Origin of the sequence: Enterobacter cloacae complex sp. P13B, assembly GCF_014895915.1 — a bacterium.
In the GTDB taxonomy this organism is placed as follows: Bacteria; Pseudomonadota; Gammaproteobacteria; order Enterobacterales; family Enterobacteriaceae; genus Enterobacter; species Enterobacter bugandensis.
Genome location: NZ_JADBQN010000049.1, coordinates 1 through 57,240, shown reverse-complemented (window position 1 = coordinate 57,240; position 57,240 = coordinate 1). Strand labels below are relative to the sequence as shown.

The following is a 57,240-nucleotide window of genomic DNA, read 5'->3' as shown; positions in this document are numbered from 1 at the left end:
GCGTCCTGATTTACGCTTCCCACAGCAGGCCGGTGAGCAGGCGGATATCAACATCGCCTACTGCCCGGAGCGCGTGCTGCCGGGGCAGGTAATGGTCGAACTGATTAAAAACGACCGGGTGATAGGCGGCATGACGCCGGTCTGTTCTGAACGTGCCAGCGCGCTGTACAAGATTTTCCTGGAAGGCGAATGCGTGGTAACCAACTCCCGCACCGCCGAGATGTGCAAGCTGACGGAAAACAGCTTCCGTGACGTTAACATCGCCTTCGCAAACGAACTGTCGCTGATCTGTGCCGATCAGGGGATTAACGTCTGGGAGTTAATCCGCCTGGCGAATCGCCATCCGCGCGTCAACATTCTCCAGCCTGGCCCAGGGGTAGGCGGTCACTGTATCGCCGTCGATCCGTGGTTTATTGTGGCGCAGAACCCGGCGCAGGCGCGTCTGATTCGCACCGCGCGTGAAGTGAACGATAGCAAACCTCACTGGGTGCTCAACCAGGTTAAAGCGACGGTAGCGGATTGTCTGGCAGAGAGCGGCAAGCGCGCCAGCGAGCTGAAAATTGCCTGCTTTGGTCTGGCATTTAAACCCAATATTGACGATCTGCGCGAAAGCCCGGCGATGGAAATTGCTGAGATGATTGCCGAATGGCATAAGGGCGAAACGCTGGTGGTCGAGCCAAATATTCATGAACTGCCGGCAAAACTGGCGGGGCACTGCACGCTGACGGCGCTGGATGACGCGCTGGCGACAGCGGATGTGCTGGTGCTGCTGGTGGACCATAAAGAGTTTAAAGCGACGTCCGGTGACGCGGTGCGTCAGCAGTATGTGGTTGATACCAAAGGCGTCTGGCGTTGAGTGCACTCCACGGCGTGCTGGAATCCCTTGAGTGGGAAAGCGCATTTTTTGCCCGTCCCTCGGCGATAGTCCGCTGGCGCGAGAATGCGCCCGCCCTGCAGGAAGTGGACTTCAGCGCCTGGCAGCGCGTGCAGGCTAAGATCCCGGCGGACCGTGCCGACCTGCTTGACGCGCTCCAGCAACACGGTTTTCAGCTGGTTGAAGGCGAGGTAGACCTTTCCATCACCCTCACCCGGCACGATGCGTCCGGCGCGGAAATTGCAACGGAACAGGACATTCCTGTGCTGCGCCAGATGGCGGCCCGGGCGTTTGCGCAAAGCCGCTTTCGCACGCCCTGGTATGCGCCTGACGATAGCGGACGTTTCTATGCCCAGTGGGTAGAGAATGCGGTCAAAGGTACCTTTGACCACGTCTGCCTGATTTTCCGTGCAGCGAACGGTCAGATTCAGGGATTTGTCTCGCTGCGCAAGCTTAACAAGCGCGAGGCGCGTATTGGCTTATTAGCCGGGCGCGGCATGGGGGAGAAACTCATGCAGGCGGCGCTGCACTGGGCGCAGCTGCAACAGGTTGAGACGCTGCGGGTGGCGACCCAGGTGGGCAACACCGCCGCGCTTAAACGTTATATTGCGAGTGGTGCCAACATCGACGCCACCGCCTACTGGTTATACAGGTGACAAGATGATTCCATTTAACGCACCACCCGTCGTGGGAACCGAGCTCGACTATATGCAGTCTGCCATGGGCAGCGGCAAACTCTGCGGTGACGGCGGTTTTACCCGTCGCTGTCAGCAGTGGATGGAACAGCGTTTTCGCAGTGCTAAAGTGCTGCTGACCCCGTCCTGCACGGCATCGCTGGAAATGGCGGCCCTGCTGCTGGATATCCAGCCCGGCGATGAAGTGATCATGCCGAGCTATACCTTCGTTTCCACGGCGAACGCGTTTGTCCTGCGCGGAGCGAAAATCGTCTTTGTGGATATCCGCCCGGACACCATGAACATTGATGAGACGCTGATTGAAGCGGCGATCACCGACAAAACACGTGCGATTGTGCCGGTTCACTACGCGGGCGTGGCCTGTGAAATGGACACCATCATGGCAATCGCCAAAAAGCACAACCTGTTTGTGGTAGAAGATGCCGCGCAGGGCGTGATGTCCACCTACAAGGGGCGCGCGCTGGGCACTATCGGCCACATCGGCTGCTTTAGCTTCCACGAAACGAAAAACTACACGGCGGGTGGCGAAGGCGGTGCGACGTTGATTAACGATCGTGCCTTGGTTGAGCGTGCGGAAGTGATCCGTGAAAAAGGCACCAACCGCAGCCAGTTCTTCCGCGGCCAGGTCGACAAATACACCTGGCGCGATATTGGCTCCAGCTATCTGATGGCGGATCTGCAGGCGGCTTACCTGTGGGCGCAGCTGGAAGCAGCAGAGCGAATTAATCTCCAGCGCCTGTCCCTGTGGCAAACCTATTACGATGCGCTTGAGCCGCTTGCAAAAGCCGGACGCATTGAGCTGCCAACGATTCCGGCCGATTGCGTCCACAACGCCCACATGTTTTACATCAAGCTGCGCGATAACGACGATCGCAGCCAGCTCATCGCCTGGCTGAAAGAGGCCGAAATTATGGCGGTCTTCCACTATATTCCGCTGCACTCCAGCCCGGCGGGCGAAGCGTTTGGGATGTTCGCAGGGGAAGACCGTTACACCACGAAAGAAAGTGAGCGCTTGCTTCGCCTGCCACTGTTCTTCAACCTCGCGCCAGTTAACCAGCGTACGGTGATCAATACCCTTCTGAGCTATTTCGGCTGATATGTCTCTGGCAAAAGCATCGGTGTGGACCGCCGCGTCCACGCTTGTAAAAATTGGTGCCGGACTGCTGGTCGTCAAGCTGCTGGCCGTCTCATTCGGCCCCTCAGGCGTCGGGCTGGCGGGCAACTTCCGCCAGCTTGTTACCGTCCTTGGGGTGCTGGCCGGTGCCGGGATCTTCAACGGCGTGACCAAATACGTTGCTCAGTATCATGATGATGCGGCCCAGCTTCGCAGGGTAGTGGGCACCGCGTCGGCAATGGTCACGGGCTTTTCGACCCTGCTGGCGATTGTGTTTCTGCTAGCCGCAGCGCCCATTAGCCAGGGATTGTTCGGGCACACCCATTATCAGGGACTGGTGCGTCTGGTCGCGCTGGTCCAGATGGGCATTGCCTGGGCTAACCTGCTGCTGGCGCTGATGAAAGGTTTTCGCGATGCAGCCGGGAACGCGCTTGCGCTCATCCTGGGTAGCGTCATCGGCGTGATTGCCTATTATTTCTGCTACCGCCTGGGGGGCTATGAAGGCGCACTGCTTGGGCTGGCGCTGGTTCCGGCACTGGTTGTTGTGCCTGCGGCGTTCATGCTGATGCGCCAGGGCGTTATCCCTCTGAGCTACCTGAAACCGCAATGGGACAAGGTGCTTGCCAGCCAGCTGGGTAAGTTTACCCTGATGGCGCTCATTACTTCCGTCACGCTGCCGGTGGCTTACGTGATGATGCGAAACCTGCTGGCGGCGCATTACAGCTGGGATGAGGTAGGGATCTGGCAGGGCGTAAGCAGTATTTCCGATGCTTACCTCCAGTTTATAACGGCTTCCTTTAGCGTTTATTTGCTGCCAACCTTATCGCGTCTGACGTCCAGGCAGGATATTACCCGCGAAATTTTCCGCTCCCTGCGTTTTGTATTACCCGCAGTGGCGGCGGCCAGTTTGACCGTCTGGTTATTGCGTGATGTCGCCATCTGGCTGCTGTTCTCGGCGAAGTTTACCGCCATGCGCGATCTTTTTGCCTGGCAACTGGTGGGTGATGTGCTGAAAGTGGGGGCTTACGTTTTCGGCTATCTGGTGATTGCGAAAGCCTCGCTGCGGCTGTATATCCTCGCGGAGGTTAGCCAGTTTGCATTGCTGACAGCATTTTCGCACTGGCTGATACCCGCGCACGGTGCGCTGGGGGCGGCTCAGGCCTACATGGCAACCTATATCGTTTATTTCGCTGCCTGCTGCGGCGTATTTTTATTGTGGCGTAAACGCGCATGACTGCACTGATTCACATCCTGGGATCGGATATCCCACACCATAACCAGACCGTTTTGCGGTTCTTCAACGACGAGCTGGCATCGGGCAATCCTGATGCGCGCGAGTTTATGGTTGCAGGTCAGGATAATGGCCTGAGCGCGGCGTTTCCGGCGCTGACAATCACCTTCTGGCCGGATAAAGCTAGCCTGGCGAAGGCGGTTATTGCCAAAGCCAAAGCGGATCGTGAGCAACGTTTCTTTTTCCACGGGCAGTTCAATACCGGCCTGTGGCTGGCTCTGCTCAGCGGGGGAATTAAACCCTCCCAGTGCAGCTGGCATATCTGGGGAGCCGATCTCTACGAAGTCTCGCGCGGCTGGAAATTCCGTCTTTTCTATCCGCTGCGTCGCATGGCGCAGGGAAGGGTGGGCCGCGTTTTTGCCACCCGTGGCGATCTGAATTATTTTGCGAAGCAGCACCCTAACGTGCGCGGTGAGCTACTCTATTTCCCAACCCGTATGGATCCGGCGCTGAACACCATGGCGAATGACGCGGTTCGCGAAGGCAAGCTGACGGTGCTGGTGGGGAATTCCGGCGACCGCAGTAACGAACATGTCGCCGCGCTCCGGGCGGTACACCAGCAGTTTGGCGACACGGTGAACGTGGTGGTGCCGATGGGTTATCCGGCCAACAACGACGCCTACATTGATGAGGTTCGCCAGCAGGGGCTTGCGTTATTCAGCGAAGAAAATCTGCACATTCTCAGCGAAAAGCTGGAGTTTGATGACTATCTTGCGCTACTGCGAAAATGCGATCTGGGCTATTTCATCTTTGCTCGCCAGCAGGGGATTGGTACGCTGTGCCTGCTGATTCAGGCGGGTGTACCGTGCGTGCTTAATCGTGAAAACCCGTTCTGGCAGGACATGGCCGTGCAGCATATTCCGGTGTTGTTCACCTCAGACGCGCTGAATGTCGAAGTGGTACGTGAAGCACAACGCCAGCTCACGCTGGTGGATAAAAATAGCATCGACTTTTTCAGCCCGAATTACCTCACGCCGTGGCACCGCGCGCTGCGTATCGCTTCAGGAGACAACGCATGAGTCAGTTGCAGTTTAGCGGCTTACTGGTTGTCTGGCTTCTGAGCACGCTATTTATCGCCACGCTCACCTGGTTTGAGTTCCGCCGGGTGCGCTTCAACTTTAACGTGTTCTTCTCGTTGCTGTTTCTGCTGACCTTCTTTTTCGGCTTCCCGCTGACCAGCATTCTGGTCTTCCGTTTTGACGTGAGCGTCGCGCCGCCGGAAATTCTTCTCCAGGCCCTGCTGGCGGCGACCTGCTTCTATGGTGTTTACTACGTCACCTATAAAACGCGTCTGCGACCAGCGCAGGCCGCTGCCCCGCGTCGGGCGCTCTTTACCATGAACCGGGTGGAGACCCATCTGACGTGGGTGATGCTCATGACGATCGCCCTGGTCAGTGTCGGCATCTTCTTCATGCATAACGGCTTCCTGCTGTTTAAGCTCCACTCCTACAGCCAGATTTTTTCGGCTGAAGTCTCAGGCGTGGCGCTTAAGCGATTCTTCTATTTCTTCATCCCGGCGATGCTGGTGATCTTCTTCCTTCGCCAGGACAGCAAGGCATGGCTGTTCTTCCTGGTCAGTACGGTTGCGTTCGGTATCCTGACCTACATGATCGTGGGCGGTACGCGTGCCAACATTATCATCGCTTTCGCTATCTTCCTGTTCATCGGCATCATCCGCGGCTGGATCTCGCTGTGGATGCTGGTTGCGGCAGGGGTATTTGGCATTGTGGGGATGTTCTGGCTGGCGCTGAAGCGCTACGGGATGAACGTGGCGGGCGACGAGGCGTTTTACACGTTCCTCTACCTGACGCGCGACACCTTCTCGCCGTGGGAAAACCTGGCATTGTTGCTGCAAAACTACGACAAGATTGATTTCCAGGGGCTGGCGCCGATTGTGCGCGATTTCTACGTCTTTATCCCGAGCTGGCTCTGGCCGGACCGCCCTGGCGTAGTACTCAATACCGCGAACTATTTTACCTGGGAAGTGCTGAACAACCATTCGGGCCTGGCGATCTCGCCAACCTTGATTGGTTCCCTGGTGGTTATGGGGGGAGGCTGGTTTATCCTGCCGGGCGCGTTTGTCGTAGGGTTGATTATTAAGTGGTTTGACTGGCTTTACGTGCGCGGTAACGAAGAGACCAACCGCTATAAAGCGGCCATTTTGCACAGTTTCTGCTTTGGTGCCATTTTCAATATGATCGTTCTGGCGCGCGAGGGGCTGGACTCGTTCGTTTCGCGCGTGGTGTTCTTCATGGTCGTTTTTGGCATCTGCCTGTTACTGGCCAAACTGTTGTACTGGCTGTTCGACAGCGCAGGGCTTGTGCACAAGCGCGAGCCACAGGGCAGCACAACGCTGTCGCAAGTCTGAGTAGGGAAAGTAATGACTGATAAAACTTCTGCACCGCGCTATGCGCTTCGTGGTTTGCAGCTGATTGGCTGGCGCGACATGCAGCACGCGCTGGATTTTCTGTTCGCCGATGGTCAGATGAAATCCGGTACGCTGGTCGCTATCAATGCGGAAAAGATGCTGGCGGTGGAAGATAACGCCGAAGTCAAAAGCCTGATAGAAGCAGCTGAATTTAAATACGCGGACGGTATCAGCGTGGTCCGCTCTATCCGTAAAAAATATCCTGACGCTAATGTATCTCGCGTGGCGGGTGCCGATCTCTGGGAACAGCTTATGGCCCGCGCTGGTGCGGAGGGTACGCCGGTGTTCCTGATTGGCGGTAAGCCTGAGGTGCTGGCCGAGACCGAAGAGAAACTGCGTCGTCAATGGAATGTTAATATTGTTGGTAGCCAGAATGGTTACTTCAAGCCTGAAGACCAGCAGGCTTTGTTTGCCCGCGTGCGCGACAGCGGGGCAAAAATCGTCACCGTGGCGATGGGGTCCCCGCGCCAGGAGATCCTGATGCGCGACTGCCGTCTGGTCTGCCCGGATGCGCTTTATATGGGCGTCGGCGGCACCTACGATGTCTTTACCGGCCACGTGAAGCGCGCGCCGAAGATTTGGCAAAATATGGGGCTGGAGTGGCTCTACCGCCTGCTCTCCCAACCCACCCGCATTAAACGACAGATTCGACTGCTTCGCTACCTCACCTGGCACTATACCGGTAAAATGTAATCAAAATGTAGCGCGATATGCTGTTCGCGCTGCAACTCACCTGCAAAACTGCCGATAATTTGTGCAATGCATTCATTTTTTTAATGCATCGTTTGCCATTTGGCCGATTTTAAGAAACCATTCGCACCGTATTTTAGTACCCCTAAAAAACAATAACCGGTATTAAGCCGGGAAACAGCAAACACAATCGAGGATCTATGGCAGAGAAAAAACCGGAGCTACAGCGTGGGCTGGAAGCTCGTCATATTGAACTGATAGCGCTGGGCGGCACTATCGGCGTGGGCCTGTTTATGGGCTCCGCAAGTACGCTCAAATGGGCAGGCCCTTCCGTATTACTGGCGTATATTATCGCCGGGCTGTTTGTTTTCTTCATCATGCGCTCAATGGGCGAAATGCTCTTCCTGGAGCCGGTAACCGGTTCCTTCGCCGTTTACGCGCATCGTTATATGAGCCCGTTCTTTGGCTACCTGACGGCCTGGTCATACTGGTTTATGTGGATGGCGGTGGGCATCTCTGAAATCACCGCGATAGGGGTCTACGTCCAGTTCTGGTTCCCGGACATGGTCCAGTGGATACCGGCACTCATTGCCGTGGGGCTGGTGGCGCTGGCAAACCTGGCCGCCGTGCGCCTTTACGGTGAAATTGAGTTCTGGTTCGCAATGATCAAAGTCACCACGATTATCGTGATGATTGTCGTCGGCCTGGGCGTGATTTTCTTCGGCTTTGGCAACGGTGGACACGCTATCGGCTTTGGCAACCTGACCGAGAACGGCGGCTTTTTCGCTGGCGGCTGGAAGGGCTTCCTGACGGCGCTATGTATCGTTGTGGCCTCGTATCAGGGCGTGGAGCTGATCGGTATTACTGCCGGTGAAGCGAAAAACCCGCAGGTCACGCTGCGTAGCGCGGTAGGCAAAGTGCTGTGGCGTATCCTGATTTTCTATGTGGGTGCAATCTTCGTTATCGTAACCATCTTCCCGTGGAACGAAATTGGCACGACCGGCAGCCCGTTTGTTTTAACCTTCGCCAAAATTGGTATCACGGCGGCGGCAGGTATCATCAACTTTGTGGTCCTGACGGCAGCGCTTTCAGGCTGTAACAGCGGGATGTACAGCTGTGGCCGTATGCTCTACGCGCTCTCGAAAAATAACCAGCTGCCTGCGGCAATGAGTAAAGTCTCACGTGCTGGCGTGCCGGTAGCGGGCGTGGCGGTCTCGATCGTCATCCTGCTGATTGGCTCCTGCCTGAATTACATCATCCCTAATCCGCAGCGCGTGTTTGTTTATGTCTACAGCGCCAGCGTGCTGCCGGGCATGGTGCCGTGGTTTGTTATTCTCATCAGCCAGCTGCGTTTTCGCCATGCGCATAAAAAAGCGATCGCCAGCCATCCGTTCCGCTCGATCCTTTTCCCGTATGCGAACTATTTGACGATGGCGTTCCTGATTTGCGTATTAATTGGAATGTACTTTAATGAAGATACCCGCATGTCGCTGTTTGTCGGGCTGATCTTCCTGGCGGCAGTGACGGCCGCGTATAAGCTTTTTGGCCTGGGTCGCCGTGCCACCACGCAGAAAGTGGAGGAATAAGCGGCAAAATGTGCAAACCATAACCAAACGCGCATTTTTTTCAAAAAAGCACTAGACAGCGGGGACGGAGGTACGTAATATCCAGCCCCGCAACGGCGCTAAGCGCCCGTAGCTCAGCTGGATAGAGCGCTGCCCTCCGGAGGCAGAGGTCTCAGGTTCGAATCCTGTCGGGCGCGCCATTTTAGTTCCCGGCGCTAGAGCTGCGGTGGTCTGAGAAGTAGTCAGTACCGCGTGAAAGAATACAGTGGTGGCTATAGCTCAGTTGGTAGAGCCCTGGATTGTGATTCCAGTTGTCGTGGGTTCGAATCCCATTAGCCACCCCATTATTGAAAGAGTTGTGAATTGCGAAGGTGGCGGAATTGGTAGACGCGCTAGCTTCAGGTGTTAGTGTCCTTACGGATGTGGGGGTTCGAGTCCCCCCCCTCGCACCACGACTTTTTAAATGAATTGAACTAAAAATTCAAAAAAGCAGTACATCGGCGAGTAGCGCAGCTTGGTAGCGCAACTGGTTTGGGACCAGTGGGTCGGAGGTTCGAATCCTCTCTCGCCGACCAATTTTGAACCCCGCTTCGGCGGGGTTTTTTGTTTTCTGTAAGTTTTCTCCCCTGTCGTGATCTCCAGAGAATACCCTTTATCATTGTCGCGATTCAGTGACATGCAAGCCATTGAAAATAAAATAAATAATTATTTATGGGATTTACTGTCTCTTCCTGGCGACATATTTCTGCTTTTGCCGATACGCTATGAAGCTTCAGAGGCTACTTAACAGCATAATTTCCTTTTATCTTAAAATGTTGCGCCATGTAAAAGTTCTGCGTGTAAATCTGGCACGTAACGTGCAATAATATACGCGTAGATGCTCATTCCATCTCTTATGTTCGCCTTAGTGCCTCATAAACTCAGGAATGACGCAGAGCCATTTACGGTGCTTATCGTCCACTGACAGATGTCGCTTCGGCCTCATCAGACACCATGGACATAACGTTGAGTGAAGCACCAAATATGTTGTCTTACAGACCTGTTTTAACGCCTGCTTTTATAGCAGGCGTTTTTTTATGTCTTATTCCCGATACCCACGCATGATCAGGGCGACCAACAGCAGGGCGGCTGACGAGACCGTATAGAGCGCCAGCACTGAGCCAAGCCCAACAGCCACTATCGCTGTAATGCCGGTGAAAAGCGAGGCGCTGAGCGTTTGCCAGCGCCAGGCTTTACCGCTGGCTGACGCGGTTTGCGTGATATGAAAACTGCTGAGTACGCCAAACGTGCCGGCTGCGAAGAGAACGTTTGAGGCCAGATGCGCGATAAAGATTATCCCCAGCGCACATGCCATCCACCCGGATAACAACGGCAGCATTCCATAAGCGGCAAGAAAAATACCGAGACAAACGATGATTCGCGGCGTGTGGACGGCAAAGCGCGTCAGGCTCTCTTTTTTTAGCAGCATGGGGCCGCAAAGTTGTCCCATGCTCCTTGCGAAAAGCAGAGGCAGAGCAAGGCCCGCCGCATCCTGAGGATGGAGCTGCTGCGCCAGGGCCGGAAGTAGCGCCATAGCCGGTGAGCCGACGGCCGCCAGCGCCGGCAAAATGAGCAGGCTGCGCTTTTGCCGAACGGTCAACGTCCGCCAGCGCAGTGGCGCGGGGGCTGCCTCTTCACCGGGGAGAGGTAGCAATGGCGCAGAAAACCGGCGCCCAGCCAGCCACAGCAGCAGCGACCCGAGAAAACTGGCGGCATCAATAGCCAGCAAGGTAAACACGGAGGTCTGCTTGAATAGCACCACGCCGAGTCCAGTACCTAATAACACCTGAGAAGCAAAAATCACATTTTCCAGACAGGTCGCAGCAGGCAGCTCTGTTTCGCTAAGTCCGCGTTTAAAGAGCAATGTCAGCGCGGGCCAGCTCATCCCGCTGAGCAGCGCTTCGGTGGATTGCACGGCGAGTAGCGAGGCAATGCTGTGATAACCCGCACCGAGCAGGGGGAAGAGTAGGGCGAACAATCCCAGCCCCTCGGTCAGTATCAGCAGGAATACTGGAGAATAGCGCGAGCACAGCTTTTCGCCGATCGCGCTGCCGATGAATCCCGGAACCGTTGCGAAAAGAAAAGCGAGGGTGAGCAGGGCGGGCGGAGCCGACCACGCTAACAGTAAACCAAAGACCACGACCTGGGTTAAACCATTTCCCAGCGAAGAAAAGATAAAAGCACAGGCAAGCAGGCGCAGCCAGCGGTGGCAGCGCAGCGCTTTAATAAGCGCATACAAAAGCGAGTTCATGAAGATTTCCTTTCAAAAACGATTTAATCCACGCTGCAGAAAGTGCGCGTGTGTGAAAAAAGGTTAATGAAAAGACATCGTTACATTGGCGGGTTCGTTTGCAGATGTGGGTGTAAAGAATGTAGCAGGAGAAAGGCGATAAAAAAAGGAGGCCGTCTGGCCTCCTTTTTTATTTATTGCGGGTTACCGTTATTTTGCAGCGTCAGCAATAGCCCATCGCGCCGCATGGCGGCCGCCTCTTCTGGCTTATGCTGTTTGTCCAGCGTATCGGCAAGCCACGCGTAGTCAAACGCGTCCGGACGCTGTTTCAGTGCCGCACGGAAGGCCAGGCTCGCCTCTTGCCATTCGCCGTGCTTCATCAGCGACTGGCCCAGGGTACTCCACAGCAGCGGACGGTCACCGACGGTTTTGATCTGCTGGCGCAGCACTTTTTCGACCTGCTCAGGGTTATTGGTTTTCAGGCGCGGGATCACCATGACCAGGCGATCGTCGTACTGGCGCTTCAGGCCGTCGAGAAGGATCTCCTGGGCAGTGTCATGATCGTCACATTCAATAAGATGTTCCGCCATGGCCACCTGCAGGGGGACCTGCTGGCGCGTTTTCCGGCTCTGATTCTTCCACCAGGTTTTCAGGCCTTCGCTGCCCAGGTCGGCGCGCGCCTGATCCATCAGGCCAATCCATGCCAGACGCTGAAGTTCATCACGATGTTCATCATCACCCACCTCGGCCTTCGCCATCGACGGGATGATGTCCAGCAACGAGCCCCACGCTCCGGTACGAATATAGGCCTGCTCCGCAAGGCGCAGGACTTCCGGATGACGCGGTGCGATTTCCAGCAGACGGTCAATGCCGTGGCGCGCCGCGTGGTTCTCATTGCGCGCGAGCTGCAGGCGGACGCGGGTAATTTCCACTGGGATCGGGTCGCCAGACGCCAGTTCTGACGCGCGTTCCAGATGCTGGTTAGCGCGGGCTTCATCACCGCGCTGTTGCGCCGCTTCGGCGGCCAGAAGATAGTTCACCACCGGCTGTTCCGCGTGATCGGCGTTTTTCGACATCAGCTTTTCAACCTGCTGGTAATCGCCTTCGGCCAGCTTTAGCAGTGCCTGTTCCGTTTGCTTACGGGCGCGGCGGCGCTTACGGCCGACGAACCAGCCGCGGGTATGGGCACCGGTGCGGAAAATACGGCGCAGGATCCATTCAACGGCTAGCAGGACCACGACGCCGAGGATCAGAACGATCGCCAGACCCGTTACGCTGGTTTCAATGTTGTAGTTATCGGTCTGGATCAGGACGTATCCCTGATGACCCGCAAGCATCGGGCCCAGGACGATCCCGGCGATCAGCAGAATGAAGAGTAAAAGGACTTTTAGCATCATTACTCTCCCTGTGGCGCGCTTTCTGGCGCTGGTGCCGCCGCTGTGCCGGTCTGCCCGGCCGGAACGCCCGGCTGCGCCAGCAGGTTACGCACGCGCGTCTGCATCAGCTTCTCCAGAATCGGCTGGCTGGCCAGTTTATCCGGCACGTTCATGGTGATGTTCTGCTGGCTCAGCTTGTCGATATCTTCGAGGAAGGCGGTGGTCGTTGCATCATCGGTGTTGTAGTAGGCGCGTACCCACGTCGAGACGTTATCCAGCGCCTGTTTGTACGTTTCTTCCTGATGGCGCGGCACGGCCTGCGCCGCGACCAGCAGGCGGGAACGGATGTTTTCGCGCAGATAGATATCCTGATTCGGCGCTAACAGCGGTACGGCGGTTTCATCGCGACGGCGGATGGTGATGAAGCTGTCCATAAAGTTCTGCCAGCTTTTCTGCAGGTTTATGCGCCATTCGCTCAGGGAGCTGGACAGCTCGGTACCGTCAGAGTCCATCGGGGAGTCGTCGTCATTGTTATCCGCCAGCTGCAGGTTATCTATTTGATTCGAAAGCTGGTTCACCTTGAGGATAATGCCGTCGTAATCCACCTGTGAAACGGCGGAGAGGCTGGCGATATCTTCGGTAATCGCACGGCGCGCGGTAATGAGGCTCGGATCGTTCATGTCGGCCAGGCTCGCATCGGCGCTTTTCAGCAGCGCGGCGGCGGTGGTCACGTCCTGATCGCTCCACAGCTTACGCCCGGCGAGTTTGACGAGGAAATCGGCCTGCGAGAGCAGCCAGGTTTTGGCATCGGTGCCGGAGATCGTGGCGACTTTCTGCTGTACTTCGCCCAGCTGTTTGGTCAGCTCTTCCTGTTTGCTGTTCGCCTCGGCAAGCGCGGCGGCCTGCTGCTTAATCACCGCTTCCAGCTCGGTTTTCTGCGTTTCCTGCGCTTTTTGCAGGGAGGTAAGCTGATTGACCAGCGTATCGCTGGTGGCAGTCTGGTTAGCACTCTGTTGCTTTACCAGACCATACAGGCCGACGCCTGCTGCCAGCGCAATGGCGATGGCAATCGCGCTCAGCGCGAGGCTGGTTTTATTGCTGCCGTTTTTCTTCTCAGCGGTTTTCTCAGTCGTCTCTGGCTGTGGCGTTGTCTCCACAGTCTCCCTGGTCTCTTCAACCACGGCGGAGGATTTTTCGTGTTCCGTCATTATGGCTTCCCATTTGAGAGTTATTGTAATGCGCGCAGCAGCGCATCGTTGTCGGCGTTATCAGCGATCCGAATATCCTGCCAGCCCAGTTCCCGGGCGAGGTTCGCCAGACGCTCACTGACGACCAGAAGCCGACAGCGGAGTAACCAGTTTTCGCGATACCAACGCGGTATCAGCGACCAAAGCTGTTGTAACATTTCACCGCTGGTGACCACCAGCGTATTAATACCGCGCGCGTGCCAGCGCATCGCCTCTTCAGCACCGTCGTAGTGTTTCGCACAGCGCTGGTAGCACTCAACAAACGTCACGTCAGCCCCGCGTTCCCGCAGCGTTTCACCCAGCAGTTCGCGGCCACCGTTGCCGCGCAAAATGAGCGCGCGCTTTGCGGCAATAGTTTGTAATTCAGGTAATTGTAGCAAGACTTCGCTGATTTCCCGATCCAACGGGTAGCGAACGTCTGTTCCACTCACGGTATGTAAGGCCAGCGCGGTGGTTCTGCCGATAGCGAAATAGCGCGGAGCGGTCGGCCAGCGTGTCCCCGCCTGTTGCAGCTGCGCATGGGCAAATTCCACGGCATGCTGCGATAGCGCAAACAGCAGGTCGCCTTCCTGCAGGGTATTCATCTGGTCGGCGAGCGCAGAGAGCTCCCGACCGGGGGAGAATTCAATTAGCGGAAAACTCCAGGCCACCTGCCCCAGTGCGCGCAGACGGCTCACTAACTGCTCTCCTGCGGGAGAAGGGCGGGTGACAAGAATACTCATGCAGGGGGTTCTCCGTTATAGACCTCGGCCAGAATTTCACGCGCGCCGTTATTCAGCAGCTCTTCCGCCAGCGACACGCCAAGCGCTTCGGCATCCTGCGGCTTGCCGCGACGTTCGCCGCGCACCATCTGTGAACCGTCCGGCGCGCCCACTAGCGCGCGCAGCCACAGTTCACCGTCTGTTAATTCAGCATAGCTGCCAATCGGCACCTGACACCCGCCTTCGAGGCGAGTATTCATCGCCCGCTCGGCTTTTACGCGGGTTGCGGTCTCGTCATGGTTCAGCGGAGCGAGCAGCTCGCGGGTGCGCGCATCGTCCAGACGGCACTCAATGCCGACGGCGCCCTGTCCGACGGCCGGCAGCGACAGCTCTGGCGGCAACGCCACGCGAATGCGTTCCTCCAGCCCCAGGCGCTTCAGGCCTGCAACCGCAAGAATAATGGCATCGTAATCGCCGTTATCCAGCTTGCCCAGACGCGTGCCAACGTTACCGCGCAGCGAGCGGATGATAAGGTCAGGACGACGCTCCGCCAGCTGACACTGACGGCGTAAACTGGACGTGCCAACCACGCTACCCGCCGGCAGCGCGTCGAGCGAGTCATAGTGGTTCGAGACAAACGCGTCACGCGGATCTTCGCGCTCGCAGATGGTCACCAGCCCCAGCCCTTCCGGGAACTCGACGGGCACGTCTTTCATCGAATGTACGGCGATATCGGCGCGGTTCTCAAGCAATGCCAGTTCCAGCTCTTTGACAAACAGGCCCTTGCCGCCCACTTTCGCCAGCGGCGTATCCAGAATCACGTCACCGCGCGTGACCATCGGCACCAGCTCGACGCGCAATCCACTGTTGCAGGCTTCAAGGCGCTGCTTAACATAATGTGCCTGCCAGAGCGCGAGAGGGCTTTGGCGTGTGGCAATTCTCAAAACATTGTCTAACATGCTTGTTACCGTCATTATCAATCGCTAACCATCCTAACATTGTTGACTCTGGGATGGCAGTTTTACGGTTGATGAAGCGTGAGAGGGACAAGGCGGCGTATTCGTCAGCCATAGCCGTATTCAGGAATTTACACGTACAGAACGGTGCTACACTTGTATGTAGCGCATCTTTCTTTACGGTCAACCGGCAAGGTGTTAAATTGATCACGTTTTAGACCATTTTTTCGTCGGTACCACCATAATGACAAGGGCGAAAAAAGGGTAACGGTTATCTTTTTGAAATACTGCGGGCTCGCTGTTATTCGTGTTTTGAATAGCTTACGACACCCGGAAACATCAGGCGATACGTCTTGTACCTCTATATTGAGACTCTGAAACAGAGACTGGATGCCATAAATCAACTGCGTGTGGATCGCGCGCTTGCTGCCATGGGCCCTGCTTTCCAGCAGGTATACAGTCTGCTGCCGACATTATTGCACTATCACCACCCGCTGATGCCTGGCTACCTTGATGGTAACGTTCCCCAGGGCATTTGCCTCTTCACGCCTGATGAAACCCAACAGCATTATTTGAACGAGCTGGAACTCTACCGCGGCATGCCGCCTCAGGTTTCTCCGAAAGGTGAACTGCCGATTACCGGCGTTTACTCGATGGGGAGCACCTCATCGGTAGGGCAGAGCTGTTCTTCGGATCTGGATATCTGGGTCTGCCATCAATCCTGGCTCGATAACGAAGAGCGCCAGCTGCTGCAGCGTAAATGCAGCCTGCTGGAAAGCTGGGCGGCATCGCTCGGCGTGGAAGTGAGCTTCTTCCTGATTGATGAAAACCGTTTCCGCCATAATGAAAGCGGCAGTCTGGGTGGTGAGGACTGCGGCTCGACTCAGCATATCCTGTTGCTGGATGAATTTTACCGTACTGCCGTTCGTCTGGCCGGGAAGCGTATTCTGTGGAATATGGTCCCGTGCGAAGAAGAAGAGCATTACGACGACTACGTCATGTCGCTTTACGCGCAGGGCGTACTGACGCCAAACGAATGGCTGGATCTGGGCGGCCTCAGCTCCCTGTCCGCCGAAGAGTACTTTGGCGCAAGCCTCTGGCAGCTCTACAAGAGCATTGATTCACCGTACAAAGCGGTGCTGAAAACCCTGCTGTTGGAAGCCTACTCGTGGGAATACCCTACGCCGCGCCTGCTGGCGAAAGATATCAAGCAGCGCCTGCACGATGGCGAGATTGTCTCCTACGGGCTCGACGCCTACTGCATGATGCTGGAGCGCGTTACCGAATACCTGAAAGCCATTGATGACGCCACGCGTCTTGACCTGGTGCGTCGATGTTTCTATCTCAAGGTCTGTGAAAAGCTGAGCCGCGAGCGCGCCTGCGTGGGCTGGCGTCGTGAAGTGGTCAGTCAGCTAGTGAAAGAGTGGGGATGGGACGAAGCGCGTCTGTCCATGCTTGATAACCGCGCCAACTGGAAGATCGATCAGGTGCGTGAAGCGCACAACGAACTGCTCGACGCGATGATGCAAAGCTACCGTAACCTGATCCGCTTTGCGCGCCGCAATAATCTTAGCGTTTCCGCCAGCCCGCAGGATATCGGGGTGTTAACCCGTAAGCTGTACGCCGCGTTTGAAGCGCTGCCGGGCAAAGTGACCCTGGTTAACCCGCAGATTTCGCCTGACCTGTCTGAACCAAACCTGACCTTTATCTATGTACCGCCGGGCCGCGCAAACCGCACCGGGTGGTATCTGTACAACCGTGCGCCAAGCATGGATTCGATTATCAGCCATCAGCCGCTGGAATATAACCGCTATCTGAACAAGCTGGTGGCGTGGGCCTGGTTTAACGGCCTGCTGACCTCGCGCACGCGCCTGTTTATCAAGGGCAATGAGGTCGTCGATTTAGCCAAGCTGCAGGAGATGGTGGCGGATGTCTCGCACCACTTCCCGCTGCGTCTGCCTGCGCCGACGCCAAAAGCGCTCTACAGCCCGTGTGAGATTCGCCATCTGGCGATCATCGTCAACCTGGAATACGACCCGACGGCGGCCTTCCGCAATCAGGTGGTCCATTTTGACTTCCGCAAGCTGGACGTCTTCAGCTTTGGCGAGCAGCAAAACTGCCTGGTGGGCAGCGTAGACCTACTGTACCGCAACTCGTGGAACGAAGTGCGTACCCTGCACTTCAACGGCGAGCAGGCGATGATTGAAGCGCTGAAAACCATTCTCGGCAAGATGCACCAGGACGCCGCGCCGCCGGACAGCGTCGAAGTGTTCTGCTACAGCCAGCACCTGCGCGGCCTGATTCGTACCCGCGTGCAGCAGCTGGTGTCTGAGTGCATCGAACTGCGTCTCTCCAGCACCCGCCAGGAGACCGGACGCTTCAAAGCGCTGCGCGTCTCCGGGCAGACGTGGGGCCTGTTCTTCGAGCGTCTGAACGTGTCGGTGCAGAAGCTGGAAAACGCTATCGAGTTCTACGGCGCGATTTCACACAACAAGCTGCACGGCCTGTCGGTTCAGGTGGAAACCAACCACGTCAAGCTGCCGCAGGTGGTGGATGGCTTTGCCAGTGAAGGGATTATTCAGTTCTTCTTTGAAGAGTCGGGCGACGATGCCGGGTTCAACATCTACATTCTGGATGAGACCAACCGCGCCGAGGTGTATCACCACTGTGAAGGCAGCAAAGAGGAGCTGGTGCGCGACGTCAGCCGCTTCTACTCTTCCTCGCATGACCGTTTCACCTACGGTTCCAGCTTTATCAACTTCAACCTGCCGCAGTTCTACCAGATTGTGAACGTGGATGGGCGAGCGCAGGTGATCCCGTTCCGTACGCAGGCGATTACCCCTGCGGCGCCTGCGAATCAGGATACCGCACCGCTGTTGCAGCAGTATTTCTCCTGAGGCTTTTCGCCCGGTAAGGCGCAGCCGCCACCGGGCAACAAAACTACCTGAAACTCACGTCCTCGCCCGCCTGCGCGGTCGCCGCCTGTTCCAGCAGATCCCAGAACGTTTCGCCGCTGCGATCGCAAACCCACTCGTCACCCTTCAAATCAAAGTGATAGCCGCCCTGTTTGGCCGCCAGCCACACCTGGTGAAGCGGCTCCTGACGGTTAATAATAATTTTGCTGCCGTTTTCGAAGCTCAGGGTCAGAATGCCGCCGTTGATTTCACAATCGATATCGCTGTCGCCGTCCCAGTCGTCGATACGTTCTTCGATGGTCATCCACAGGGTGTCGGCAAGGCGATGGAATTCACTGTCGTTCATGGTTTTGTTCCTGTTTTTCGTGATGGCGGCAGTATAACGCTAAATAATTCCCGTTGCAGGAAAGCGGCAAACTCTTGCTTTTGTGTCTTCTCCTGCGATGATAGAAACAGATTTGAACTTACGGGCAACTTTATAATGAAAAACGCTTTCCGAACGCTTGCCGTTCTCATCACGCTGTTTAGCCTGACCGGCTGCGGACTGAAGGGACCACTCTACTTCCCGCCTGCGGATAAAACCGCGCCGCCGCCGACAAAACCGGTTAACAGCGGCATCGAGTCTTCCACGCCAAAGACTAACGATCGTGGCGATAACGGCGGTCCGACTCAGGTTAACCTCTGACGACAACGTTCTGTACCCGCGCAATGGAGCAAATGATGCAGTTCTCTAAAATGCATGGCCTTGGCAACGATTTTATGGTCGTCGACGCGGTAACGCAGAATGTGTTTTTCTCCCCGGAACTGATCCGCCGCCTGGCGGATCGGCACGTGGGCGTGGGGTTCGATCAGCTGCTGGTGGTTGAGCCGCCCTACGATCCTGACCTCGATTTCCACTACCGTATTTTCAACGCTGACGGCAGTGAGGTTAACCAGTGCGGCAATGGCGCGCGCTGTTTCGCCCGCTTTGTCCGCCTGAAAGGGCTCACCAATAAGCGCGATATCCGCGTCAGTACCGCCAACGGTCGTATGGTGCTCAGCGTTACCGACGATGAACTGGTGCGCGTCAATATGGGCGAGCCTAACTTCGAGCCTTCCGCCGTGCCGTTTCGCGCAAACAAAGCGGAAAAGACCTATATTATGCGGGCGGCCGAGCAGACAGTATTGTGCGGCGTTGTCTCGATGGGTAACCCGCACTGCGTGATTCAGGTGGATGACGTGGAAACCGCGGCGGTCGAAACGCTCGGTCCGGTTCTGGAGAGCCACGAGCGGTTCCCGGAGCGGGCGAACATCGGCTTTATGCAGGTGGTGAAGCGTGAACACATCCGTCTGCGGGTTTACGAGCGCGGCGCGGGCGAAACCCAGGCCTGCGGAAGCGGCGCCTGTGCGGCGGTGGCCGTCGGTATCTCCCAGGGGTTACTGGCAGAAGAGGTTCGCGTGGAATTACCGGGCGGTCGTCTTGATATCGCCTGGAAAGGAGCGGGTCATCCACTGTACATGACTGGCCCGGCGACACATGTTTATGACGGGTTTATCCATCTATGAAACAACCAGGGGAAGAACTGCAGGAAACAGTGACGGAACTGGACGACAGCGCTGTTGTTGATTATCTGCTGAACAATCCTGAGTTTTTTATTCGCAATGCACGCGTCGTCGAACGAATGCGCGTGCCGCATCCGGTTCGCGGGACCGTGTCGCTGGTCGAATGGCACATGGCGCGCGCGCGTAACCACATCAACCAGCTTGAAGAGAACATGACGCTGCTGATGGAGCAGGCCAGCACCAACGAAAGCCTGTTCTATCGCCTTCTGCACCTGCAGGCGCGTCTGGCCTCGGCGCACAGCCTTGAAGAGTTTCTCAGCCGCTTCCACCGCTGGGCGCGCGAGCTGGGGCTGGCGGGCGCAACGATTCGTCTGTTCCCTGACCGCTGGCGCATTGGCGCACCGTCGGGGTTCACCCATCTGGCGCTCAGCCGTCAGGCGTTTGAGCCGCTGCGCATTCAGCGCCTGGGCCATGAGCATCACTATCTGGGGCCGCTGAACGGACCCGAACTGCTGGTGGTGCTGCCGGAAGCCAAAGCGATTGGCTCGGTGGCGATGTCGCTGATGGGGCGCGATGGCGACCTGGGGGTAATATTATTTACCAGCCGCGACGCGCACCACTATGAGCAGGGGCAAGCCACGCACCTGCTGCAGGAGATCGCCCTGATGCTGCCCGAGCTGCTGGAGCGCTGGATTGAACGCGTATGACGGACGGACTGCTCGCCACTGACGTCTCGCGGTTTCTGCGCTATCTGGGCGTTGAGCGTCAGCTCAGCCCCATCACGCTGCTTAACTATCAGCGTCAGCTTGATGCCATCATGCAGATTGCCGAAGAAATCGGCCTGAAAAGCTGGCAACAATGTGACGCCGCCACGGTACGCGGGTTCGTCGTGCGTAGCCGTAAAAAAAATCTTAGCCCGGCGAGCCTTGCGCTCCGGCTCTCTGCCCTGCGCAGCTTCTTCGACTGGCTGGTCAGCCAGGGCAAGCTGAAAGCTAACCCGGCAAAAGGGATCGCCACGCCAAAAGCCCCGCGCCATCTGCCGAAAAATATTGACGTCGACGACGTAAACCGCCTGCTGGATATCGATCTGAACGATCCGCTGGCCGTGCGCGACCGCGCGATGCTGGAGGTGATGTACGGCGCGGGCCTGCGTCTCTCCGAACTGGTGAACCTCGACTTAAAGCATCTCGATCTGGAATCCGGCGAAGTGTGGGTGATGGGCAAGGGCAGCAAAGAGCGCCGCCTGCCGATTGGCCGCAACGCCGTCTCCTGGATTGAGCATTGGCTGGATCTGCGCGGCCTGTTTGGCGCGGAAGAGGATGCGCTGTTTTTATCAAAGCTCGGCAAGCGGATCTCCGCGCGTAACGTGCAGAAGCGCTTTGCGGAGTGGGGCATCAAGCAGGGGCTGAACAGCCACGTGCATCCCCACAAGCTGCGCCACTCCTTTGCGACACACATGCTGGAATCGAGCGGCGATCTGCGCGGCGTACAGGAACTGCTTGGTCACGCGAATCTGTCGACCACTCAAATCTATACCCACTTAGACTTCCAACACCTTGCCTCGGTGTATGACGCGGCGCATCCACGCGCCAAACGGGGGAAATAATGCGTTTTTACCGCCCACTCGGTCAGATCTCAGCCCTGACGTTTGACCTTGATGACACCCTTTATGACAACCGCGAGGTGATCCTGCGTACCGAGCAGGAGTCGCTGGCGTTTGTGCAGAACTACCATCCGGCGCTGAAAGCGATGCAAAACAAGGACTTCCAGAAGCTGCGCCAGTCCCTGCGGGAGACCGAGCCGGATATTTACCACGACGTGACCGAATGGCGTCGCCGTGCGGTTGAGCAGGCGATGCTTAACGCGGGTCTGAGCGCACAGGATGCCGCCGTCGGTGCCGAAGCGGCAATGGAAAACTTCGCCAAATGGCGCAGCCGCATCGACGTGCCACAGGAAACCCACGACACGCTGGCGAAGCTTGCCGAAAAGTGGCCGCTGGTGGCCATCACCAACGGCAATGCCCAGCCGGAGCTGTTTGGCCTCAGCGATTATTTTGAATTCGTGCTGCGCGCGGGTCCGCACGGGCGTGCGAAGCCGTTCAGCGACATGTATCACCTGGCAGCGGAAAAACTGAATTTGCCGCTCGGTAACATTCTTCACGTGGGCGACGATCTGACCACAGACGTGGCCGGTGCCATCCGCTGCGGCATGCAGGCCTGCTGGATCAAGCCAGAAAATGCGGAGCTGATGACCGCAACTGACAGCCGTCTTCTGCCGCACGTGGAAATTTCGCGGTTGGCATCCCTCACGACGCTGATATAATCATCAATTGTTCTGTATAAATTAACAGGGTTTTGGCGAGTGGGAACATTTGCCTGCCCGACATGACGTGACGGTGCCAATGGACGTTTCTTACCTGCTCGACAGCCTTAATGACAAACAGCGTGACGCGGTTGCCGCCTCGCGCACCAACCTGCTGGTTCTGGCTGGGGCGGGGAGTGGTAAGACACGCGTGCTGGTTCACCGTATCGCCTGGCTGCAGAGCGTGGAAAACTGCTCACCGTACTCGATTATGGCTGTGACGTTTACCAACAAGGCGGCGGCGGAGATGCGTCACCGTATCGCCCAGCTGATGGGCACCAGCCAGGGCGGCATGTGGGTTGGCACCTTCCACGGCCTGGCGCACCGTCTGCTGCGCGCGCACCATATGGACGCTAACCTGCCGCAGGATTTCCAGATCCTCGACAGCGAAGATCAGCTCCGTCTGCTGAAGCGCCTGATCAAGGCGATGAACCTCGACGAGAAGCAGTGGCCGCCGCGTCAGGCGATGTGGTACATCAACGGACAGAAAGACGAAGGTTTGCGTCCGCACCACATTCAGAGCTTCGGTAATCCGGTCGAGCAGACCTGGCAGAACGTCTATAAGGCCTATCAGGAAGCGTGCGACCGCGCCGGCCTGGTGGATTTCGCCGAGCTGCTGCTGCGCGCCCACGAGTTGTGGCTGAACAAACCGCATATCCTGCAACACTACCGCGAACGCTTCACCAACATCCTGGTGGACGAATTCCAGGATACCAACAACATCCAGTACGCGTGGATCCGCCTGCTGGCCGGAGATACCGGCAAGGTGATGATCGTGGGCGATGACGACCAGTCGATCTACGGCTGGCGCGGCGCGCAGGTGGAGAACATCCAGCGCTTCCTCAACGATTTTCCCGGCGCGCAAACCATCCGTCTGGAGCAGAACTATCGCTCAACCAGCAACATCCTGAGCGCGGCCAACGCCCTGATTGAGAACAACAACGGGCGTCTGGGCAAAAAGCTGTGGACCGACGGCGTCGACGGCGAACCGATCTCGATTTACTGCGCCTTCAACGAGCTCGACGAAGCGCGCTTCGTGGTGAACCGCATCAAAACCTGGCAGGACAACGGCGGCGCGCTGGAGCAGTGCGCCATTCTCTACCGCAGCAACGCCCAGTCGCGCGTGCTGGAAGAGGCGCTGCTGCAGGTGAGCATGCCGTACCGCATTTACGGCGGCATGCGATTCTTCGAACGTCAGGAGATCAAAGATGCGCTTTCGTATCTGCGCCTGATCGCCAACCGCAACGACGACGCGGCGTTTGAGCGCGTGGTGAACACGCCGACCCGCGGGATTGGCGACCGTACGCTGGACGTGGTGCGTCAGGCCTCGCGCGATCGCCAGTTGACGCTGTGGCAGGCGTGCCGCGAGCTGCTGCAGGAAAAAGCCCTCGCCGGACGTGCGGCCAGCGCGCTCCAGCGCTTCCTGGAATTAATTGATGCCCTGGCGCAGGAAACCGCCGACATGCCGCTGCACGTGCAGACTGACCGGGTGATTAAAGACTCCGGGCTGCGTACCATGTACGAGCAGGAAAAAGGCGAAAAGGGGCAGACCCGTATAGAGAACTTAGAGGAACTGGTCACGGCAACGCGCCAGTTCAGCTACAACGAAGAAGACGAAGACCTGATGCCGCTGCAGGCGTTCCTCTCTCACGCCGCGCTGGAAGCGGGTGAAGGGCAGGCGGACACCTGGCAGGACGCGGTTCAGCTGATGACCCTGCACTCCGCCAAAGGTCTGGAGTTCCCGCAGGTGTTTATCGTCGGCATGGAAGAGGGCATGTTCCCAAGCCAGATGTCGCTCGATGAAGGCGGGCGTCTGGAAGAAGAACGTCGTCTGGCTTACGTGGGCGTGACGCGAGCGATGCAGAAGCTGACGCTAACCTACGCTGAAACCCGCCGCCTGTACGGTAAAGAGGTCTATCACCGTCCGTCGCGCTTCATCGGCGAACTGCCGGAAGAGTGCGTGGAAGAGGTGCGTCTGCGGGCGAGCATCAGCCGTCCGGTTAGCCATCCGCGCATGGGCTCGCCGATCTCTGAAACCGACACCGGCTACAAGCTGGGCCAGCGCGTGCGCCATTCGAAGTTTGGCGAAGGTACCATTGTGAATCTGGAAGGCAGCGGCGAGCACAGCCGCCTGCAGGTCGCGTTCCAGGGGCAGGGGATCAAATGGCTGGTGGCGGCCTACGCGAAGCTGGAAACAGTCTAACATTCAGAAAAATATCATTATTTTGCAATAATCTGCTAGCCTTATACAGTGAAGGTCAATTAATGCCCTTCAGCGTTCCGTTGCGTGTTGACGCCACAGTTACTGCTGGCGTAACATGCGCGCACGATTACGCTAAGAGGACATTCGCCTTGGACACACCCAGTAGATACTGGCTCAATTCCCTGTCATCCAGGAACAACTCCTAAGGCTATCTCCTCATGCTGATGGCCTTAGTGGTTGTCAGCGACTGCATTATTCCCGTCGCGCTGAGTCAGGCTGTTTAATGGTCTGAAACCCAATTTGTTTCTGTGTGCCCACCGAACTGTCCGATATTTTTTGCATTGGGAGTCCCGGTCATGTTGAGCGCATTTCAACTCGAAAATAACCGACTGACTCGGCTTGAAGCCGAAGAGTCACAGCCCCTCATTGATGCCGTATGGGTGGATCTGGTCGAGCCGGACGACGATGAACGCCTTCGCGTACAATCTGAGCTGGGGCAAAGCCTGGCAACCCGCCCGGAACTGGAAGACATCGAAGCCTCCGCGCGTTTCTTTGAAGATGAAGACGGCCTGCACATTCACTCCTTCTTCTTCTTTGAAGATGCGGAAGATCACGCGGGCAACTCCACCGTGGCGTTTACCATTCGCGACGGTCGTCTGTTTACTCTGCGTGAACGCGAACTGCCGGCGTTTCGTCTCTACCGCATGCGTGCCCGCAGCCAGGCGATGGTGGACGGCAACGCTTACGAGCTGCTGCTCGATCTGTTCGAGACTAAAATTGAACAGCTGGCGGATGAAATTGAAAACATCTACAGCGATCTGGAAAAGCTGAGCCGCGTGATCATGGAAGGCCATCAGGGGGATGAGTACGACGAAGCGCTTTCGACGCTGGCAGAGCTGGAAGATATCGGCTGGAAGGTGCGCTTGTGTCTGATGGATACCCAGCGCGCGCTGAACTTCCTGGTGCGCAAGGCGCGTCTGCCGGGCGGTCAGCTGGAGCAGGCGCGTGAGATCTTACGCGATATCGAATCCCTGCTGCCGCACAACGAATCCCTGTTCCAGAAGGTGAACTTCCTGATGCAGGCGGCGATGGGCTTTATCAACATCGAGCAGAACCGCATCATCAAGATCTTCTCGGTAGTGTCCGTGGTGTTCCTGCCGCCGACGCTGGTGGCGTCCAGCTACGGGATGAACTTCGAGTTTATGCCGGAGCTGAAGTGGAGCTTTGGCTACCCGGGGGCGATTATCTTTATGATCCTCGCCGGGCTGGCGCCGTATCTGTACTTTAAGCGTCGGAACTGGCTGTAAAATCTGGCGGGTGGCGCTGCGCTTACCCGCCCTACAAAACACCTACATTCCTCTGCGGGTTCTGCGCTGGGTATAAATCGCATCGGCGACGAAAATCGCCAGCGCCACCCAGATAAAGGCAAAGGTCACCATCTTATCCGCACCCGGCACTTCGCCGTAAAACACCACCGCCAGCAGGAACATCAGCGTCGGGCCAATGTACTGGAAGAAGCCCAGCGTGGAGAGGCGCAGGCGCGTTGCCGCACCGGTGAAGCACAGCAGCGGAATGGTGGTCACTACGCCCGCCGCCATCAGCATCAGGTTCAGCGACCACGGGTTGCTGCCCATATGGCTGGTGGCGCTGTCGGCGATACCGAACAGATAGATCGCCGCCACCGGCAGCAGCCACAGGGTTTCAAACAGCATCCCGGTTTGCGCTTCCACCGCGATTTTCTTACGTACCAGGCCGTAAAAAGCAAAGCTGAACGCCAGACCGAGGGCGATAACCGGCAGCGAGCCAAACGTCCACAGCTGCACCAGCACGCCGCAGAAGGCCAGAATCACCGCCACCCACTGCATCCGGCGGAAGCGTTCGCCGAGGAAAATCATCCCCAGCACGATATTCACCAGCGGGTTAATGAAGTACCCCAGGCTCGCTTCGAGCATGTGGTGGTTATTTACCGCCCAGATAAACAGCAGCCAGTTGCCGCCGATCAGCACCGCAGAAAGCGCCAGCAGGAAGACCTTTTTAGGGGTTTGCAGCAGCGTTTTAACGCCGGACCACTGACGGCTGATGCTCATCAGCGCGATCATGAAGAAAAACGACCAGATGACGCGGTGAGTGAGGATCTCGTCGGCCGGAACATAGGCGATAAATTTGAAGTACGCCGGGGCGATACCCCAAATAAAATAAGCGGCAAGGGCGAGTAAAACGCCCTGCCGCGTCTGTTTAGCATCCATCGGGAAAATCCGTTACAAAAAAGTGAATCAATTTTACCCGAATTTGCCGCCTCAACCCACCATATAAGTGGCGGTTGCGCTGGCGATATAAACCTGCTCCTCGTTATGCAGCTCAACGCGGGCAACGGCAACTTTGTTCCCGGCACGCAGCAGGCTGCTGGTGCAGGTAAAGCGGTTTCCGCGCCCCGGGCGAAGATAGTCGACGCGTAAATCAATGGTGCCCATGCGCGCCAGACGCTGGCGGAGTTCATCTTCGTTGATGGTGTCATGGCGCGTCAGCGTACTGCCCACGCAGACAAGACCTGCCGCCACGTCCAGCGCGGAGGCAATCACCCCGCCGTGCAGAATACTTTGCGCCCAGTTACCCACCATCATCGGCTGGTTGTTGAAACTCAGCTGGGCAAACTCTTTCTCGTAACGCTCCAGCTCAAGACCCAGTGCACGGTTAAACGGCATATGGTAAACAAAAATCTCGCCCACGAGTTTTAACACTTCTTCGACGGTAAGCATGGCTGACATGAGGCATTACATCCTTATTGTTAATGAAATGTTGATTTTATGCTTCAGCAATAAGGAATTCCACTTTCAGAAACGAGGATGCAGCAGTTATCGCAGAAGTCTGTAGAATGTTCGCCTCATAACTATTCAGGTAATTTTACTCTTTGCAGGAGAACACCACCGATGCGGACGTATCTGGCCTGGTTACTGGCGGCGGTTGCGCTGCCCCTCACAGCATATGCGCAGGAAGCGACGATTAAAGAAGTCCATGATAAACCTGCCGTTAAGGGCAGCATTATCGCCAATATGCTGCAGGAGCATGACAATCCGTTCACGCTCTACCCGTATGACACGAACTACGTGATTTATACCCAAACCAGCGATCTCAACAAAGAAGCGATAAGCTCCTATAACTGGTCTGATAATGCGCGTAAGGATGAGGTGAAGTTCCAGCTTAGCCTCGCGTTCCCGTTCTGGCGCGGTATTCTGGGGCCAAACTCGGTGCTCGGCGCGTCTTATACGCAGAAATCCTGGTGGCAGCTCTCCAACAGCGGAGAATCTTCACCGTTCCGTGAAACCAACTATGAGCCGCAGCTTTTCCTCGGCTTCGCAACGGACTATGAATTTGCTGGCTGGACGCTGCGCGACGTCGAAGTGGGCTTTAACCATGATTCTAACGGACGTTCCGATCCAACCTCCCGTAGCTGGAACCGCGCCTATACGCGCCTGATGGCGCAGAACGGTAACTGGATGGTGGAAGTGAAGCCGTGGTATGTGGTCGGCAGCACCGATGACAACCCGGATATCACCAAATATATGGGCTACTACCAGCTCAAGGTCGGCTACCAGCTTGGTGATGCCGTGCTGAGCGCGAAAGGCCAGTACAACTGGAACACCGGCTACGGCGGTGCGGAGCTCGGTCTGAGCTACCCGGTGACGAAGCACGTGCGTCTCTATACCCAGGTGTATAGCGGCTACGGCGAGTCGCTGATCGACTACAACTTCAATCAGACTCGCGTTGGCGTGGGCGTAATGCTGAACGATATTCTCTAAGCTGCTCGAATGTTTTTGCGTTAAACGTTGAAGTTTCTCTCTCAGGCGCTGAAAATAGCGCCTGTTTTATTTTTCGCAAATGGGGTTAACGTGGCGCAGGCGGAAGTATTGAATCAGGAGTCGCTGGCTAAACAGGTTTTGCATGAAACCTTTGGCTACCAGCAGTTCCGCCCCGGCCAGGAAACCATCATTGAAACCGTGCTGGAAGGCCGCGATTGCCTGGTGGTGATGCCGACCGGCGGCGGTAAATCCCTCTGTTATCAGGTGCCCGCGCTGGTGCTTAACGGCCTGACGGTCGTGGTATCGCCTCTCATTTCCCTGATGAAAGACCAGGTTGACCAGCTGCTCGCCAACGGCGTGGCGGCGGCCTGCCTGAACTCGACCCAAACCCGCGAGCAGCAGCAAGAGGTGATGGCCGGATGCCGCACCGGGCAGATCCGCCTGCTGTATATCGCGCCGGAACGCCTGATGCTGGATAACTTCCTCGACCATCTCGCGCACTGGAACCCGGTCCTGCTGGCGGTGGATGAAGCGCACTGTATCTCCCAGTGGGGACACGATTTCCGCCCGGAATATGCCGCCCTTGGCCAGCTGCGTCAGCGCTTCCCTGAACTGCCGTTTATGGCGCTTACCGCCACGGCGGACGACACCACGCGTCTGGACATTGTTCGCCTGCTGGGGCTGAACGACCCGTATATTCAGGTCAGCAGCTTCGACCGCCCGAACATCCGCTACATGCTGATGGAAAAATTCAAGCCGCTGGATCAGCTCCTGCGCTACGTTCAGGAGCAGCGCGGCAAGTCCGGCATCATCTACTGCAACAGCCGTGCGAAGGTGGAAGACACCGCCGCGCGTCTGCAAAACCGTGGCTTTAGCGCCGCGGCCTATCACGCCGGGCTGGAGAACCACATCCGCGCCGATGTGCAGGAGAAATTCCAGCGCGACGACCTGCAAATCGTGGTCGCAACGGTGGCGTTCGGGATGGGGATCAACAAGCCCAACGTGCGCTTTGTGGTGCATTTCGACATTCCGCGCAATATCGAATCCTACTATCAGGAGACCGGCCGCGCCGGGCGTGACGGCCTGCCTGCGGAAGCGATGCTGTTTTACGATCCGGCCGATATGGCGTGGCTGCGCCGCTGTCTGGAAGAGAAGCCGCAGGGACAGCTCCAGGACATCGAGCGCCACAAGCTCAACGCGATGGGTGCCTTCGCTGAAGCGCAAACCTGCCGCCGTCTGGTGCTGCTCAACTACTTTGGTGAAGGGCGACAGGAGCCGTGCGGCAACTGCGATATCTGCCTCGATCCGCCAAAGCAGTACGATGGCCTGATGGACGCGCGCAAAGCGCTCTCGACCATTTATCGCGTGAATCAACGCTTCGGGATGGGCTACGTGGTGGAAGTACTGCGCGGTGCCAATAACCAGCGTATCCGCGACATGGGGCACGACAAGCTGCCGGTTTACGGCATCGGTAAAGACCAGAGCCACGAGCACTGGGTCAGCATTATTCGTCAGCTGATCCACCTCGGCTTTGCCACACAGAACATTGCCCAGCACTCCGCGCTACAGTTGACCGAAGCGGCGCGTCCGGTGCTGCGCGGTGACGTTGAGCTCAAGCTCGCCGTGCCGCGCGTGGTCGCCCTCAAGCCGCGGGTGATGCAAAAATCCTACGGCGGTAACTATGACCGCAAGCTGTTTGCCAAGCTGCGTAAGCTGCGCAAGGCCATTGCGGATGAAGAGAACATCCCGCCATACGTGGTGTTCAACGACGCGACGCTGATTGAGATGGCCGAGCAGATGCCGCTCAGCGCCAGCGAAATGCTCAGCGTTAACGGCGTGGGGACGCGCAAGCTGGAGCGCTTCGGTAAAGAGTTTATGGCGCTTATCCGCTCTCACGCCGATGGTGATGATGAGGAGTAGTCAGACGGGCGAAAAAGTGCCAGGATGATGACTCACTGAATTATTTCCCCGCGAGCTAATTATGTTAATGCTATTTCTCACCGTGGCGTTAGTGCACATCGTTGCGCTGATGAGCCCTGGCCCAGACTTTTTCTTCGTGTCGCAAACTGCCGTCAGCCGCTCCCGCAAAGAGGCGATGATGGGCGTGCTCGGTATTACCATGGGCGTTATGGTCTGGGCGGCGGTCGCGCTGCTCGGTCTGAACCTGATCCTGGCGAAGATGGCCTGGCTGCATAATATCATTATGGTTGGCGGCGGGCTGTACCTGTGCTGGATGGGCTACCAGATGCTGCGCGGGGCGCTGAAGAAAGAAGAGAAAAAACCGGAAGAGCCAAAGGTAGAGCTGGCAACGGGCGGCCGCAGCTTTGTAAAAGGGCTCCTGACTAACCTGGCAAACCCGAAAGCGATTATCTATTTCGGATCCGTGTTCTCGCTGTTTGTTGGTGACAGCGTCGGCGCAGGCGCGCGCTGGGGGATCTTCCTGCTGATCGTTGTTGAGACGTTCGCCTGGTTCACTATTGTTGCCAGCCTGTTCGCCTTACCGGCGATGCGCCGCGGCTATCAGCGCATCGCGAAGTGGATCGACGGCTTTGCCGGCGCGCTGTTCGCCGGCTTCGGCATTCATCTCATCATCTCTCGCTAAGCATGACGCGCTGACGCAAGCAGCGCGCCAACCAGCATAAACAGCGAACCAAAGACTTTATTCAGGGCCTTCATCTGCTTAGGCCCTTTAATCCACGCCGCTATCCGCTGCGCCAGCGTCGCGTAACCAATCATCACGATGATATCGACGATGATGGTGGTCGCGCCCAGCACCACGTACTGCATCACCTGGGGCTGATGTGGCACGATAAACTGTGGGAACAGGGCGGCGAGGAACACGATGCTTTTCGGGTTCGTCAGGTTCACGAACACCGCGCGCTTAAACAGATGGCCGCGCGTTTGCGTCCTGGAGAGCGTATTCAGGTCAATCGAGCCTGCCGCGCGCCACTGCTGGATACCGAGCCAAATCAGATACGCCGCACCGGCCCACTTCAGCACTTCAAACGCCAGCACCGAACGAGAGAACAGCGTCCCCAGACCAATCCCCACCAGCACAATATGAATGCCGAGCCCGGTCTGTAAACCGGCAATGGACGCCGCCGCACCGCGATAGCCGTGGTTGATGGAGGTGGTCATAGTGTTAATGGCGCCAGAGCCGGGTGAAAGGCTAAGGATGATTGATGTCAGCAGGTAGGCGAACCACCACTCGAAGGTCATTTGAAGCTCCCGAACCGTCTATTTTTATGCCACAATACGCTATTGTTGAGTCATTTTGTGACCAGTGACGAAAAAAAACGATATTCCCTGGATTACGTGAGTGGAAACCCAATGTTTCAGCAGAAAAAGGACTGGGAAACACGAGAAAACGCGTTTGCTGCTTTCTCAATGGGGCCGCTGACCGATTTCTGGCGGCAGCGTGAGGAAGACGAGTTTACGGGCGTCGGGGGTATCCCGGTGCGCTTCGTTCGCTTCCGCAATGAAAAAAATGACCGGGTGATCGTGGTCTGCCCCGGGCGTATCGAAAGCTACGTTAAATATGCCGAGCTGGCCTACGACCTGGTCAACATGGGGTTTGACGTGCTGATCATCGACCACCGTGGGCAGGGGCTGTCCGGGCGCATGCTGCCGGATACGCACCGCGGGCATGTGGATCACTTCAGCGATTACGTCGACGATTTTGCCGCGTTCTGGCAGCAGGAAGTTCAGCCCGGCCCCTGGCGCAAGCGGTACATCCTTGCGCACTCCATGGGCGGCGCCATTTCGACGCTGTTTTTGCAGCGGTATGAGCACCAGTGCGACGCCATTGCGCTCACCGCGCCGATGTACGGTATTGTCATTCGTTTTCCCGACTGGATGGTGCGCCATCTTCTCGACTGGGCTGAGGGCCATCAGCGCATTCGTGAAGGCTATGCCATCGGAACCGGACGCTGGCGCGCATTGCCGTTCGCCATCAACGTCTTAACTCACAGTCGGCAGCGCTATCGCCGCAACCTGCGCTTTTATGCCGATGAACCGCGCTTGCGCGTCGGCGGCCCGACCTGGCACTGGGTGCGTGAGGGTATTCTGGCCGGTGAGCAGGTGTTGGCAGGCGTAGGTGATGATGACACGCCGACGCTTCTGATTCAGGCGGAAGAAGAGCGTGTGGTGGATAACCGCATGCATGACCGCTATTGTGAACTGCGCGCTGCCGCCGGTCACCCTTGTGAAGGGGGTAAACCGCTGGTCATCAACGGCGCGTACCATGAGATCCTTTTTGAAAAGGACGCTATGCGCTCAGTCGCGCTTAACGCCATCGTCGAGTTTTTCGACCGGCATAACTGATTTTCTATTGAGGTTAAATTTTCCTATGTACCAGGTTGTTGCATCTGATTTAGATGGCACGCTGCTTTCCCCCGACCACACCCTGTCGCCTTATGCGAAAGAGACCTTAAAGCTTCTGACCGCCCGTGGCGTGAACTTTGTGTTCGCTACCGGCCGCCACCACGTGGACGTGGGGCAGATCCGCGATAATCTGGAGATCAAGTCGTACATGATCACCTCCAACGGTGCGCGCGTGCATGATACCGACGGCAACCTGATCTTCACCCATAACCTGGATCGCGATATTGCCGCCGATCTCTTCGGCGTGGTGCATAACAATCCGGCTATCGTCACCAACGTATACCGTGACGACGAATGGTTCATGAACCGCCACCGCCCGGATGAAATGCGTTTCTTCAAGGAAGCGGTATTCAACTACTCCCTGTATGAGCCGGGCCTGCTGGATCCAGAGGGGATCAGCAAGGTGTTCTTCACCTGCGACAGCCACGAAGAGCTGCTGCCGCTTGAGCAGGCGATCAACGCCCGCTGGGGCGATCGCGTCAACGTGAGCTTCTCTACCCTGACCTGTCTGGAAGTGATGGCGGGCGGCGTTTCTAAAGGTCACGCGCTCGAAGCGGTTGCGAAACGTCTGGGCTTCGCGCTTAAAGACTGTATCGCCTTTGGCGACGGCATGAACGACGCCGAGATGCTCTCTATGGCGGGCAAAGGCTGCATCATGGAAAACGCGCACCAGCGCCTGAAGGATCTGCATCCGGAGCTGGAAGTCATCGGCACCAACGCAGACAACGCGGTACCGAAATACCTGCGCAAACTGTTCCTTGAATAATCTTCATTCGGTTGTTTATTGTTCAGTTGTCAACTAAAGAGTTCGCTACAATGCCTGTCCTTCTTTCTGAGAGACAAGCATTGTGGCGCTACTCATTATCACCACTATCCTGTGGGCCTTCTCCTTTAGCCTGATTGGCGAATACCTTGCCGGTTCGGTCGACAGTTACTTCTCGGTGCTGATGCGCGTGGGGCTGGCGGCGCTGGTGTTCCTGCCGTTCCTGCGCACGCGCGGGCAATCGCTGAAAACCATTCTGCTGTACATGCTGGTGGGGGCGATGCAGCTTGGCATCATGTATCTGTTCAGCTTCCGGGCTTACGTCTACCTGTCCGTCTCCGAATTCCTGCTCTTTACCGTGCTGACGCCGCTCTATATCACGCTGATTTACGATCTGCTCAGCAGGCGCCGCCTGCGCTGGGGATATCTGCTAAGCGCCGCGCTGGCGGTTATTGGCGCGGCGATCATTCGCTACGACAAAGTGAGCGATCACTTCTGGACAGGGCTGATGTTCGTCCAGCTTGCCAACATCAGCTTTGCCATTGGTATGGTGGGCTATAAGCGCCTGATGGAAACCCGCCCGATGCCGCAGCACAACGCGTTTGCGTGGTTCTATATGGGCGCGGCGATCGTCGCGGTGGCGGCGTGGTTTATGCTCGGCAACCCGCAAAAGCTGCCGACCACCACCGTGCAGTGGAGCGTTCTGGTCTGGCTGGGCGTGGTGGCGTCGGGGCTGGGGTACTTTATGTGGAACTACGGCGCTACGCAGGTAGACGCCGGTACGCTGGGGATCATGAACAACGTGCACGTCCCGGCGGGGCTGCTGGTGAACCTTGCCATCTGGCAGGAACAGCCGCACTGGCCGAGCTTCCTTATTGGGGGGGCGGTGATCCTGGCTTCACTGTGGGTCCATCGCCGCTGGGTCGCTCCGCGCTCCGCACAAACGGAAGATGGTCGCACGCGTGGTTCCGCGCTGAGCGAATAAACGCCTCCGTAACCGGCTGACGCTGCTCGCCATCGCGCACGGCGGCGTACAGCCGGCTCCACAGTCCTTCCCCCAGGGTTTTGGTGACCACCAGACCCTGGCGTTCAAAGCTCTCCACCACCCAGTGCGGCAGCGCCGCGATACCCATGCTGGCCGCCACCATCTGGATCAGCAGCAGGGTGTTATCCACGCTTTTCAGCTGCGGGCTGATGCCTGCCGGCTGCAGGAAATGACGCCAGATATCCAGGCGGCTGCGCTGAACCGGGTAAATCAGCAGCGTTTCTGTCGCCAGATCTTCCGGCGTAATGCGCGTTTTGGCCGCCAGCGGATGGTCCGGCGCCAGCACCAGACGCACCTCAAAATCGAACATCGGCGAATAGTGCAGGCCGCTGCGCGGCAGGATGTCGGACGTCATCACCAGATCCAGCTCGCCCTGCTGGAGCGAGGGCTGCGGGTCGAACGTCACGCCGGATTTAAAGTCCATTTCCACCTGCGGCCACTTCTGGCGGAAGTTCTCAAGCGCGGGGGTCAGCCACTGAATACAGCTGTGGCACTCAATGGCGATCCGCAGTTTGGTCTGCTGCGGCTCGTTACACGCCTGCAGCGCGCTGGCGATCTGCGGCAGTACCTGATTCGCCAGTTGAAGAAGAATTTCACCCTGCGGCGTAAAGCGCAAAGGCTGGCTCTTACGCACAAAAAGACGAAATCCGAGGCGTTGTTCCAGATCGCTGAACTGGTGAGAAAGGGCGGACTGGGTCTGGTGCAGCGTGGCCGCCGCCGCCGCGAGCGAACCGCAATTCCGCAACGCTTGTAGCGTTTTCAGGTGTTTAATCTCGATCATGAAAGTCCTTCACTCCGCCATGAACATTTTGCGCTTGAGGAATATACAGTACCTGCCAATTATAGATGTGTAAACATCTGGACGTCTAAATAACAAATTTGACAAGGGGCATACCATGACAATCCGCACTCACACTCTCGGTTTTCCTCGCGTTGGCCTGCGTCGCGAGCTGAAAAAAGCGCAAGAAAGCTACTGGGCGGGCAACGCCTCCCGTGAAGAACTCCTGGCGGTGGGGCGGGAGCTGCGCGCCCGTCACTGGGATCAGCAAAAACAGGCGGGTATTGACCTGCTGCCGGTGGGCGATTTCGCCTGGTACGACCATGTTCTGACGACCAGCCTGCTGCTGGGCAACGTGCCGGCTCGTCATCAGAACAAAGATGGATCGGTGGATATCGACACCCTGTTCCGCATCGGCCGTGGCCGCGCGCCAACGGGTGAGCCAGCGGCAGCGGCGGAAATGACCAAGTGGTTTAACACCAACTATCACTATATGGTGCCGGAGTTCGTCAAAGGTCAGCAGTTTACGCTGACCTGGACGCAGCTTCTGGACGAAGTGGATGAAGCGCTGGCGCTGGGCCACCAGGTGAAGCCCGTATTGCTGGGGCCGGTAACCTACCTGTGGCTGGGTAAAGTGAAGGGCGAACAATTTGACCGCCTCAGCCTGCTGAACGATATTCTGCCGGTATATAAGCAGGTGCTGATTGAGCTGGGCAAGCGCGGCATTCAGTGGGTGCAAATCGACGAACCCGCGCTGGTGCTGGAGCTGCCGCAGGAGTGGCTCGATGCCTTCAAACCGGCGTATGACGCGCTCACCGGCCAGGTGAAGCTGCTGCTGACCACCTATTTCGAGGGCGTGACGCCAAACCTCGACACTATCACCGCGCTGCCGGTTCAGGGCCTGCACGTTGACCTGGTTCACGGTAAGGACGATGTCGCAGAGCTGCACGAGCGCCTGCCTGAGGAGTGGTTGCTCTCCGCCGGTCTGGTCAACGGCCGTAACGTCTGGCGCGCCGATCTGAGCGAGAAATACGCCCAAATTAAAGACATCGTCGGCAAACGCGAGCTGTGGGTGGCTTCATCCTGCTCGCTGCTGCACAGTCCGATCGATCTGAGCGTGGAGACCCGTCTCGACCCTGAAGTGAAGAGCTGGTTTGCCTTCGCCCTGCAAAAATGTGAAGAGCTGGCACTGCTGCGCGACGCGCTCAACAGCGGCGATACGGCGGCGATTACCGACTGGAGCGCACCGATTCAGGCGCGTCGTCACTCGGCTCGCGTGCACAACCCGGCGGTGGAAAAACGTCTGGCGGCCATCACCGCCCGGGACAGCCAGCGTCAGAGCCCGTACGAGGTACGTGCCGAAGCCCAGCGCGCCCGCTTCAATCTTCCCGCGTGGCCGACCACGACCATCGGTTCATTCCCGCAAACTACCGAGATCCGCGGCCTGCGTCTGGACTTCAAAAAGGGCAATCTGGACGCGAATCATTACCGCACCGGCATTGCGGAACACATCAAGCAGGCGATTATCGAGCAGGAACGCCTCGGGCTGGACGTGCTGGTGCACGGCGAAGCCGAGCGTAACGACATGGTCGAATACTTCGGTGAACACCTGGACGGCTTCGTCTTTACCCAGAATGGCTGGGTGCAGAGCTACGGCTCCCGCTGCGTGAAGCCGCCGGTGGTCATTGGGGACGTCAGCCGCCCGGAACCGATCACGGTGGAGTGGGCGAAGTACGCCCAGTCCCTGACCGACAAGCCGGTAAAAGGCATGCTGACCGGCCCGGTGACAATTCTCTGTTGGTCGTTCCCGCGCGAAGACGTGACCCGTGAAACCATCGCCAAACAGATCGCGCTGGCGCTGCGTGATGAAGTGGCGGATCTGGAGGCGGCGGGGATTGGCATCATCCAGATTGACGAACCGGCGCTGCGCGAAGGTTTGCCGCTGCGCCGCAGCGACTGGGATGCTTACCTGCAGTGGGGCGTGGAAGCATTCCGCATCAACGCCGCAGTGGCGAAGGACGACACCCAGATCCACACCCATATGTGTTACTGCGAATTTAACGACATCATGGATTCGATTGCCGCGCTGGATGCAGACGTGATCACCATCGAGACCTCGCGTTCAGACATGGAGCTGCTGGAGTCGTTTGAAGAGTTCGACTACCCGAACGAAATTGGGCCGGGCGTGTATGACATTCACTCCCCGAACGTGCCGAGCGTGGAGTGGATTGAGGCGCTGCTGAGAAAAGCCGCTCAGCGCATCCCGGCGGAACGCCTGTGGGTAAACCCGGACTGCGGCCTGAAAACCCGCGGCTGGCCGGAGACGCGTGCGGCGCTCGCCAACATGGTGAAGGCGGCGCAGAACTTACGTCAGGCTTGATGACGCGCAGGCCCGGTAAGGCGCAGCCGCCCCCCGGGCTTTTTTTTATGCTTTCTTCCCGCCGTACTGGCTAAACCATGCCAGCATTCTCTGCCAGCCATCTTTAGCGGATTCCGCGTGATAGCTCGGACGATAATCGGCATTAAACGCGTGTCCGGCATCGGGATACACCACGATTTCGGCCTTCGCGTTCGCCGCCCGCAGCGCGTGGCGCATCGTCTCGACGGTATCAAGCGGAATGCCGGTATCCTGGCCGCCATACAGCCCTAACACCGGGGCATTGAGATCGGTAGCGATATCAACCGGATGCTTCGGTGAGTTCAGCGTCTTTTCGCCCACCAGTTTGCCGTACCAGGCAACGGCGGCTTTCAGCTGCGGGTTATGCGCGGCATACAGCCAGCTAATGCGTCCACCCCAGCAGAAACCGGTGACCATTAAGCGGTGCGGGTCGCCGCCGTTGCGCGCCGCCCAGCTGGCGACGTGGTCGAGGTCTGCCAGCACCTGCGCGTCCGGCACTTTGCTGACCAGGTTGCTGAACAGCGTCGGGATATCACTGTAGTCATTCGGATCGCCCTGACGGAAGTAGAGCTCTGGCGCAACGGCCAGATAGCCTTCAAGCGCCAGGCGGCGGCAGAGGTCGCGAATATGTTCGTGAACACCGAAAATTTCCTGAACCACAATCACGATGGGCAGCGGGCCGTCCGCCGATTTTGGTCGTGCGTGATAAGCAGGCATGTTCTCTCCCTGCGAGGGAATAGAGGTCTCACCTGCCGTGATGGCGTCTTCAGACGTTGAGACGATGGTTGAAGCATGCGGAGCCGCAGCAGGTGCAAATCCGGTTTTTTCAGTCATGGCATTCTCCGTACCAATGAGTTAGCGCAAAGGTAAATATAGACACCAGGTTAACAACTCACAGTGCCTTAAACGGTCTATCTTTTGTGCAGCACCCGACGATATAACTTGTTAATGTGATGTGAATCACTTTTTTATGGAAATTCAATGCAATCATTTTCATTCATAGTGAGATGCGTCACGAAATTATGCTTACCGCTTCTGTAAAGTACCGTTTTACTTCTTCTGACTAACCGACCCACAGAGGAGTCACCTATGTCTAAGTCTGATGTTTTTCATCTCGGCCTCACTAAAAACGATTTACAAGGGGCTACGCTCGCTATCGTCCCTGGCGACCCAGAGCGTGTGGAAAAGATCGCCGCGCTGATGGATAAGCCGGTCAAGCTGGCTGCCCATCGTGAATTCACCACCTGGCGCGCAGAGCTGGATGGCAAAGCGGTGATTGTGTGCTCTACCGGTATCGGTGGCCCGTCTACCTCTATCGCCGTGGAAGAGCTGGCGCAGCTGGGCATTCGTACTTTCCTGCGTATCGGCACCACCGGCGCGATTCAGCCGCACATTAACGTGGGCGACGTGCTGGTGACGACCGCATCCGTGCGTCTGGACGGCGCAAGCCTGCACTTTGCACCGATGGAATTCCCGGCAGTGGCTGACTTCGAGTGCACCACCGCGCTGGTTGAAGCGGCGAAATCCGTGGGCGCAACCACTCACGTGGGCGTAACTGCCTCTTCTGATACCTTCTATCCGGGCCAGGAGCGTTACGACACCTTCTCAGGCCGCGTGGTGAGCCGCTTCAAAGGCTCAATGGAAGAGTGGCAGTCTATGGGCGTGATGAACTACGAGATGGAATCCGCAACGCTGCTGACCATGTGCGCAAGCCAGGGTCTGCGTGCCGGTATGGTGGCGGGCGTTATCGTCAACCGTACCCAGCAGGAGATCCCGAACGCCGAAACCATGAAGCAGACCGAAAGTCACGCGGTGAAAATCGTGGTTGAAGCGGCTCGCCGCCTGATCTAGTCCTCCTCTCTGAGATAAAAGGCCGACGCGTTCGGCCTTTATTTTTTGCGTAGCGCCTCGCAGGAAAACCCTTTCAAACTGGACGTTTATACAGCACAATCTTATTTTGTGCGGGTAATACGTTGATGCAGGGGGCGTTGTGGATATCTCAATCCTGATTTATGCGGTAATTGCGCTGGCTGGCGTGGCGATAGGCTGGCTGATATCCAGCTATCAGCATGCACAGCAGAAGGCCGAGCAGTTGGCTGAACGCGAAGAGATCGTCGCCGATTTAAGCGCCGCAAAACAACAGCTTGCGCTGACCGACCACTGGCGCGACGAGTGTGAGCTGCTCAATAACGAACTGCGTAACCTGCGCGACATCAACACCTCGCTGGAGGCCGATCTCCGCGAAGTGACTACCCGCCTTGAATCCACCCAGCTGCATGCCGAAGACAAAATCCGCCAGATGATCAACAGCGAGCAGCGCCTCAGCGAACAGTTCGAGAACCTCGCCAACCGCATTTTCGAGCACAGCAACCGCCGCGTTGATGAGCAAAATCGCCAGAGCCTGAACAGCCTGCTGACGCCGCTGCGCGAACAGCTGGACGGCTTTCGCCGTCAGGTACAGGACAGCTTTGGTCAGGAAGCCCGCGAACGCCACACGCTGGCGCATGAGATCCGCAATCTTCAACAGCTGAATGCCCAGATGGCGCAGGAAGCGGTCAACCTGACGCGGGCGCTGAAAGGCGATAACAAAACCCAGGGTAACTGGGGGGAAGTGGTGCTCACCCGCGTGCTGGAGGCCTCTGGCCTGCGGGAAGGGTATGAATACGAAACGCAGGTGAGTATCGAAAACGATGCCCGCTCGCGAATGCAGCCGGATGTAATTGTGCGTCTGCCGCAGGGCAAAGATGTGGTCATTGACGCCAAAATGACGCTGGTGGCCTATGAGCGCTACTTCAACGCTGAAGATGACTATACGCGCGAATCGGCGCTGCAGGAGCACATTGCCTCCGTGCGTAACCATATTCGCCTGCTGGGTAGAAAGGATTATCAGCAACTGCCGGGGCTGCGCTCGCTGGACTACGTGCTGATGTTTATCCCGGTCGAACCCGCGTTTTTGCTGGCGCTCGACAGACAGCCCGAACTGATCACCGAAGCGCTGAAAAATAACATTATGCTGGTCAGCCCCACCACGCTGCTGGTGGCCTTACGCACCATTGCTAACCTGTGGCGCTATGAGCACCAGAGCCGTAACGCGCAGCAGATTGCCGACCGCGCCAGCAAGCTGTACGACAAAATGCGCCTCTTCGTGGACGACATGTCCTCCGTCGGGCAAAGCCTGGATCGTGCGCAGGATAACTACCGCCAGGCGATGAAAAAGCTCTCCTCCGGGCGTGGCAACCTGCTTGCGCAGGCTGAAGCATTCCGCAGCCTGGGAGTGGAGATTAAACGCGAGATTAATCCGGAATTGGTCGAACAGGCCACAGCCCAGGACGAAGAGTTCCGACTGCGTGAGGGCGGGGATGAACAAAATACCCCCAACCAGGACAACGATTTAGCGGCGGATTTATCACCAGACGAGCAGCCAGCGCGTTTCTTTCGCGGTGGTTGAATCGTAGGGCAATTGCGCCCAATCTGTTACACTTCACGAACATTTGACTGATTAGCAGGCTCTGAGATGGTTGACGATTCACAAGACACGACGCACTTTGGCTTTCAGACTGTAGCCAAAGCGCAGAAAGCTGACATGGTGGCCCACGTATTTCATTCCGTGGCGGCGAAGTACGATGTGATGAATGACTTGATGTCGTTCGGCATTCATCGCTTGTGGAAGCGCTTCACCATCGACTGCAGCGGTGTGCGTCGTGGACAAACGGTTCTCGATCTGGCTGGCGGTACGGGCGATCTGACGGCGAAATTCTCCCGTCTGGTGGGCGAAACCGGTCGCGTTGTACTGGCTGATATTAATGACTCCATGCTTAAAATGGGACGCGAAAAGCTGCGTAACATCGGCGTGGTGGGTAATGTGGAATACGTGCAGGCCAACGCCGAAGCGCTGCCGTTCCCGGACAATACTTTTGACTGCATCACGATTTCCTTCGGTCTGCGTAACGTCACCGATAAAGAAAAAGCGCTGCGCTCCATGTACCGCGTGCTGAAGCCGGGTGGACGCCTGCTGGTGCTCGAGTTCTCTAAACCGATTATCGACCCGCTGAGCAAAGCCTACGACGCATATTCCTTCCACGTGCTGCCGCGTATTGGCGAACTGGTGGCAAACGACGCGGAAAGCTATCGCTATCTGGCGGAATCAATTCGCATGCATCCGGATCAGGACACCTTAAAAGCCATGATGCAGGATGCGGAATTTGAGAACGTTGAGTACTTCAACATGACGGCGGGTGTCGTCGCGCTGCATCGCGGTTACAAATTCTGAGTGGAGGTGTCCCGTGCCCTTTAAACCCTTAGTCACCGCAGGCATCGAGAATGTGCTGAATGCCTTCCTGTATCGCGCTCCGGCGCTGAAAGCCGCACGTCAGCGGCTAAACGGGAAGGTACTGCGCATTGTGTTAAAAGAGTTCTCGACGCCGCTCGTGCTGGTTTTCAGCGAACGTCAGCTTGACGTTCTGGGTGAGTGGGAAGGTGAAGCTGATTGCTCGGTCATTACCCATATGAGCGTGCTGCCAAAACTGCGCGATCGCCAGCAATTAACGGCGCTTATCCGCAGCGGTGAGCTGGAAGTGGAAGGCGACATCCAGGTCGTGCAGAACTTCGTTGCGCTCAGCGATCTGGCTGAGTTTGACCCGGCAGAGCTGCTGGCGCCTTTTATTGGCGACATCGCCGCTGAAGGGATCGGGAAAGTTATTCATGGCGGCACGGCGTTCCTGCGCAAAAATCTGCAACGCCAACAGCGTTATGCCGCAGAAGTGCTGACCGAAGAGTGGCGCATGGCGCCCGGGCCGCTGGAAGTTGCGTGGTTCGCAGAAGAGACGGCCGCGGTTGAACGTGCGGTTGATGCCCTAAGCAAACGGCTGGAAAAACTGGAGGGCAAATGACGCCTGGTGAAATTCGGCGCCTCTATTTTATCATCCACACCTTTTTGAGTTACGGGCTCGACGAGCTCATCCCCAAAATGCGTATCACGCTGCCGCTCAGGATCTGGCGGCGGACGCTGTTCTGGATGCCAAATCGCCATAAAGGTCAGCCGCTGGGTGAACGCCTGCGTCTGGCGCTGCAGGAGCTCGGCCCGGTATGGATTAAGTTCGGACAGATGCTCTCAACTCGCCGCGATCTCTTCCCGCCGCACATTGCCGATGAACTGGCGATGCTGCAGGACCGTGTCGCCCCGTTTGACGGGGTGAGAGCGAAGAAACAGATCGAGGAGGCGATGGGTAACCTTCCCGTTGAAACCTGGTTTGACGATTTCGAAATAGAACCGCTGGCGTCGGCTTCTATCGCTCAGGTGCACACTGCGCGTCTGAAAGAGAACGGCAAAGAGGTGGTGATCAAGGTGATCCGCCCGGATATCCTGCCGATCATCAAAGCCGACATGAAGCTAATTTATCGTCTGGCGCGCTGGGTTCCGCGTCTGCTGCCGGACGGCCGTCGACTGCGCCCGATGGAAGTGGTGCGGGAATATGAAAAAACGCTGATTGATGAGCTTAATCTGCTGCGAGAATCGGCAAACGCCATTCAGCTGCGCCGCAATTTTGAAAACAGCCCGATGCTCTACGTGCCTGAAGTCTATTCAGACTATTGCAGCCAGAACATGATGGTCATGGAGCGCATCTACGGTATTCCGGTTTCGGATGTGGTGGCCCTGGAGAAGCAGGGAACGAACATGAAGCTGCTGGCCGAACGTGGCGTGCAGGTCTTCTTTACCCAGGTATTCCGCGACAGTTTTTTCCATGCGGACATGCATCCGGGCAATATCTTCGTGAGCTATGAGCATCCTGAGGATCCGAAATACATCGGTATCGACTGCGGAATTGTGGGCTCGCTGAATAAAGAAGATAAACGTTATCTGGCTGAGAACTTCATCGCCTTCTTCAACCGCGACTACCGTAAGGTGGCCGAGCTGCATGTGGATTCCGGCTGGGTTCCGCCAGACACCAACGTCGAAGAGTTCGAGTTTGCTATCCGTACCGTTTGCGAACCGATTTTTGAAAAACCGCTAGCAGAGATCTCTTTTGGACACGTGCTGTTAAACCTGTTCAATACGGCCCGCCGCTTTAATATGGAAGTTCAGCCACAGTTAGTTTTACTTCAGAAAACATTACTTTACGTTGAGGGTGTAGGTCGACAACTCTATCCTCAGTTAGACTTGTGGAAGACGGCTAAACCTTTCCTGGAATCCTGGATTAAGGATCAGGTTGGCCTTCCAGCGCTGGTGCGTTCGCTGAAAGAGAAAGGACCGTTCTGGATCGAAAAAATGCCTGAAATTCCTGAACTGGTTTACGACAGTTTGCGTCAGAGCAAGAATCTTCAGCACAGCATGGATAAAATCGCCCGCGAGCTTCAGTCCAGCCGTGTGCGCCAGGGACAGTCACGCTACCTCTTTGGCATTGGCGCAACGCTGCTGCTGAGCGGTACGTTGCTGCTGATCAACCGTCCTGACTGGCAGATGATGCCCGCCTGGCTGATGGCTGGCGGGGTTGTTGTCTGGCTTGCAGGATGGAGAAAAACGCGCTGAGTTTGCATCGCCATCGACAGGTCGCATACGTATAATGCGACCTGACCAATTAATCATCTATCCCTGAGGAATATGTATGGGTGGTATCAGTATCTGGCAATTAGTCATTATTGCCGTCATCGTTGTGCTGCTGTTTGGCACCAAAAAGCTCGGTTCTATTGGTTCCGATCTGGGCGCGTCTATCAAAGGCTTCAAGAAAGCAATGAGCGATGATGAGAGCAAGCAGGATAAAACCAGCCAGGACGCTGACTTTACTGCTAAATCCATCTCCGATAAGCAAGAAGATGCCAAAAAGGAAGACGCTAAACGCCACGATAAAGAGCAGGTGTAAGTCGTGTTCGACATTGGTTTTAGTGAGCTGCTGCTGGTCTTTGTGATTGGTCTGATCGTGCTGGGGCCGCAGCGTCTGCCGGTAGCGGTGAAAACCGTCGTGGGCTGGGTTCGAGCGCTAAGATCGCTGGCTTCGACCGTTCAGAACGAGCTGGCGCAGGAACTTAAGCTGCAGGAGTTTCAGGAAAGCCTGAAAAAGGTTGAGAAGGCGAGCATGGATAACCTGACGCCGGAACTGAAAGCCTCAATGGATGAGCTGCGCGAAGCGGCGGAATCCATGAAGCGCTCTTACAGCGTTAACGATCCTGAAAAAGCGAGCGATGAAGCGAACACTATTCATAACCCGGTGGTGAAGGACAGCGAAGCGCTGCGTGAGGGCGTGACGCCAGCGAGTGCGGAGCACCAGGCCGCAGCGCCTGAACAAACGCCGCAGGAAACTGAACTGAAAAAACAGGCGCAGCCGGAAGAGCCGGTGGTAAAAGCGGCTGAAGCGAAACCCGCCGCGCCCGTTTCCGAATCATCCCCCTCGTCGAGTGATAAAGCGTAACTATGGCAGTAGATGATACTCAACCGCTTATTACGCACCTTATTGAGCTGCGTAAGCGCCTGTTAAACTGCATTATTGCGGTATTCCTCATATTCCTGTGCCTGGTCTATTTCGCCAACGATATTTATCAGGTGGTTTCTGCGCCGCTGATCAAGCAGATGCCGCTGGGGGCAACGATGATTGCAACAGACGTTGCATCACCGTTTTTCACCCCGATTAAGCTCACCTTCTGGGTGTCGTTGATTGCGTCTGCACCCGTTATCCTTTATCAGGTATGGGCATTTGTGGCGCCAGCACTGTACAGGCACGAACGTAAACTGGTGATCCCGCTGCTGGTCTCCAGTTCGCTGCTATTCTATATCGGCATGGCGTTTGCCTACTTCGTTGTCTTCCCGCTGGCCTTTGGCTTCCTGACGCATACCGCGCCGGAAGGGGTTCAGGTATCGACGGATATCGCCAGCTACCTCAGCTTTGTGATGGCGCTGTTTATGGCGTTCGGTGTGGCGTTTGAAGTGCCGGTGGCCATTGTGCTGCTCTGCTGGGTTGGGGTAACCACCCCTGATGACCTGCGTAAGAAGCGTCCCTATATTCTGGTGGGCGCCTTCGTAGTCGGCATGCTGCTGACGCCGCCGGACGTCTTCTCACAAACGCTGCTGGCAATACCGATGTACTGCCTGTTTGAGGTTGGCGTATTCTTCTCGCGTTTCTACGTGGGAAAAGGACGCCGGTCGGACGATGAAGACGATGCGTCCGAAAAGACCACTGAAGAGTAAAACCAGCCGCCCGTCAGGGCGGTTGTTCTATGGGGAATCGCATGTTTGATATCGGACTCAACCTGACCAGCTCGCAGTTTGCGAAAGATCGTGACGAGGTGGTTGCGCGTGCTTTTGAGGCTGGCGTAAAAGGGCTGCTCCTGACCGGGACCAACCTGCATGAGAGCGAGCAGGCGCTGCTGCTGGCGCAACGCTATCAACACTGCTGGTCAACCGCAGGCGTACACCCTCATGACAGCAGCCAGTGGACGGCGGAGAGCGCAGAAACCCTGCGCACACTGGCAAAAACGGCAGAGGTGGTGGCTATTGGCGAGTGCGGGCTCGATTTTAACCGCAACTTCTCGACGCCTGAAGAACAGGAAAAGGCGTTCACTGCCCAGCTTGCGCTGGCGGCAGAGCTTGAAATGCCCGTCTTTATGCACTGTCGCGATGCGCATGAACGTTTTCTCGCACTGCTGGACCCGTGGCTGGATAAACTGCCCGGCGCAGTGCTCCACTGCTTCACCGGGTCTCGCCAGGAAGCGCTGGATTGCCTGAACCGCGGTTTGTATCTGGGGATCACCGGTTGGGTGTGTGATGAGCGCCGAGGGCTTGAGCTTCGCGAGCTGCTGCCGATAATCCCGGCAGACCGTTTGCTTCTTGAAACCGATGCGCCATACCTGCTGCCGCGAGATATGAAGCCCAAACCGGCATCGCGGCGAAACGAGCCCGCCTTGCTGGGGCACATTGTTGAGCGCGTAGCGCACTGGCGTGGAGAGGGTCCGCACTGGCTTTCCGCGCAGACGGATGACAACGTGCGTCGCCTGTTCGGGATAAACGTTTAAACTTTGCGGAAGTCGGTGTTTTTCACGCTCTGCAGCACCTGCTTGTTCAGCAGATTGAGCAACAGCATGGAGCGCGCTTCACCGTCCGGCTCGGCGAAAATCGCCTGCAGGCCTTCGAATGCGCCTTCGGTAATGACGACGCTATCACCCGCGTAAGGGGTTTCCGGGTCGGTGATCCCTTCAGGCTGTTGATAAACAGACAGCTGATGAATGACGGTCGACGGAACGGTTGCCGGGTGGGCACCAAAACGAACGAAGTGGCTGACGCCGCGCGTTGCGCTGATGGTAGTGGTGTGGATCACCTCAGGGTCGAACTCCACGAACAGATAGTTCGGGAATAAAGGCTCACTGACGGTTGTGCGCTTCCCGCGCTGCATTTTTTCAAGCGTGATCACGGGTGTCAGACAATTTACAGACTGACGTTCAAGATGTTCCTGCGCGCGCTGAAGTTGCCCGCGTTTGCAATACAGTAAATACCAGGCCTGCATAATCACTCTTTCCCTTAGTTCGGGGCGCAAGCATATCAAAACCCTGGAGGGATCGCTAAGTTGATTATAATGGGGGAAATTCGAACACAGCGGATAAGTTCACGCTAATTTAACAAAATTACAGCATCAAGCAGGCTTACGCCGTATAATGAAGCGCTTACAGAGAGGCTATGACTAACTGCATGAAATACCACGATCTCCGCGACTTCCTGACGCTGCTGGAAAAGCAGGGTGAACTGAAACGCATTACACTTCCTGTTGATCCTTATCTGGAAATGACAGAAATTGCTGACCGCACCCTGCGTGCCGGTGGCCCTGCATTACTGTTTGAAAATCCAAAAGGTTACTCAATGCCGGTGCTGTGCAACCTGTTTGGCACCCCGCGTCGTGTCGCGCTGGGAATGGGGCAGGAAGACGTTACCGCGCTGCGTGAAGTGGGGAAACTGCTGGCATTTCTGAAAGAGCCTGAGCCACCGAAAGGTTTCCGCGATCTGTTCGATAAGCTGCCGCAGTTTAAGCAGGTGTTGAACATGCCCACCAAACGCCTGCGCGGCGCGCCGTGTCAGCAGAAAGTGCTGGAAGGCGATGCGGTGGATCTCACCAAAATCCCTATCATGCAGTGCTGGCCTGAAGATGCTGCGCCGCTGATCACCTGGGGCCTCACCGTGACGCGCGGACCGCATAAAGAGCGGCAAAACCTCGGTATTTATCGCCAGCAGCTGATTGGCAAGAATAAGCTCATCATGCGCTGGCTGTCGCACCGCGGCGGCGCGCTGGATTTCCAGGAGTGGTGTGCTGCACATCCGGGTGAACGGTTCCCGGTGTCTGTCGCGTTAGGTGCCGATCCGGCCACCATTCTGGGGGCGGTCACGCCCGTACCGGATACGCTCTCTGAATATGCGTTTGCTGGCCTGCTGCGCGGGACTAAAACCGAGGTCGTGAAGTGTATCTCCAACGATCTCGAAGTGCCGGCCAGCGCCGAAATTGTGCTGGAAGGTTACATTGAGCAGGGTGAAATGGCGCCAGAAGGCCCTTACGGCGACCACACCGGCTATTACAACGAAGTGGATAACTTCCCGGTGTTTACCGTCACGCATGTTACTCAGCGTGAAGATGCGATTTATCACTCCACCTATACTGGCCGCCCACCGGATGAACCGGCGGTGCTCGGCGTGGCGCTGAACGAAGTATTTGTGCCGATCCTGCAAAAGCAGTTCCCGGAAATCGTTGATTTTTATCTGCCGCCTGAAGGATGCTCGTATCGCATGGCGGTGGTCACGATGAAGAAGCAGTATCCCGGTCATGCTAAACGCGTGATGATGGGCGTATGGTCTTTCCTGCGCCAGTTTATGTATACCAAATTTGTTATTGTCTGCGATGATGACGTTAACGCCCGTGACTGGAACGACGTTATCTGGGCGATAACCACGCGAATGGATCCTGCGCGTGATACGGTGTTAGTCGAAAATACGCCGATAGATTATCTGGATTTTGCCTCGCCGGTTTCCGGTCTTGGCTCAAAGATGGGACTGGATGCCACAAATAAATGGCCTGGCGAAACCGACCGTGAATGGGGTCGCCCGATCAAAAAAGATCCTGCTGTGACCGCGCGAATTGACGCGATCTGGGACGAACTGGCCATAATGAATAACGGTAAACCCTGAGCTGACCGTTAAGCCCTATAGACTTCCCGACAGAGAGAGCGAATGACAACCTTAAGCTGTAAAGTGACGTCGGTAGATGCTATTACCGACACCGTATATCGCGTCCGTTTGGTTCCTGAAGCGGCATTCTCATTCCGTGCCGGCCAGTACCTGATGGTGGTGATGGATGAGCGTGATAAGCGTCCTTTCTCTATGGCCTCTACGCCAGCAGAGCAGGAATTTATTGAGCTGCATATTGGTGCGTCTGAGCTTAACCTGTACGCAATGGCCGTGATGGACCGCATCCTGAAAGAGCGTGAGATTGTGGTCGACATTCCTCACGGCGACGCGTGGTTGCGTGATGACGAAGACCGTCCGCTGATTCTGATCGCGGGCGGTACGGGCTTCTCCTATGTGCGCTCTATTCTGTTGACCGCGCTGGCGCGTAATCCAGACCGTGACATCACCATCTACTGGGGCGGCCGTGAAGAGAAGCACCTGTACGACCTGTCTGAACTGGAAGCGCTGAGCGTTAACCATCCTAACCTGCGCATTGAGCCAGTGGTCGAGCAGCCGGAAGAGGGCTGGCGTGGACGTAGCGGGACGGTGCTGACGGCGGTACTGCAGGATCACGGCACGCTGGCGGGACATGATATCTACATTGCAGGCCGTTTCGAGATGGCGAAAATTGCCCGCGACCTGTTCTGTAACGAACGCGATGCGCGTGAAGATCGCCTGTTTGGCGATGCGTTTGCCTTCATTTAAATAAAAAACCCGCCCCTGACAGGCGGGAAGAACGGCAACTAAACTGTCTCTCTTCGCCAATGACGCCATAACTGCGTTGGCTGCGCTCGTTCACCCGAATCACTTACTAATGTAAGCTCATCGGGATTCGCTCGCTTGCCGCCTTGTTCTGACGTCATTGGCTTTGAGATACTTTTCCTTACTTACACTCTCTCAAACACCGTCGCGATACCCTGACCCAGGCCGATACACATCGTTGCCAGACCAAACTGGGCATCTTTGCGTTCCATCAGGTTAATCAGCGTCGTGCTGATACGCGCCCCGGAACAGCCCAGCGGGTGGCCGAGGGCGATCGCGCCGCCGTTGAGGTTAATCTTCTCGTCGATCTGCTCCATCAGCCCCAGATCTTTAATGCACGGCAGGATCTGCGCGGCAAACGCTTCGTTCATCTCGAACAGATCGATATCGCTGGCAGTTAAGCCCGCTTTTTTCAGCGCCAGCTTCGAGGCCGGAACCGGGCCGTAACCCATGATTGAAGGATCGCAGCCCACGACCGCCATCGAACGCACGCGAGCGCGTGGCGTCAGGCCCAATTCGCGGGCGCGGCTTTCGCTCATCACCAGCATCGCGGCGGCACCGTCGGACAGCGCCGACGACGTCCCTGCCGTTACCGTACCGGTGACCGGATCAAATGCCGGACGCAGGGTAGAAAGCGCTTCGACCGTCGTTTCCGGGCGAATAACTTCGTCGTAGCTGAACTGCTTCAGTACGCCGTCTGCATCGTGGCCGCCGGTGGGGATGATCTCATTCTTGAAGGCACCGGACTGCGTGGCGGCCCAGGCGCGGGCGTGAGAGCGCGCGGCAAAAGCATCCTGCATTTCACGACTGATGCCGTGCAGGCGGGAGAGCATCTCGGCGGTAAGGCCCATCATGCCTGCGGCTTTCGCCACGTTGCGGCTCATGCCCGGATGGAAATCGACCCCGTGGCTCATCGGCACGTGTCCCATGTGTTCAACGCCGCCGACCAGACAGGCCTGCGCATCGCCGGTCATGATCATGCGCGCCGCGTCGTGCAGGGCCTGCATCGACGAACCGCACAGGCGGTTGACGGTAACGGCCGGAACCGAATGCGGGATCTCCGCCAGCAGCGACGCGTTGCGGGCGATGTTGAAGCCCTGCTCCAGCGTTTGCTGCACGCAGCCCCAGTAGATATCGTCGAGCGCTGCTGGGTCCAGCGCCGGGTTACGCGCCAGCAGGCTACGCATCAGGTGCGCGGAGAGATCTTCCGCTCGCACGTTACGGAACGCACCGCCTTTTGAACGGCCCATCGGGGTGCGAATCGCATCAACAATGACAACCTTTTCCATTGTGACTCCTTAAGCCGTTTTCAGCGCGCCAACCGGACGGGCTGGCTCAACTGCTGGATAGTAGGGTTCGTTATGGCGCGCTTTGTTACGCAGCCCTTCCGGCACTTCATAAAGCGGGCCGAGGTGCTGATACTGCTGCGCCATATCGAGATAGCGGGCGCTGCCGAGCGTATCCAGCCAGCGGAACGCGCCGCCGTGGAACGGAGGGAAGCCCAGGCCGTATACCAACGCCATATCCGCTTCTGCCGGGCTGGCGATAATGCCTTCTTCCAGGCAACGGACCACTTCGTTGATCATCGGAATCATCATGCGGGCAATAATTTCGTCGTCGGTGAAGTCGCGTTTCGGCTGGCATACGTCGGCCAGCAGGCCATCCACCGCCGCATCTTCTTCTTTCTTCGGTTTGCCTTTGCTGTCTTCTTTATAACGCCAGAAGCCCAGGCCGTTTTTCTGTCCGAAGCGGTTGGCGTCAAAGAGGGCGTCAATGGCATCGCGATAATCTTTCTGCATGCGCTGCGGGAAGCCCGCCGCCATGACGGCCTGCGCGTGGTGGGCGGTATCAATGCCGACGACGTCCAGCAGATACGCCGGGCCCATCGGCCAGCCGAACTGTTTTTCCATTACTTTGTCGATTTTGCGGAAGTCCGCGCCGTCGCGCAGCAGTTGGCTGAAGCCGGCGAAGTACGGGAACAGCACGCGGTTGACGAAGAAGCCCGGGCAGTCATTAACGACGATCGGCGTTTTACCCATCTTGCTTGCCCACGCCACGACTTTAGCGATGGTTTCGTCAGAGGTTTTTTCTCCACGGATTACTTCGACCAGTGGCATACGGTGTACCGGGTTGAAGAAGTGCATTCCGCAGAAGTTTTCCGGACGCTTCAGCACGCTCGCCAGTTCGCTGATGGGGATGGTGGAGGTGTTTGAGGCCAGGACGGCGTCCGAGCGAACCTTGTCTTCCGTTTCCGCCAGCACCGCTTTTTTGACTTTCGGGTTCTCAACGACCGCTTCAACCACCACGTCCACACGGTCGAAACCGCTGTATTCCAGCACAGGCTGGATGGTTGAGATCACGCCTGCGAGCTTCAGCCCGTCAATTTTTCCGCGCTCAAGCTGTTTATTCAGCAGCTTGGCGGCTTCGGTCATGCCCAGCGTCAGAGATTTCTCGTTGATGTCTTTCATCACTACCGGCACGCCTTTCCAGGCCGACTGGTAAGCGATGCCGCCGCCCATAATACCGGCGCCGAGTACCGCCGCGTGTTTTGGCGTCTCAACGTTTTTGGTCAGCTGTTTGGCTTTGCCCTTCACGAACTGATCGTTGAGGAAGATGCCAACCAGCGCGCGGGCTTCATTGGTGTGCGCCAGCGGAACAAAGCTCTGGTTTTCCAGCTTCAGGGCTTCGTCGCGGCCAAAGCGGGCTGCCGCTTCAATGGTTTTCACCGCCGTGATTGGCGCCGGGTAGTGTTTACCCGCCGTCTGCATCACCATGCCTTTGGCGATGGTGAAGCTCATGGTGGCTTCAATCTTGCTAAGCTTTAACGGCTCCAGCTTCGGCTGACGTTTGGCCTTCCAGTCGAGGTCGCCGTTAATCGCCTGACGCAGAATGGCGAGTGCACCTTCAACCAGCTTCTCTGGTTTCACGACGCCGTCGACCAGGCCGATTTTCTGCGCCTGTTCTGCACCCACGTCTTTACCGGCGGCAATGATTTCCAGGGCGCTGTCGGCGCCCAGCATGCGCGGCATACGCACGGAACCGCCAAAGCCCGGCATGATGCCCAGCTTGGTTTCCGGCAGGCCGATACGCAGGTCCGGCGTCGCCAGACGGTAGTCGGTCGCCAGCACGCACTCGCAGCCGCCGCCCAGCGCGTAGCCGTTCACGGCAGAGATCGTTGGAACAGGCAGATCTTCCAGACGATTAAAGACGCTGTTGGCAAAGTGCAGCCACTGGCTCAGCTGTTCTTCCGGAACCTGGAACAGCGAGAGGAATTCGGTGATATCGGCACCGACAATAAAGGCCGCTTTGTTAGAACGCAGCAGCAGCCCTTTTAATTCAGATTGCTTTTCAAGTACTTCCAGCGCCTGGCCAAGACTGGCCACCGTCGCGGTATCAAGCTTATTCACTGAGCCGGGGGCATCGAACACCAGTTCGGCAATGCCATCTTCCAGCCAGTTGAGGTACAGGGTGTCGCCTTTGTAAAGCATGTCAGTCTCCTGAATCCAGCAAGTGGATCTGGTCATACCAGATGAGACGGAGTGTGGAATTTATGTTAATAAAATGCAAATTACTCATTAAGAAATTGCTGCGTTGATCACGGTCGGTGGAAATCACGCAGCCGGAGTGAGGTGTGCTAAGATGCGATGACTTGAGGTCAAAAAAACGAAAGGAAGAATGATGGACTCACTGGCTTCGCTTTATAAAAATCATATCGTTACCCTACAGGAACGTACCCGCGATGTACTGGCCCGCTTCAAGCTGGATGCCCTTCTGATCCACTCCGGCGAGCTGATGAATACTTTTCTTGATGACCACGCCTATCCGTTTAAGGTTAACCCGCAGTTTAAAGCCTGGGTGCCGGTGACACAGGTTCCGAATTGCTGGCTGCTGGTGGACGGCGTGAACAAGCCGAAACTGTGGTTCTACCTGCCGGTTGATTACTGGCACAACGTTGAACCGCTGCCGACCTCTTTCTGGACCGAAGAAATTGAGGTGATCGCCCTGCCAAAAGCGGACGGCATTGGCAGCCAGCTGCCAGCGGCGCGCGGCAACATCGGCTACATTGGCCCTGTACCTGAACGTGCGCTCGGTCTGGATATTCCGGCAGACAAACTCAATCCGAAAGGCGTGCTGGATTACCTGCACTATTACCGCGCGTATAAAACCGACTATGAACTCTACTGCATGCGTGAAGCGCAAAAAACGGCGGTGAATGGCCACCGCGCCGCGCACGAAGCGTTCCAGTCAGGCATGAGCGAGTTCGACATCAACCTGGCCTACCTGACCGCAACCGGTCATCGTGACACCGACGTACCGTACAGCAACATCGTCGCGCTGAATGAGCATGCGTCTGTTCTCCACTACACCAAACTGGATCATCAGGTTCCGTCTGAGATGCGCAGCTTCCTGCTGGACGCAGGCGCAGAGTACAACGGCTATGCGGCCGATCTGACCCGCACCTGGGCGGCGAATGCGGATACCGATTTTGCGCAGCTTATTAAGGATGTAAACGACGAACAGCTGGCGTTGATTGGCACCATGAAGGCCGGAACCAGCTACGTGGATTACCACATCCAGTTCCATCAGCGCATTGCCAAACTGCTGCGTAAGCATCAGATTGTGAAAGACATGAGCGAAGAGGCGATGGTCGAAAACGACCTGACTGGACCATTCATGCCGCACGGTATCGGCCACCCGCTGGGCCTGCAGGTTCACGACGTTGCGGGCTTCATGCAGGATGATACCGGCACGCATCTGGCGGCACCGTCTAAATATCCTTACCTGCGCTGCACCCGTATTCTTGAGCCGCGCATGGTATTGACCATCGAGCCGGGGATCTACTTTATTGAATCCCTGCTGGCGCCGTGGCGTGAAGGGCAGTTCAGCAAGCACTTCAACTGGGAAAAAATCGACGCGCTGAAACCGTTTGGCGGCATTCGTATCGAAGATAACGTGGTGGTTCACGAGAACGGTATCGAGAATATGACGCGAGACCTGAAGCTGGCCTGATGGAAAGCTGGCTGATACCGGCTGAACCGGTCACCTTTGTTGAGGAAATCAAGAAAAGCCGCTTTATTACGCTGCTTGCGCACACCGACGGCGTAGAGGCGGCGAAAGCGTTTGTCGAGTCCGTTCGCGCGGAGCACCCTGACGCACGTCACCACTGCGTGGCGTGGGTGGCAGGGCCGCCGGACGATTCGCAACAGCTCGGTTTTTCAGACGACGGTGAACCGGCGGGCACAGCCGGTAAACCCATGCTCTCCCAGCTGATGGGCAGCGGCGTGGGTGAAATTACCGCCGTGGTGGTGCGCTACTACGGCGGCATCCTGTTGGGCACGGGCGGGCTGGTAAAAGCGTATGGCGGCGGCGTTCAGCAGGCACTGAATATCCTGACGACCACCCGCAAAACGCCGCTCACCGAATATACTTTATTGTGCGATTACGCTCAGCTATCGGGCATTGAAACACTGCTCAAACAATTTAACGGCGTGATTGCGCACAGTGATTACCAGGCAATGGTGCAATTACGCGTGGCGCTTCCTCAGGCAGAACTGGCTGCTTTTTCAGCAAAACTGGCTGATTTCAGTCGCGGTTCGTTGCAATTGCTGCCGATTGAAGAATAATCCCCACCTCACTTTTTGAATACCAAAGGAAGCGGCAGAGATGCATTTTCGTGCCATAACCCGAATCGTTGGATTGCTGGTCATACTCTTTTCGGGGACGATGATTCTCCCTGGACTGGTGGCGCTTATCTACCGGGACGGCGCGGGGCGGGCTTTTACCCAGACCTTCTTTGTCGCGCTGGCGATCGGCTCGCTGCTGTGGTGGCCGAACCGTCGTCAGAAAGGTGAGCTGAAATCTCGCGAAGGCTTTCTGATTGTGGTCCTGTTCTGGACGGTGCTGGGAAGCGTCGGTTCGCTGCCCTTTATCTTCTCTGAGCAGCCTAACCTCAGCATCACGGATGCCTTTTTTGAATCGTTTTCTGGTTTAACTACCACCGGTGCGACGACGCTGGTGGGGCTGGATTCGTTACCCCACGCTATTCTCTTTTATCGTCAGATGCTGCAGTGGTTCGGGGGGATGGGGATCATCGTCCTGGCGGTGGCCATCCTGCCGATTCTGGGCGTCGGGGGGATGCAGCTGTACAGGGCTGAAATGCCGGGGCCGCTGAAAGACAACAAGATGCGTCCACGTATTGCCGAGACGGCGAAAACCCTGTGGCTGATTTATGTTTTGCTGACGGTAGCCTGCGCACTGGCGCTGTGGTTTGCCGGGATGCCTGCCTTCGATGCTATCGGGCACAGCTTTGCGACAATTGCTATCGGCGGGTTCTCCACCCACGACGCCAGCGTGGGGTACTTCGACAGCCCAACGATTAACACCATCATTGCGATTTTCCTGCTGATCTCCGGTTGTAACTACGGCCTGCACTTCTCTTTACTGAGCGGACGTAGCCTGAAGGTGTACTGGCGCGATCCTGAGTTCCGCATGTTCATTGGCGTCCAGCTTACCCTGGTCGTCATCTGCACCCTGGTGCTGTGGTTCCATGATGTTTACAACTCGGCGCTGACCACGCTCAATCAGGCGTTTTTCCAGGTGGTGTCGATGGCGACGACCGCCGGGTTTACCACGGACAGCATCGCGCGCTGGCCGCTGTTCCTGCCGGTACTTCTGCTGTGCTCCGCGTTTATCGGCGGCTGCGCCGGGTCGACGGGCGGTGGCCTGAAGGTGATTCGTATTCTGCTGCTATTCAAGCAGGGGAACCGTGAGCTGAAACGCCTGGTCCACCCGAATGCGGTCTACAGCATTAAGCTGGGGAACCGCGCGCTGCCCGAACGTATACTCGAAGCGGTGTGGGGGTTCTTCTCGGCGTATGCGCTGGTCTTTATCGTCAGCATGCTGGCGATCATCGCGACGGGAGTGGATGATTTCTCCGCCTTTGCGTCCGTCGTCGCAACACTAAACAACCTCGGGCCTGGCCTGGGGGTTGTGGCGGATAACTTTGCCAGCATGAACCCGGTTGCGAAATGGATCCTTATTGCCAATATGCTGTTTGGTCGTCTTGAGGTCTTTACGCTGCTGGTACTGTTTACCCCAACATTCTGGCGCGAATAAGGAGCCGTTGATGAAAACACTGATTCTTTTCTCTACGCGAGATGGACAAACGCGTGAGATTGCCGCGTATCTGGCGTCGGAATTAAAAGAGCTGGGCATTTACTCGGATGTGGTGAACCTGAATCGCGCGGAGGAGATTGCCTGGCAGGAGTACGATCGCGTGGTGATTGGCGCCTCCATTCGTTACGGACACTTCCATCCGGCGCTGGATCGCTTTGTGAAAAAGCATACGGCGGTACTCAACACATTGCCGGGCGCGTTTTACTCGGTCAATCTGGTTGCCCGTAAAGCTGAGAAGCGTACGCCGCAGACCAACAGCTACACGCGCAAGTTTTTGCTCAGCTCGCCGTGGCAGCCAGACCTGTGCGCCGTCTTTGCCGGTGCGCTGCGCTATCCTCGCTACCGCTGGTATGACCGCTTCATGATCCGCCTGATAATGAAGATGACGGGTGGCGAAACCGATACGCGTAAAGAAGTGGTTTATACCGACTGGTCGCAGGTGGCCAGTTTTGCGCGGGAAATTGCCCATTTAGCGGGCGATTCGCGACTTAAATAAGCGTTAAGTTTGAAAAGTGAGCGAACGAAAAGTTTTTTGTATTTTGTGCTTGTCACTTCAGAATAACTCCCTATAATGCGCCTCCACTGACACGGAACAACGGCACACACGCCGCCGGGTCAGCAGAGAAAAGCGAAATAAATGCTTGACTCTGAAGCGGGAAAGCGTAATATGCACACCCCGCGCCGCAGCGAAAACGAAGCGGCACTGCTCTTTAACAATTT

53 protein-coding genes and 4 tRNA genes (1 of these 57 only partly in view) are annotated in these 57,240 nt (G+C 56.9%); 43 read left to right on the top strand and 14 right to left on the bottom strand.

The features are described from left to right. The 12 genes from wecC to IM273_RS19820 all read left to right on the top strand — a co-directional run. Positions 1 to 856: the 3' portion of a UDP-N-acetyl-D-mannosamine dehydrogenase gene (gene wecC, locus IM273_RS19875; RefSeq protein WP_047366697.1), read on the top strand. It extends 407 nt beyond the left edge of the window; 856 of the gene's 1,263 nt are visible here — the last part of the coding sequence; its start codon lies beyond the left edge, outside the window; it ends in the stop codon at positions 854 to 856. Continuing rightward, positions 853 to 1,530, top strand: a complete 678-nt coding sequence (gene rffC, locus IM273_RS19870) for a dTDP-4-amino-4,6-dideoxy-D-galactose acyltransferase (RefSeq protein ID WP_028014810.1) — start codon at positions 853 to 855, stop codon at positions 1,528 to 1,530. The genes wecC and rffC overlap by 4 nt, the downstream gene beginning before the upstream one ends. 4 nt (positions 1,531 to 1,534) lie before the next feature. Continuing rightward, positions 1,535 to 2,665, top strand: coding sequence for a dTDP-4-amino-4,6-dideoxygalactose transaminase (gene rffA, locus IM273_RS19865; protein WP_041911819.1), 1,131 nt, complete (start codon positions 1,535 to 1,537; stop codon positions 2,663 to 2,665). A 1-nt stretch (position 2,666) separates the two neighbouring features. Beyond that, a complete protein-coding gene (gene wzxE, locus IM273_RS19860; protein ID WP_045260999.1) occupies positions 2,667 to 3,917 on the top strand; it encodes a lipid III flippase WzxE in 1,251 nt (416 codons plus the stop codon). Beyond that, positions 3,914 to 4,993, top strand: a complete 1,080-nt coding sequence (locus IM273_RS19855) for a TDP-N-acetylfucosamine:lipid II N-acetylfucosaminyltransferase (protein WP_193051435.1) — start codon at positions 3,914 to 3,916, stop codon at positions 4,991 to 4,993. Before wzxE ends, IM273_RS19855 begins: the two co-directional genes overlap by 4 nt. Next, positions 4,990 to 6,342, top strand: coding sequence for an ECA oligosaccharide polymerase (gene wzyE / locus IM273_RS19850; protein ID WP_028014806.1), 1,353 nt, complete (start codon positions 4,990 to 4,992; stop codon positions 6,340 to 6,342). The genes IM273_RS19855 and wzyE overlap by 4 nt, the downstream gene beginning before the upstream one ends. Positions 6,343 to 6,354: 12 nt before the next feature. Further along, positions 6,355 to 7,095 (top strand): lipopolysaccharide N-acetylmannosaminouronosyltransferase, encoded by a 741-nt coding sequence (wecG, locus tag IM273_RS19845; RefSeq protein ID WP_045631338.1) that lies wholly within the window; start codon positions 6,355 to 6,357, stop codon positions 7,093 to 7,095. Positions 7,096 to 7,292: 197 nt separating this feature from the next. After that, positions 7,293 to 8,678 carry an amino acid permease gene (locus IM273_RS19840; RefSeq protein ID WP_192972111.1) on the top strand — a complete coding sequence of 462 codons (1,386 nt, stop codon included), beginning with the start codon at positions 7,293 to 7,295 and terminating at the stop codon, positions 8,676 to 8,678. Positions 8,679 to 8,780: 102 nt separating this feature from the next. Further along, positions 8,781 to 8,857 (top strand) — tRNA-Arg (locus tag IM273_RS19835). 68 nt (positions 8,858 to 8,925) lie between these two features. Continuing rightward, positions 8,926 to 9,001, top strand: a tRNA-His gene (locus tag IM273_RS19830). A gap of 21 nt (positions 9,002 to 9,022) precedes the next feature. Next, positions 9,023 to 9,109, top strand: a tRNA-Leu gene (locus IM273_RS19825). 46 nt (positions 9,110 to 9,155) lie between these two features. Continuing rightward, a tRNA-Pro gene (locus IM273_RS19820) sits at positions 9,156 to 9,232 on the top strand. Between the two features lie 506 nt (positions 9,233 to 9,738). Here IM273_RS19820 and IM273_RS19815 read toward each other — a convergent pair. The 5 genes from IM273_RS19815 to hemC all read right to left on the bottom strand — a co-directional run bounded on the left by IM273_RS19815 (position 9,739) and on the right by hemC (position 15,209). Beyond that, positions 9,739 to 10,947, bottom strand: a complete 1,209-nt coding sequence (locus IM273_RS19815; RefSeq protein ID WP_193051437.1) for an MFS transporter — start codon at positions 10,945 to 10,947, stop codon at positions 9,739 to 9,741. 173 nt (positions 10,948 to 11,120) lie between these two features. Further along, positions 11,121 to 12,320, bottom strand: a complete 1,200-nt coding sequence (hemY, locus tag IM273_RS19810) for a protoheme IX biogenesis protein HemY (RefSeq protein ID WP_028014802.1) — start codon at positions 12,318 to 12,320, stop codon at positions 11,121 to 11,123. 2 nt (positions 12,321 to 12,322) lie between these two features. After that, entirely contained in the window at positions 12,323 to 13,510 is a 1,188-nt protein-coding gene (gene hemX, locus IM273_RS19805; protein ID WP_041911826.1) for a uroporphyrinogen-III C-methyltransferase, read from the bottom strand. Between the two features lie 20 nt (positions 13,511 to 13,530). Beyond that, positions 13,531 to 14,271, bottom strand: coding sequence for a uroporphyrinogen-III synthase (hemD, locus tag IM273_RS19800; RefSeq protein ID WP_193051439.1), 741 nt, complete (start codon positions 14,269 to 14,271; stop codon positions 13,531 to 13,533). Then, positions 14,268 to 15,209 (bottom strand): hydroxymethylbilane synthase, encoded by a 942-nt coding sequence (gene hemC, locus IM273_RS19795; RefSeq protein ID WP_193051440.1) that lies wholly within the window; start codon positions 15,207 to 15,209, stop codon positions 14,268 to 14,270. The genes hemD and hemC overlap by 4 nt, the downstream gene beginning before the upstream one ends. Positions 15,210 to 15,559: 350 nt before the next feature. On the opposite strand from hemC, the gene cyaA reads away from it, so the two are divergent. Then, positions 15,560 to 18,103 (top strand): class I adenylate cyclase, encoded by a 2,544-nt coding sequence (gene cyaA, locus IM273_RS19790; RefSeq protein ID WP_048959723.1) that lies wholly within the window; start codon positions 15,560 to 15,562, stop codon positions 18,101 to 18,103. 43 nt (positions 18,104 to 18,146) lie between these two features. Here cyaA and cyaY read toward each other — a convergent pair whose 3' ends face one another. Next, positions 18,147 to 18,467 carry an iron donor protein CyaY gene (gene cyaY, locus IM273_RS19785; RefSeq protein WP_003860816.1) on the bottom strand — a complete coding sequence of 107 codons (321 nt, stop codon included), beginning with the start codon at positions 18,465 to 18,467 and terminating at the stop codon, positions 18,147 to 18,149. A gap of 135 nt (positions 18,468 to 18,602) precedes the next feature. On the opposite strand from cyaY, the gene IM273_RS19780 reads away from it, so the two are divergent. From IM273_RS19780 to corA, 8 genes are all read left to right on the top strand, one after another. After that, on the top strand, positions 18,603 to 18,806 hold the full coding sequence (locus tag IM273_RS19780; RefSeq protein WP_041911830.1) for a lipoprotein: 204 nt from the start codon (positions 18,603 to 18,605) through the stop codon (positions 18,804 to 18,806). 35 nt (positions 18,807 to 18,841) lie between these two features. Next, a complete protein-coding gene (gene dapF, locus IM273_RS19775; protein ID WP_041911831.1) occupies positions 18,842 to 19,666 on the top strand; it encodes a diaminopimelate epimerase in 825 nt (274 codons plus the stop codon). After that, positions 19,663 to 20,370: a DUF484 domain-containing protein gene (locus IM273_RS19770; RefSeq protein ID WP_045260992.1), complete on the top strand. Its 708-nt coding sequence runs from the start codon at positions 19,663 to 19,665 to the stop codon at positions 20,368 to 20,370. The genes dapF and IM273_RS19770 overlap by 4 nt, the downstream gene beginning before the upstream one ends. Next, positions 20,367 to 21,269 (top strand): tyrosine recombinase XerC, encoded by a 903-nt coding sequence (xerC, locus tag IM273_RS19765; protein WP_048959724.1) that lies wholly within the window; start codon positions 20,367 to 20,369, stop codon positions 21,267 to 21,269. The genes IM273_RS19770 and xerC overlap by 4 nt, the downstream gene beginning before the upstream one ends. Beyond that, on the top strand, positions 21,269 to 21,985 hold the full coding sequence (gene yigB, locus IM273_RS19760) for a 5-amino-6-(5-phospho-D-ribitylamino)uracil phosphatase YigB (protein ID WP_063437758.1): 717 nt from the start codon (positions 21,269 to 21,271) through the stop codon (positions 21,983 to 21,985). The genes xerC and yigB overlap by 1 nt, the downstream gene beginning before the upstream one ends. A gap of 79 nt (positions 21,986 to 22,064) precedes the next feature. Next, the gene (gene uvrD, locus IM273_RS19755; RefSeq protein WP_041911833.1) at positions 22,065 to 24,227 is read left to right on the top strand and encodes a DNA helicase II; all 2,163 of its coding nucleotides are present in this window, start codon (positions 22,065 to 22,067) and stop codon (positions 24,225 to 24,227) included. Positions 24,228 to 24,376: 149 nt separating this feature from the next. Continuing rightward, positions 24,377 to 24,433 carry a YsgD/CorL family protein gene (gene ysgD / locus IM273_RS22530; protein ID WP_212743980.1) on the top strand — a complete coding sequence of 19 codons (57 nt, stop codon included), beginning with the start codon at positions 24,377 to 24,379 and terminating at the stop codon, positions 24,431 to 24,433. Positions 24,434 to 24,583: 150 nt separating this feature from the next. After that, positions 24,584 to 25,534 carry a magnesium/cobalt transporter CorA gene (gene corA, locus IM273_RS19750; protein WP_008501540.1) on the top strand — a complete coding sequence of 317 codons (951 nt, stop codon included), beginning with the start codon at positions 24,584 to 24,586 and terminating at the stop codon, positions 25,532 to 25,534. A 42-nt stretch (positions 25,535 to 25,576) separates the two neighbouring features. On the opposite strand, the gene rarD is transcribed toward corA, so the two are convergent. Together rarD and yigI are read right to left on the bottom strand one after the other, a co-directional pair. Next, complete coding sequence (gene rarD, locus IM273_RS19745; protein WP_048959726.1) at positions 25,577 to 26,473, bottom strand: EamA family transporter RarD; 897 nt, start codon at positions 26,471 to 26,473, stop codon at positions 25,577 to 25,579. 51 nt (positions 26,474 to 26,524) lie between these two features. After that, positions 26,525 to 26,992: an acyl-CoA thioesterase YigI gene (gene yigI / locus IM273_RS19740; protein ID WP_193051442.1), complete on the bottom strand. Its 468-nt coding sequence runs from the start codon at positions 26,990 to 26,992 to the stop codon at positions 26,525 to 26,527. 162 nt (positions 26,993 to 27,154) lie between these two features. Here yigI and pldA point away from each other — a divergent pair, with 162 nt between their 5' ends. From pldA to rhtC, 3 genes are all read left to right on the top strand, one after another. Further along, positions 27,155 to 28,024: a phospholipase A gene (pldA, locus tag IM273_RS19735; protein WP_063944128.1), complete on the top strand. Its 870-nt coding sequence runs from the start codon at positions 27,155 to 27,157 to the stop codon at positions 28,022 to 28,024. 90 nt (positions 28,025 to 28,114) lie between these two features. After that, positions 28,115 to 29,944: an ATP-dependent DNA helicase RecQ gene (gene recQ, locus IM273_RS19730; RefSeq protein ID WP_032644788.1), complete on the top strand. Its 1,830-nt coding sequence runs from the start codon at positions 28,115 to 28,117 to the stop codon at positions 29,942 to 29,944. Positions 29,945 to 30,005: 61 nt separating this feature from the next. Then, a complete protein-coding gene (gene rhtC, locus IM273_RS19725; RefSeq protein WP_010426287.1) occupies positions 30,006 to 30,626 on the top strand; it encodes a threonine export protein RhtC in 621 nt (206 codons plus the stop codon). Here the strand turns inward: rhtC and rhtB are convergent. Continuing rightward, positions 30,623 to 31,243 (bottom strand): homoserine/homoserine lactone efflux protein, encoded by a 621-nt coding sequence (gene rhtB, locus IM273_RS19720; RefSeq protein WP_028014786.1) that lies wholly within the window; start codon positions 31,241 to 31,243, stop codon positions 30,623 to 30,625. The genes rhtC and rhtB overlap by 4 nt on opposite strands. 111 nt (positions 31,244 to 31,354) lie before the next feature. Here rhtB and pldB point away from each other — a divergent pair, with 111 nt between their 5' ends. The 3 genes from pldB (at position 31,355) to IM273_RS19705 (ending at position 34,155) form a co-directional block, all read left to right on the top strand. Continuing rightward, the gene (gene pldB / locus IM273_RS19715; protein ID WP_041911835.1) at positions 31,355 to 32,347 is read left to right on the top strand and encodes a lysophospholipase L2; all 993 of its coding nucleotides are present in this window, start codon (positions 31,355 to 31,357) and stop codon (positions 32,345 to 32,347) included. Positions 32,348 to 32,372: 25 nt separating this feature from the next. After that, the gene (gene yigL / locus IM273_RS19710) at positions 32,373 to 33,173 is read left to right on the top strand and encodes a sugar/pyridoxal phosphate phosphatase YigL (RefSeq protein ID WP_028014784.1); all 801 of its coding nucleotides are present in this window, start codon (positions 32,373 to 32,375) and stop codon (positions 33,171 to 33,173) included. Between the two features lie 82 nt (positions 33,174 to 33,255). Continuing rightward, positions 33,256 to 34,155 (top strand): carboxylate/amino acid/amine transporter, encoded by a 900-nt coding sequence (locus IM273_RS19705; RefSeq protein WP_032644934.1) that lies wholly within the window; start codon positions 33,256 to 33,258, stop codon positions 34,153 to 34,155. Here IM273_RS19705 and metR read toward each other — a convergent pair. Continuing rightward, the gene (gene metR / locus IM273_RS19700) at positions 34,043 to 34,996 is read right to left on the bottom strand and encodes an HTH-type transcriptional regulator MetR (RefSeq protein WP_028014783.1); all 954 of its coding nucleotides are present in this window, start codon (positions 34,994 to 34,996) and stop codon (positions 34,043 to 34,045) included. The two genes, IM273_RS19705 and metR, sit on opposite strands and share 113 nt — an antisense overlap. A 115-nt stretch (positions 34,997 to 35,111) precedes the next feature. On the opposite strand from metR, the gene metE reads away from it, so the two are divergent. After that, positions 35,112 to 37,373 (top strand): 5-methyltetrahydropteroyltriglutamate--homocysteine S-methyltransferase, encoded by a 2,262-nt coding sequence (gene metE, locus IM273_RS19695; RefSeq protein ID WP_192972108.1) that lies wholly within the window; start codon positions 35,112 to 35,114, stop codon positions 37,371 to 37,373. A gap of 45 nt (positions 37,374 to 37,418) precedes the next feature. Here metE and IM273_RS19690 read toward each other — a convergent pair whose 3' ends face one another. Then, complete coding sequence (locus tag IM273_RS19690; protein ID WP_028014781.1) at positions 37,419 to 38,225, bottom strand: dienelactone hydrolase family protein; 807 nt, start codon at positions 38,223 to 38,225, stop codon at positions 37,419 to 37,421. 255 nt (positions 38,226 to 38,480) lie between these two features. Here IM273_RS19690 and udp point away from each other — a divergent pair, with 255 nt between their 5' ends. From udp to tatD, 9 genes are all read left to right on the top strand, one after another. Next, entirely contained in the window at positions 38,481 to 39,242 is a 762-nt protein-coding gene (udp, locus tag IM273_RS19685; protein ID WP_003860792.1) for a uridine phosphorylase, read from the top strand. Positions 39,243 to 39,381: 139 nt separating this feature from the next. Next, positions 39,382 to 40,839 carry a DNA recombination protein RmuC gene (rmuC, locus tag IM273_RS19680; RefSeq protein ID WP_193051444.1) on the top strand — a complete coding sequence of 486 codons (1,458 nt, stop codon included), beginning with the start codon at positions 39,382 to 39,384 and terminating at the stop codon, positions 40,837 to 40,839. Between the two features lie 66 nt (positions 40,840 to 40,905). Continuing rightward, positions 40,906 to 41,661, top strand: coding sequence for a bifunctional demethylmenaquinone methyltransferase/2-methoxy-6-polyprenyl-1,4-benzoquinol methylase UbiE (ubiE, locus tag IM273_RS19675; protein ID WP_028014779.1), 756 nt, complete (start codon positions 40,906 to 40,908; stop codon positions 41,659 to 41,661). Between the two features lie 13 nt (positions 41,662 to 41,674). Next, complete coding sequence (gene ubiJ, locus IM273_RS19670; RefSeq protein WP_028014778.1) at positions 41,675 to 42,280, top strand: ubiquinone biosynthesis protein UbiJ; 606 nt, start codon at positions 41,675 to 41,677, stop codon at positions 42,278 to 42,280. Beyond that, positions 42,277 to 43,917, top strand: coding sequence for a ubiquinone biosynthesis regulatory protein kinase UbiB (gene ubiB, locus IM273_RS19665; RefSeq protein WP_028014777.1), 1,641 nt, complete (start codon positions 42,277 to 42,279; stop codon positions 43,915 to 43,917). Before ubiJ ends, ubiB begins: the two co-directional genes overlap by 4 nt. A gap of 76 nt (positions 43,918 to 43,993) precedes the next feature. Further along, positions 43,994 to 44,248, top strand: a complete 255-nt coding sequence (tatA, locus tag IM273_RS19660) for a Sec-independent protein translocase subunit TatA (protein WP_013099238.1) — start codon at positions 43,994 to 43,996, stop codon at positions 44,246 to 44,248. A gap of 3 nt (positions 44,249 to 44,251) precedes the next feature. Then, complete coding sequence (tatB, locus tag IM273_RS19655) at positions 44,252 to 44,794, top strand: Sec-independent protein translocase protein TatB (RefSeq protein ID WP_048959731.1); 543 nt, start codon at positions 44,252 to 44,254, stop codon at positions 44,792 to 44,794. Between the two features lie 2 nt (positions 44,795 to 44,796). After that, positions 44,797 to 45,567, top strand: coding sequence for a Sec-independent protein translocase subunit TatC (tatC, locus tag IM273_RS19650; RefSeq protein ID WP_028014775.1), 771 nt, complete (start codon positions 44,797 to 44,799; stop codon positions 45,565 to 45,567). 41 nt (positions 45,568 to 45,608) lie between these two features. Next, entirely contained in the window at positions 45,609 to 46,391 is a 783-nt protein-coding gene (gene tatD, locus IM273_RS19645; RefSeq protein WP_193051446.1) for a 3'-5' ssDNA/RNA exonuclease TatD, read from the top strand. Here the strand turns inward: tatD and rfaH are convergent. Beyond that, on the bottom strand, positions 46,388 to 46,879 hold the full coding sequence (gene rfaH / locus IM273_RS19640; RefSeq protein WP_020882871.1) for a transcription/translation regulatory transformer protein RfaH: 492 nt from the start codon (positions 46,877 to 46,879) through the stop codon (positions 46,388 to 46,390). The genes tatD and rfaH overlap by 4 nt on opposite strands. A gap of 170 nt (positions 46,880 to 47,049) precedes the next feature. Here rfaH and ubiD point away from each other — a divergent pair, with 170 nt between their 5' ends. Together ubiD and fre are read left to right on the top strand one after the other, a co-directional pair. Beyond that, positions 47,050 to 48,543, top strand: a complete 1,494-nt coding sequence (gene ubiD, locus IM273_RS19635) for a 4-hydroxy-3-polyprenylbenzoate decarboxylase (protein ID WP_028014773.1) — start codon at positions 47,050 to 47,052, stop codon at positions 48,541 to 48,543. 42 nt (positions 48,544 to 48,585) lie between these two features. After that, positions 48,586 to 49,287, top strand: a complete 702-nt coding sequence (fre, locus tag IM273_RS19630; RefSeq protein ID WP_028014772.1) for an NAD(P)H-flavin reductase — start codon at positions 48,586 to 48,588, stop codon at positions 49,285 to 49,287. A gap of 182 nt (positions 49,288 to 49,469) precedes the next feature. Here the strand turns inward: fre and fadA are convergent, their stop codons facing one another. Together fadA and fadB are read right to left on the bottom strand one after the other, a co-directional pair. Then, positions 49,470 to 50,633 carry an acetyl-CoA C-acyltransferase FadA gene (gene fadA, locus IM273_RS19625; RefSeq protein WP_008501515.1) on the bottom strand — a complete coding sequence of 388 codons (1,164 nt, stop codon included), beginning with the start codon at positions 50,631 to 50,633 and terminating at the stop codon, positions 49,470 to 49,472. Between the two features lie 9 nt (positions 50,634 to 50,642). Beyond that, on the bottom strand, positions 50,643 to 52,832 hold the full coding sequence (gene fadB, locus IM273_RS19620; RefSeq protein WP_193051448.1) for a fatty acid oxidation complex subunit alpha FadB: 2,190 nt from the start codon (positions 52,830 to 52,832) through the stop codon (positions 50,643 to 50,645). 190 nt (positions 52,833 to 53,022) lie between these two features. Between fadB and pepQ the strand changes: the two genes are divergently transcribed. From pepQ to hemG, 4 genes are read left to right on the top strand one after another with little or no spacing between them, the layout of a single operon-like run. Then, positions 53,023 to 54,354, top strand: a complete 1,332-nt coding sequence (gene pepQ, locus IM273_RS19615) for a Xaa-Pro dipeptidase (protein WP_028014769.1) — start codon at positions 53,023 to 53,025, stop codon at positions 54,352 to 54,354. Continuing rightward, a complete protein-coding gene (locus IM273_RS19610) occupies positions 54,354 to 54,968 on the top strand; it encodes an IMPACT family protein (protein WP_041911843.1) in 615 nt (204 codons plus the stop codon). Before pepQ ends, IM273_RS19610 begins: the two co-directional genes overlap by 1 nt. Before the next feature lie 40 nt (positions 54,969 to 55,008). Next, a complete protein-coding gene (gene trkH, locus IM273_RS19605; protein ID WP_013099227.1) occupies positions 55,009 to 56,460 on the top strand; it encodes a Trk system potassium transporter TrkH in 1,452 nt (483 codons plus the stop codon). A gap of 10 nt (positions 56,461 to 56,470) precedes the next feature. Beyond that, complete coding sequence (gene hemG / locus IM273_RS19600; protein WP_048959733.1) at positions 56,471 to 57,016, top strand: menaquinone-dependent protoporphyrinogen IX dehydrogenase; 546 nt, start codon at positions 56,471 to 56,473, stop codon at positions 57,014 to 57,016. The last annotated feature ends 224 nt before the right edge of the window (positions 57,017 to 57,240 follow it).

Bases quoted from the DNA above. Each gene is read 5' to 3' on its own strand.
- rffA (WP_041911819.1), top strand. From the start codon at position 1,535: ATGATTCCATTTAACGCACCACCCGTCGTGGGAACCGAGCTCGACTAT.
- wzxE (WP_045260999.1), top strand. From the start codon at position 2,667: ATGTCTCTGGCAAAAGCATCGGTGTGGACCGCCGCGTCCACGCTTGTA.
- IM273_RS19855 (WP_193051435.1), top strand. From the start codon at position 3,914: ATGACTGCACTGATTCACATCCTGGGATCGGATATCCCACACCATAAC.
- wzyE (WP_028014806.1), top strand. From the start codon at position 4,990: ATGAGTCAGTTGCAGTTTAGCGGCTTACTGGTTGTCTGGCTTCTGAGC.
- wecG (WP_045631338.1), top strand. From the start codon at position 6,355: ATGACTGATAAAACTTCTGCACCGCGCTATGCGCTTCGTGGTTTGCAG.
- IM273_RS19840 (WP_192972111.1), top strand. From the start codon at position 7,293: ATGGCAGAGAAAAAACCGGAGCTACAGCGTGGGCTGGAAGCTCGTCAT.
- IM273_RS19815 (WP_193051437.1), bottom strand. From the start codon at position 10,947: ATGAACTCGCTTTTGTATGCGCTTATTAAAGCGCTGCGCTGCCACCGC.
- hemY (WP_028014802.1), bottom strand. From the start codon at position 12,320: ATGCTAAAAGTCCTTTTACTCTTCATTCTGCTGATCGCCGGGATCGTC.
- hemX (WP_041911826.1), bottom strand. From the start codon at position 13,510: ATGACGGAACACGAAAAATCCTCCGCCGTGGTTGAAGAGACCAGGGAG.
- hemD (WP_193051439.1), bottom strand. From the start codon at position 14,271: ATGAGTATTCTTGTCACCCGCCCTTCTCCCGCAGGAGAGCAGTTAGTG.
- hemC (WP_193051440.1), bottom strand. From the start codon at position 15,209: ATGTTAGACAATGTTTTGAGAATTGCCACACGCCAAAGCCCTCTCGCG.
- cyaY (WP_003860816.1), bottom strand. From the start codon at position 18,467: ATGAACGACAGTGAATTCCATCGCCTTGCCGACACCCTGTGGATGACC.
- IM273_RS19780 (WP_041911830.1), top strand. From the start codon at position 18,603: ATGAAAAACGCTTTCCGAACGCTTGCCGTTCTCATCACGCTGTTTAGC.
- dapF (WP_041911831.1), top strand. From the start codon at position 18,842: ATGCAGTTCTCTAAAATGCATGGCCTTGGCAACGATTTTATGGTCGTC.
- IM273_RS19770 (WP_045260992.1), top strand. From the start codon at position 19,663: ATGAAACAACCAGGGGAAGAACTGCAGGAAACAGTGACGGAACTGGAC.
- xerC (WP_048959724.1), top strand. From the start codon at position 20,367: ATGACGGACGGACTGCTCGCCACTGACGTCTCGCGGTTTCTGCGCTAT.
- yigB (WP_063437758.1), top strand. From the start codon at position 21,269: ATGCGTTTTTACCGCCCACTCGGTCAGATCTCAGCCCTGACGTTTGAC.
- uvrD (WP_041911833.1), top strand. From the start codon at position 22,065: ATGGACGTTTCTTACCTGCTCGACAGCCTTAATGACAAACAGCGTGAC.
- corA (WP_008501540.1), top strand. From the start codon at position 24,584: ATGTTGAGCGCATTTCAACTCGAAAATAACCGACTGACTCGGCTTGAA.
- rarD (WP_048959726.1), bottom strand. From the start codon at position 26,473: ATGGATGCTAAACAGACGCGGCAGGGCGTTTTACTCGCCCTTGCCGCT.
- yigI (WP_193051442.1), bottom strand. From the start codon at position 26,992: ATGTCAGCCATGCTTACCGTCGAAGAAGTGTTAAAACTCGTGGGCGAG.
- pldA (WP_063944128.1), top strand. From the start codon at position 27,155: ATGCGGACGTATCTGGCCTGGTTACTGGCGGCGGTTGCGCTGCCCCTC.
- rhtC (WP_010426287.1), top strand. From the start codon at position 30,006: ATGTTAATGCTATTTCTCACCGTGGCGTTAGTGCACATCGTTGCGCTG.
- rhtB (WP_028014786.1), bottom strand. From the start codon at position 31,243: ATGACCTTCGAGTGGTGGTTCGCCTACCTGCTGACATCAATCATCCTT.
- pldB (WP_041911835.1), top strand. From the start codon at position 31,355: ATGTTTCAGCAGAAAAAGGACTGGGAAACACGAGAAAACGCGTTTGCT.
- yigL (WP_028014784.1), top strand. From the start codon at position 32,373: ATGTACCAGGTTGTTGCATCTGATTTAGATGGCACGCTGCTTTCCCCC.
- metR (WP_028014783.1), bottom strand. From the start codon at position 34,996: ATGATCGAGATTAAACACCTGAAAACGCTACAAGCGTTGCGGAATTGC.
- metE (WP_192972108.1), top strand. From the start codon at position 35,112: ATGACAATCCGCACTCACACTCTCGGTTTTCCTCGCGTTGGCCTGCGT.
- IM273_RS19690 (WP_028014781.1), bottom strand. From the start codon at position 38,225: ATGACTGAAAAAACCGGATTTGCACCTGCTGCGGCTCCGCATGCTTCA.
- udp (WP_003860792.1), top strand. From the start codon at position 38,481: ATGTCTAAGTCTGATGTTTTTCATCTCGGCCTCACTAAAAACGATTTA.
- ubiE (WP_028014779.1), top strand. From the start codon at position 40,906: ATGGTTGACGATTCACAAGACACGACGCACTTTGGCTTTCAGACTGTA.
- ubiB (WP_028014777.1), top strand. From the start codon at position 42,277: ATGACGCCTGGTGAAATTCGGCGCCTCTATTTTATCATCCACACCTTT.
- tatA (WP_013099238.1), top strand. From the start codon at position 43,994: ATGGGTGGTATCAGTATCTGGCAATTAGTCATTATTGCCGTCATCGTT.
- tatC (WP_028014775.1), top strand. From the start codon at position 44,797: ATGGCAGTAGATGATACTCAACCGCTTATTACGCACCTTATTGAGCTG.
- tatD (WP_193051446.1), top strand. From the start codon at position 45,609: ATGTTTGATATCGGACTCAACCTGACCAGCTCGCAGTTTGCGAAAGAT.
- rfaH (WP_020882871.1), bottom strand. From the start codon at position 46,879: ATGCAGGCCTGGTATTTACTGTATTGCAAACGCGGGCAACTTCAGCGC.
- ubiD (WP_028014773.1), top strand. From the start codon at position 47,050: ATGACTAACTGCATGAAATACCACGATCTCCGCGACTTCCTGACGCTG.
- fre (WP_028014772.1), top strand. From the start codon at position 48,586: ATGACAACCTTAAGCTGTAAAGTGACGTCGGTAGATGCTATTACCGAC.
- fadA (WP_008501515.1), bottom strand. From the start codon at position 50,633: ATGGAAAAGGTTGTCATTGTTGATGCGATTCGCACCCCGATGGGCCGT.
- fadB (WP_193051448.1), bottom strand. From the start codon at position 52,832: ATGCTTTACAAAGGCGACACCCTGTACCTCAACTGGCTGGAAGATGGC.
- pepQ (WP_028014769.1), top strand. From the start codon at position 53,023: ATGGACTCACTGGCTTCGCTTTATAAAAATCATATCGTTACCCTACAG.
- IM273_RS19610 (WP_041911843.1), top strand. From the start codon at position 54,354: ATGGAAAGCTGGCTGATACCGGCTGAACCGGTCACCTTTGTTGAGGAA.
- trkH (WP_013099227.1), top strand. From the start codon at position 55,009: ATGCATTTTCGTGCCATAACCCGAATCGTTGGATTGCTGGTCATACTC.
- hemG (WP_048959733.1), top strand. From the start codon at position 56,471: ATGAAAACACTGATTCTTTTCTCTACGCGAGATGGACAAACGCGTGAG.